The organism is Nisaea sp., from assembly GCF_040217065.1.
Taxonomy (GTDB): Bacteria; Pseudomonadota; Alphaproteobacteria; order Thalassobaculales; family Thalassobaculaceae; genus Nisaea.
In genome coordinates this window covers 631292-688962 of the sequence record NZ_JAVJNX010000005.1, presented here as the reverse complement: position 1 = coordinate 688962, position 57671 = coordinate 631292, and the positions used below count along the sequence as shown (strand labels likewise).

At 61.2% G+C, this 57671-nt stretch carries 51 protein-coding genes (2 of these 51 running past the window's edge); 35 read left to right on the top strand and 16 right to left on the bottom strand.

The window, feature by feature from the left end; all coding sequences use genetic code 11:
- A protein-coding gene (gene paaA, locus RH950_RS07910) for a 1,2-phenylacetyl-CoA epoxidase subunit PaaA (protein WP_350055423.1) crosses the window boundary here: on the bottom strand, positions 1-197 show its 5' portion. It extends 787 nt beyond the left edge of the window; the window shows 197 of its 984 coding nt (coding positions 1-197); its start codon is at positions 195-197; its stop codon lies beyond the left edge, outside the window.
- A gap of 112 nt (positions 198-309) precedes the next feature.
- Here paaA and paaI point away from each other — a divergent pair, with 112 nt between their 5' ends.
- The 7 genes from paaI to RH950_RS07875 all read left to right on the top strand — a co-directional run bounded on the left by paaI (position 310) and on the right by RH950_RS07875 (position 7648).
- Positions 310-780 (top strand): hydroxyphenylacetyl-CoA thioesterase PaaI, encoded by a 471-nt coding sequence (gene paaI, locus RH950_RS07905; protein ID WP_350055421.1) that lies wholly within the window; start codon positions 310-312, stop codon positions 778-780.
- On the top strand, positions 777-1709 hold the full coding sequence (locus RH950_RS07900; protein ID WP_350055419.1) for a PaaX family transcriptional regulator: 933 nt from the start codon (positions 777-779) through the stop codon (positions 1707-1709). Before paaI ends, RH950_RS07900 begins: the two co-directional genes overlap by 4 nt.
- A gap of 153 nt (positions 1710-1862) precedes the next feature.
- Positions 1863-2060: a hypothetical protein gene (locus RH950_RS07895; RefSeq protein ID WP_350055417.1), complete on the top strand. Its 198-nt coding sequence runs from the start codon at positions 1863-1865 to the stop codon at positions 2058-2060.
- Between the two features lie 92 nt (positions 2061-2152).
- Positions 2153-4243 carry a hydantoinase/oxoprolinase family protein gene (locus RH950_RS07890; protein ID WP_350055415.1) on the top strand — a complete coding sequence of 697 codons (2091 nt, stop codon included), beginning with the start codon at positions 2153-2155 and terminating at the stop codon, positions 4241-4243.
- Between the two features lie 13 nt (positions 4244-4256).
- On the top strand, positions 4257-5981 hold the full coding sequence (locus RH950_RS07885; RefSeq protein ID WP_350055413.1) for a hydantoinase B/oxoprolinase family protein: 1725 nt from the start codon (positions 4257-4259) through the stop codon (positions 5979-5981).
- Between the two features lie 33 nt (positions 5982-6014).
- Positions 6015-6800: an ABC transporter ATP-binding protein gene (locus RH950_RS07880; RefSeq protein ID WP_350055411.1), complete on the top strand. Its 786-nt coding sequence runs from the start codon at positions 6015-6017 to the stop codon at positions 6798-6800.
- Positions 6801-6976: 176 nt separating this feature from the next.
- Complete coding sequence (locus RH950_RS07875) at positions 6977-7648, top strand: Crp/Fnr family transcriptional regulator (RefSeq protein WP_350055409.1); 672 nt, start codon at positions 6977-6979, stop codon at positions 7646-7648.
- A 7-nt stretch (positions 7649-7655) separates the two neighbouring features.
- Here RH950_RS07875 and RH950_RS07870 read toward each other — a convergent pair whose 3' ends face one another.
- Positions 7656-9035 carry an MmgE/PrpD family protein gene (locus RH950_RS07870; RefSeq protein ID WP_350055407.1) on the bottom strand — a complete coding sequence of 460 codons (1380 nt, stop codon included), beginning with the start codon at positions 9033-9035 and terminating at the stop codon, positions 7656-7658.
- Positions 9036-9139: 104 nt separating this feature from the next.
- Between RH950_RS07870 and RH950_RS07865 the strand changes: the two genes are divergently transcribed.
- The 12 genes from RH950_RS07865 to RH950_RS07810 all read left to right on the top strand — a co-directional run bounded on the left by RH950_RS07865 (position 9140) and on the right by RH950_RS07810 (position 21945).
- Complete coding sequence (locus RH950_RS07865) at positions 9140-10711, top strand: bifunctional aminoglycoside phosphotransferase/ATP-binding protein (protein ID WP_350055405.1); 1572 nt, start codon at positions 9140-9142, stop codon at positions 10709-10711.
- Positions 10712-10783: 72 nt separating this feature from the next.
- Positions 10784-11383, top strand: coding sequence for a hemerythrin domain-containing protein (locus RH950_RS07860; protein ID WP_350055403.1), 600 nt, complete (start codon positions 10784-10786; stop codon positions 11381-11383).
- Between the two features lie 38 nt (positions 11384-11421).
- Positions 11422-12801, top strand: a complete 1380-nt coding sequence (gene hemN / locus RH950_RS07855) for an oxygen-independent coproporphyrinogen III oxidase (RefSeq protein ID WP_350055401.1) — start codon at positions 11422-11424, stop codon at positions 12799-12801.
- Positions 12802-13268: 467 nt separating this feature from the next.
- On the top strand, positions 13269-14705 hold the full coding sequence (gene ccoN / locus RH950_RS07850) for a cytochrome-c oxidase, cbb3-type subunit I (protein WP_350055559.1): 1437 nt from the start codon (positions 13269-13271) through the stop codon (positions 14703-14705).
- A 3-nt stretch (positions 14706-14708) separates the two neighbouring features.
- Entirely contained in the window at positions 14709-15443 is a 735-nt protein-coding gene (ccoO, locus tag RH950_RS07845) for a cytochrome-c oxidase, cbb3-type subunit II (RefSeq protein ID WP_350055399.1), read from the top strand.
- Positions 15444-15455: 12 nt separating this feature from the next.
- A complete protein-coding gene (locus tag RH950_RS07840) occupies positions 15456-15605 on the top strand; it encodes a cbb3-type cytochrome c oxidase subunit 3 (protein WP_350055397.1) in 150 nt (49 codons plus the stop codon).
- Positions 15606-15607: 2 nt separating this feature from the next.
- Positions 15608-16477 carry a cytochrome-c oxidase, cbb3-type subunit III gene (gene ccoP / locus RH950_RS07835; protein ID WP_350055395.1) on the top strand — a complete coding sequence of 290 codons (870 nt, stop codon included), beginning with the start codon at positions 15608-15610 and terminating at the stop codon, positions 16475-16477.
- A 104-nt stretch (positions 16478-16581) separates the two neighbouring features.
- Complete coding sequence (gene ccoG / locus RH950_RS07830; protein WP_350055393.1) at positions 16582-18072, top strand: cytochrome c oxidase accessory protein CcoG; 1491 nt, start codon at positions 16582-16584, stop codon at positions 18070-18072.
- Positions 18069-18584: a FixH family protein gene (locus RH950_RS07825; RefSeq protein WP_350055391.1), complete on the top strand. Its 516-nt coding sequence runs from the start codon at positions 18069-18071 to the stop codon at positions 18582-18584. Before ccoG ends, RH950_RS07825 begins: the two co-directional genes overlap by 4 nt.
- Positions 18585-18592: 8 nt before the next feature.
- The gene (locus RH950_RS07820) at positions 18593-20896 is read left to right on the top strand and encodes a heavy metal translocating P-type ATPase (protein ID WP_350055389.1); all 2304 of its coding nucleotides are present in this window, start codon (positions 18593-18595) and stop codon (positions 20894-20896) included.
- Positions 20883-21020 (top strand): cbb3-type cytochrome oxidase assembly protein CcoS, encoded by a 138-nt coding sequence (ccoS, locus tag RH950_RS07815; protein WP_193170465.1) that lies wholly within the window; start codon positions 20883-20885, stop codon positions 21018-21020. Before RH950_RS07820 ends, ccoS begins: the two co-directional genes overlap by 14 nt.
- 73 nt (positions 21021-21093) lie before the next feature.
- Positions 21094-21945, top strand: a complete 852-nt coding sequence (locus tag RH950_RS07810; protein WP_350055387.1) for a CE1 family esterase — start codon at positions 21094-21096, stop codon at positions 21943-21945.
- Here RH950_RS07810 and RH950_RS07805 read toward each other — a convergent pair.
- Positions 21942-22721 carry a DUF2189 domain-containing protein gene (locus tag RH950_RS07805; RefSeq protein ID WP_350055385.1) on the bottom strand — a complete coding sequence of 260 codons (780 nt, stop codon included), beginning with the start codon at positions 22719-22721 and terminating at the stop codon, positions 21942-21944. The genes RH950_RS07810 and RH950_RS07805 overlap by 4 nt on opposite strands.
- A gap of 206 nt (positions 22722-22927) precedes the next feature.
- Here RH950_RS07805 and RH950_RS07800 point away from each other — a divergent pair, with 206 nt between their 5' ends.
- The 5 genes from RH950_RS07800 to RH950_RS07780 all read left to right on the top strand — a co-directional run bounded on the left by RH950_RS07800 (position 22928) and on the right by RH950_RS07780 (position 27445).
- Positions 22928-23233 (top strand): hypothetical protein, encoded by a 306-nt coding sequence (locus tag RH950_RS07800; RefSeq protein WP_350055384.1) that lies wholly within the window; start codon positions 22928-22930, stop codon positions 23231-23233.
- A 130-nt stretch (positions 23234-23363) separates the two neighbouring features.
- Positions 23364-24839, top strand: a complete 1476-nt coding sequence (locus tag RH950_RS07795) for an ABC transporter substrate-binding protein (RefSeq protein WP_350055382.1) — start codon at positions 23364-23366, stop codon at positions 24837-24839.
- A gap of 26 nt (positions 24840-24865) precedes the next feature.
- On the top strand, positions 24866-25822 hold the full coding sequence (locus tag RH950_RS07790; protein WP_350055380.1) for an ABC transporter permease: 957 nt from the start codon (positions 24866-24868) through the stop codon (positions 25820-25822).
- Complete coding sequence (locus tag RH950_RS07785; RefSeq protein WP_350055378.1) at positions 25815-26702, top strand: ABC transporter permease; 888 nt, start codon at positions 25815-25817, stop codon at positions 26700-26702. Before RH950_RS07790 ends, RH950_RS07785 begins: the two co-directional genes overlap by 8 nt.
- 125 nt (positions 26703-26827) lie before the next feature.
- Positions 26828-27445, top strand: a complete 618-nt coding sequence (locus RH950_RS07780; protein ID WP_350055376.1) for a class I SAM-dependent methyltransferase — start codon at positions 26828-26830, stop codon at positions 27443-27445.
- A 39-nt stretch (positions 27446-27484) separates the two neighbouring features.
- Here the strand turns inward: RH950_RS07780 and hspQ are convergent, their stop codons facing one another.
- On the bottom strand, positions 27485-27814 hold the full coding sequence (gene hspQ / locus RH950_RS07775) for a heat shock protein HspQ (RefSeq protein WP_350055374.1): 330 nt from the start codon (positions 27812-27814) through the stop codon (positions 27485-27487).
- 215 nt (positions 27815-28029) lie between these two features.
- On the opposite strand from hspQ, the gene RH950_RS07770 reads away from it, so the two are divergent.
- Entirely contained in the window at positions 28030-29322 is a 1293-nt protein-coding gene (locus tag RH950_RS07770; RefSeq protein ID WP_350055372.1) for an MFS transporter, read from the top strand.
- Positions 29323-29342: 20 nt separating this feature from the next.
- Here RH950_RS07770 and RH950_RS07765 read toward each other — a convergent pair whose 3' ends face one another.
- Together RH950_RS07765 and RH950_RS07760 are read right to left on the bottom strand one after the other, a co-directional pair.
- Positions 29343-30908, bottom strand: coding sequence for a sensor histidine kinase (locus RH950_RS07765; RefSeq protein WP_350055370.1), 1566 nt, complete (start codon positions 30906-30908; stop codon positions 29343-29345).
- Between the two features lie 180 nt (positions 30909-31088).
- Positions 31089-31853 (bottom strand): ATP-binding response regulator, encoded by a 765-nt coding sequence (locus RH950_RS07760; RefSeq protein ID WP_350055368.1) that lies wholly within the window; start codon positions 31851-31853, stop codon positions 31089-31091.
- 217 nt (positions 31854-32070) lie between these two features.
- Between RH950_RS07760 and RH950_RS07755 the strand changes: the two genes are divergently transcribed.
- Positions 32071-32451, top strand: a complete 381-nt coding sequence (locus RH950_RS07755; RefSeq protein WP_350055366.1) for a response regulator — start codon at positions 32071-32073, stop codon at positions 32449-32451.
- A gap of 20 nt (positions 32452-32471) precedes the next feature.
- Here RH950_RS07755 and RH950_RS07750 read toward each other — a convergent pair whose 3' ends face one another.
- Positions 32472-32849: an Hpt domain-containing protein gene (locus tag RH950_RS07750; RefSeq protein ID WP_350055364.1), complete on the bottom strand. Its 378-nt coding sequence runs from the start codon at positions 32847-32849 to the stop codon at positions 32472-32474.
- Between the two features lie 255 nt (positions 32850-33104).
- On the opposite strand from RH950_RS07750, the gene RH950_RS07745 reads away from it, so the two are divergent.
- Complete coding sequence (locus tag RH950_RS07745) at positions 33105-35417, top strand: PAS domain S-box protein (protein WP_350055362.1); 2313 nt, start codon at positions 33105-33107, stop codon at positions 35415-35417.
- Positions 35418-35464: 47 nt separating this feature from the next.
- On the opposite strand, the gene spbR is transcribed toward RH950_RS07745, so the two are convergent.
- The gene (spbR, locus tag RH950_RS07740; RefSeq protein ID WP_350055360.1) at positions 35465-36643 is read right to left on the bottom strand and encodes a SpbR family protein; all 1179 of its coding nucleotides are present in this window, start codon (positions 36641-36643) and stop codon (positions 35465-35467) included.
- 194 nt (positions 36644-36837) lie between these two features.
- On the bottom strand, positions 36838-37824 hold the full coding sequence (locus tag RH950_RS07735; RefSeq protein ID WP_350055359.1) for an MBL fold metallo-hydrolase: 987 nt from the start codon (positions 37822-37824) through the stop codon (positions 36838-36840).
- A 227-nt stretch (positions 37825-38051) separates the two neighbouring features.
- Between RH950_RS07735 and pcaD the strand changes: the two genes are divergently transcribed.
- Positions 38052-38846, top strand: coding sequence for a 3-oxoadipate enol-lactonase (pcaD, locus tag RH950_RS07730; RefSeq protein ID WP_350055357.1), 795 nt, complete (start codon positions 38052-38054; stop codon positions 38844-38846).
- Positions 38847-38860: 14 nt separating this feature from the next.
- Here pcaD and RH950_RS07725 read toward each other — a convergent pair whose 3' ends face one another.
- From RH950_RS07725 to RH950_RS07710, 4 genes are all read right to left on the bottom strand, one after another.
- Positions 38861-39877 (bottom strand): FG-GAP repeat domain-containing protein, encoded by a 1017-nt coding sequence (locus tag RH950_RS07725; protein WP_350055355.1) that lies wholly within the window; start codon positions 39875-39877, stop codon positions 38861-38863.
- Positions 39878-40096: 219 nt separating this feature from the next.
- The gene (locus RH950_RS07720) at positions 40097-41614 is read right to left on the bottom strand and encodes a tripartite tricarboxylate transporter permease (RefSeq protein ID WP_350055353.1); all 1518 of its coding nucleotides are present in this window, start codon (positions 41612-41614) and stop codon (positions 40097-40099) included.
- Between the two features lie 25 nt (positions 41615-41639).
- A complete protein-coding gene (locus RH950_RS07715; protein ID WP_350055351.1) occupies positions 41640-42137 on the bottom strand; it encodes a tripartite tricarboxylate transporter TctB family protein in 498 nt (165 codons plus the stop codon).
- A 110-nt stretch (positions 42138-42247) separates the two neighbouring features.
- On the bottom strand, positions 42248-43219 hold the full coding sequence (locus RH950_RS07710; RefSeq protein ID WP_350055349.1) for a Bug family tripartite tricarboxylate transporter substrate binding protein: 972 nt from the start codon (positions 43217-43219) through the stop codon (positions 42248-42250).
- Between the two features lie 609 nt (positions 43220-43828).
- On the opposite strand from RH950_RS07710, the gene RH950_RS07705 reads away from it, so the two are divergent.
- From RH950_RS07705 to ppdK, 4 genes are all read left to right on the top strand, one after another.
- A complete protein-coding gene (locus RH950_RS07705; RefSeq protein ID WP_350055347.1) occupies positions 43829-45526 on the top strand; it encodes an NAD(P)H-dependent oxidoreductase subunit E in 1698 nt (565 codons plus the stop codon).
- Positions 45523-48303 (top strand): formate dehydrogenase subunit alpha, encoded by a 2781-nt coding sequence (fdhF, locus tag RH950_RS07700; RefSeq protein ID WP_350055345.1) that lies wholly within the window; start codon positions 45523-45525, stop codon positions 48301-48303. Before RH950_RS07705 ends, fdhF begins: the two co-directional genes overlap by 4 nt.
- 19 nt (positions 48304-48322) lie before the next feature.
- A complete protein-coding gene (locus RH950_RS07695) occupies positions 48323-49144 on the top strand; it encodes a universal stress protein (protein ID WP_350055343.1) in 822 nt (273 codons plus the stop codon).
- A 199-nt stretch (positions 49145-49343) separates the two neighbouring features.
- Positions 49344-52031 carry a pyruvate, phosphate dikinase gene (ppdK, locus tag RH950_RS07690; protein WP_350055341.1) on the top strand — a complete coding sequence of 896 codons (2688 nt, stop codon included), beginning with the start codon at positions 49344-49346 and terminating at the stop codon, positions 52029-52031.
- Positions 52032-52097: 66 nt separating this feature from the next.
- Here the strand turns inward: ppdK and RH950_RS07685 are convergent, their stop codons facing one another.
- Positions 52098-52607, bottom strand: coding sequence for a hypothetical protein (locus RH950_RS07685; protein ID WP_350055339.1), 510 nt, complete (start codon positions 52605-52607; stop codon positions 52098-52100).
- A gap of 248 nt (positions 52608-52855) precedes the next feature.
- On the opposite strand from RH950_RS07685, the gene RH950_RS07680 reads away from it, so the two are divergent.
- Positions 52856-54460, top strand: a complete 1605-nt coding sequence (locus RH950_RS07680) for a gamma-glutamyltransferase family protein (RefSeq protein ID WP_350055337.1) — start codon at positions 52856-52858, stop codon at positions 54458-54460.
- A 143-nt stretch (positions 54461-54603) separates the two neighbouring features.
- Here the strand turns inward: RH950_RS07680 and RH950_RS07675 are convergent, their stop codons facing one another.
- Together RH950_RS07675 and RH950_RS07670 are read right to left on the bottom strand one after the other, a co-directional pair.
- Positions 54604-55053, bottom strand: a complete 450-nt coding sequence (locus RH950_RS07675; protein WP_350055335.1) for a GNAT family N-acetyltransferase — start codon at positions 55051-55053, stop codon at positions 54604-54606.
- A gap of 22 nt (positions 55054-55075) precedes the next feature.
- Complete coding sequence (locus RH950_RS07670; RefSeq protein WP_350055333.1) at positions 55076-56161, bottom strand: divergent polysaccharide deacetylase family protein; 1086 nt, start codon at positions 56159-56161, stop codon at positions 55076-55078.
- A 129-nt stretch (positions 56162-56290) separates the two neighbouring features.
- Between RH950_RS07670 and RH950_RS07665 the strand changes: the two genes are divergently transcribed.
- Both RH950_RS07665 and trpD read left to right on the top strand, forming a co-directional pair.
- Positions 56291-56923, top strand: coding sequence for an anthranilate synthase component II (locus tag RH950_RS07665; protein ID WP_350055331.1), 633 nt, complete (start codon positions 56291-56293; stop codon positions 56921-56923).
- Positions 56920-57671: the 5' portion of an anthranilate phosphoribosyltransferase gene (gene trpD, locus RH950_RS07660; RefSeq protein ID WP_350055329.1), read on the top strand. The gene runs 298 nt beyond the window's last position; 752 of the gene's 1050 nt are visible here — the first part of the coding sequence; the start codon lies at positions 56920-56922; its stop codon lies off the right edge, out of view. Before RH950_RS07665 ends, trpD begins: the two co-directional genes overlap by 4 nt.

Sequence of the window (57671 nt, the reverse complement as noted above, 5' to 3'; positions counted from 1 at the left end):
GTCACCCAGCAGCCTTCCGGCAGCATGCCAACGATTTCCGAATGGGCATGTTGGGATATCTGGCGAACCAGATTTTTCCGGTAGGCCTCCGGCATCCAGTCCCGCGGCTCGATCTTGATTTCCTGATCGACCCGCGCCTGAAACCGTGCAGCCTCTTCCAATTCGGAGGATTGACCCGGACTTTGGCTTTCCACCATTGCGTTTCCTCGCTTAACTCGGTCATTGCCGAATAGCGCTAATAATGTGATACATAATTTTTCATCAGTCCAGAGAAAACTGTATCATAAAAGCCATCAGGAACAGGACAGCATGAACGACAGTCAGAGCAGCAAGGACGTACAGGAAACCGCGTCAGATACAGCCCGGCGCGTTGCCGAGTGGATGTATGAGAACGACGCGGCGACACAGGCCTTCGGCATGCGGGTCGAGCATGTGGCGCCCGGATACGCACGCCTTCGCATGACGGTGCGGCCTGACATGCTGAATGGTCACGGTACCTGCCACGGCGGCATGATCTTCACCCTTGCCGACAGCGCATTCGCTTTCGCCTGCAATTCCGGCAACGCCCTGACGGTGGCCCAGAGCTGCGACATCGACTTCGTCAATCCCGCGCGCGAAGGCGACGATCTGATCGCCACCTGCGAGGAACGGTATCACCGCGGCCGCTCAGGCATCTACGATACCGTCGTGAAAACAGCGGACGACACCCCCGTCGCCTTCTTCAGGGGCAAATCCCGGACAATCGGCGGCCCGCTTGTCGAAGATGCGCCCCGACAATGACCTTGGCCGCTGATCCGGACACACTTGCGGCACTTGCCCGGGAAACGATCTCGACGCTGAAACCCCGGGCAAAATCCCTGATCGTGACCGTCTTCGGGGACGCCATCCTGCCGCATGGCGGCACCGCCTGGCTCAGCGACCTGATCAGACTGATGGAAGCCTTCGGTGTTGGCGAGCGGGTGGTCCGGACCGCCGTCTTCAGACTGACCCAGGACGGTATCCTGACGGCACGGCAGATCGGCCGCCGCAGCATCTATTCCCTGACAGACAGCGGCAGGCAGGATTTCGATGCGGCACAGCGGCGGATCTATGCACCGGTCCGCACCCGACGGGCGACAGATGCACCCTGGCAGATCGCGCTGCTGACGAGTGCTGTCGACAGTTCGGAACGGGATGCTCTCAGAAAGGCTCTGGGCTGGGCCGGATACGGCGCGCTCGGCCCGCAGGTCCTGCTCGGTATCGGCGGCGATCTCGACCGGGCGAAACAGGAGCTCATACATCTTGGCCTTGACGACCGGGTCGCCCTGTTCGAAGCCGTCCCTGGCTCCACCTTGGCGCCCCTGCACGCACTGAGCAGGGAGACCTGGGACCTGGAGGCGACTGACATGGCCTACAGGGCCTTCATTGACGGATTTGCTCCGGTTCTGCATGCGCTCGAAAAACCGCGCGGGCAATTGACACCGGAGACGGCATTCGTCCTGCGGATTCTGATGGTTCATGTCTACCGGCGGGCTCTGCTCCGGGATCCCGGCCTTCCCGCCGACATCATGCCGGAAACCTGGAGCGGGCACCGGGCAACGGAGCTTTCTGCACAGATTTACGATATGCTCAGACAGCCGGCACAAGCGCATCTGGGGACTGTCGTCAGCGGGGTGGACGGCTCCCTGCCTCCGCCGTCGGAGGCCTATTTCTCACGCTTCAGGGAATGATTGCCCGACTCCGGCGCGGGCCACCGATCGAAAAGCCGAAGCGGACGCTCGCCATGCGCGCACCGGGATGATTAAATGACGCCGGTGTCAAAAAGTGGACGCGGAACCGGCCCATATTTGACAGTTCATCACGCTGGCTTTGGGATCGAGGTCATGATCGAGATCTACATAGAATGTTGGGCCAGTCCGGACGGTATTCGGTATCCGTGGTCCGTCTGGCAGGATGGCCGGCAGGTCGAATCCTCGCACATGTCCGCCCTCTACGAGGACCAGGACAAGGCAGAAGCCGAGGCACGGCGATACTGCGCCGAGGTGCTGAAGGCGGAACCGACCAATGTTGTCAGGTTGTGACGATTGTCATTCATTGACGGCCGCCAGACATATGTCTTTACTAAGGTTAGATCCTTTCCGACCTTCCTCTTTTACAAACCGATTGTATTGCAATGCCTGAGACCTCTGTGCAAGGCCGCCTCGCGGTCGATGTCGGCGGCACCTTTACGGATGTCGCACTCGAATTCGGCCCCAAGCGCTTCACGGCGAAGGTGCTGACAACCCCGTCGATGCCCGAACGGGGTGTGATGAATGCAATCGAAAAAGCACTTGAAGTGGCCGACGCCTCGCCGGCGGATATCGGACTGCTGATCCATGGCACCACCCTGGCCACGAATGCCCTGATCGAACGCAAGGGCGCTAGGACGGCTCTTGTCACGACAGAGGGTCTGCGGGACTCCGTGGAAATGGCCTTCGAAAACAGGTTCGAGCAATATGACATCAACATCGACCGGCCCGACCCGCTGGTGCCGCGCAATCTGCGCTGGTCTGTCCGCGAGCGCCTGAACTTCAAAGGCGAGGTGCTGATTCCGCTGGACGAGACGAGTGTTCAGGCACTGGTCCCGTTGATCGACAGCCATGAGATCGGCTCTATCGCCATCGGGCTCATCCATTCTTATGCCAACGGCGCGCACGAAGAGCGTGTCGGCGAGATCCTGAGCAAGGCGCGTCCGGACCTCAGCATCACGCTCTCCAGCGAGGTCTGCCCGGAGATCCGCGAGTACGAGAGACAATCGACAGCGTCTGCGAATGCCTATGTCCGGCCGATCATGTCCCGCTATCTCGGCGTGCTGCGCGAAGACCTGAAGAAGCGCGGCTTTACCTGCCCGGTTCTGCTGATGACCTCCGGCGGGGGTCTGACCACGCTGGATACGGCCATGCGGTTCCCGATCCGGCTGGTCGAATCCGGGCCGGCCGGCGGCGCCATTCTGGCCAGCGAGATTGCCCGCGAATGCGGTCTTGCCAGCGTCGTCTCCTACGACATGGGCGGTACCACCGCCAAGATCTGTCTGCTGGACGACTTCATGCCGCAAACCACGCGCACCTTCGAGGTCGCCCGTGTCTATCGCAACATGAAGGGCAGCGGCTGGCCGGTGCGCATTCCCGCCATCGAGATGGTCGAGATCGGTGCCGGTGGCGGCTCCATCGCCGCAATCGACAAGCTCGGCCGGATTGCCGTTGGCCCGCACAGTGCCGGCGCCGATCCGGGACCGGCCTGCTACGATCAGGGCGGCACCAAACCGACCGTGACCGATGCGGATGTGGTACTCGGCAAGATCGATCCGGCGAGTTTCGCCGGCGGCTCCGTCGCCCTGAGCCCGGAAAAGGCCAAGGCCGCCCTGAAGGCCGAAATCGGCACCAAGATGGACCTGTCCGAAGCGCTTTCCGCCTTCGGTGTCTGCGAGATCGTCGACGAGAACATGGCGAATGCGGCCCGCGTCCATGCCATCGAATGGGGCAAGGACATCGCGGCCCGGGCCATGATCGCTTTCGGCGGCGCCGCCCCTCTGCACGCTGCCAGGCTGGCCGAAAAACTCGACATTCCGACAGTCGTGGTTCCAACCGGCGCCGGTGTCGGCTCGGCAATCGGCTTCCTGCGCGCGCCGATCTCCTACGAAGTCGTCCGCTCCAGATACGTCAAGCTCTCGGACTTCGATGCGGGGGAAATCAATACCCTGCTCTCCGGAATGGCGGACGAGGCCCGCGTCATCGTTTCAAGCGGCGCTGGCGGTGCCGCGCTTGAGGAAACCCGGACTGCTTTCATGCGCTATGTCGGACAGGGTCATGAAATCGCCGTTCCACTGCCGGAGGGCGAGCTGACGGCAGAGCATGCAAAGACGATCCGGGAGGCGTTCGAGAGCGAATACAAGCGGCTCTATGGCCGGATCATTCCGGGACCGGAGCCGGAGATCCTGAGCTGGACCCTGACCATGACGGCGCCGCGGCCGCAGGTCCCGGCCGAACTGACAGCCCCCACGGGCGGCACGGCGGAAGCAACCGGCAGCCGCGATCTGTTCGATCCGGCAAGCGGCACCTATGTCGAAGCCAAGATCTACTGGCGTGACGACCTGCCGGTCGGCGCGTCCATCCAGGGCCCTGCCGTCATCTCGGAATCCCAGACCACGACCATCGTGACATCCGCTTTCGACGCGACCGTCAACGAACTCGGGTATCTCATCCTGACCCGCAAGCAAGCGGCCTGAGGGAGCACAGACAATGAGCCAGAAATCAGCCCTCGACCAGATCCGCATGCAGATCCAGTGGAACCGGCTGCTCTCCGTCGTGGAAGAGCAGGCCCAGACCCTGATCCGGACAGCCTTCAGCACCTCCGCCCGCGAGGCCGGCGACATTTCCGCCGGAGTCTATGACTGCAAGGGCCGCATGCTGGCGCAGGCGGTCACCGGCACCCCCGGTCACGTCAATGCCATGGCCGCCTCGGTCGGGTTTTTCATGGAGAAATTCCCGCTTTCGAACATGAAACCGGGCGATGTCTTCGTCACCAACGACCCGTGGCGCGGCACCGGCCACCTGAACGATTTCACCGTGGTCACCCCGACCTTCATCGGCGACCGGATCGTCGCCCTGTTCGCCTGCACAACCCATGTGGTCGATGTCGGCGGCAAGGGGTTCGGGCCCGATGGCCGGCAGATCTACGAGGAAGGCATCCACATCCCGATTATGCGGCTGGCCGAAGGGGGCGAGTTCGTCGAGCCGGTTCTGGAAATCATCCGGACCAATGTGCGCAATCCGGTCGAGGTCGAGGGCGACCTCTATTCACTTGCGGCCTGCAACGATGTCGGTGGCCGGCGCCTGATCGACATGATGCGGGAATTCGGGCTGGAGAGCCTCGATACGCTGGCCGATTACGTGATTGAGAGCGCCCGCGCCGGAATGGCGGCGGAAATCCGTGAGCTGCCAAACGGCACCTACCATAATTCCATGCGGATCGACGGCTATGAGTGCCCGATCGATCTGGTGGCCGCCCTGACCATCCGGGACGAGGAGATCGAGGTCGATTTCACCGGCACCTCCGACATATCGAGCTTCGGCATCAACGTGCCTCTGACCTATACCCAGGCCTATGCCAGCTTCGGTATCCGCTGCGTCGTCGGCGGGGCCGTGCCGAACAATGCGGGCTCCCTCGCCCCGGTCATCATCACCGCGCCCGAAGGCAGCATCCTGAATGCCCCGCATCCCTGCGCCGTGACAGCCCGCCACGTCATCGGCCAGATGTTGCCGGATGTCGTGCTCGGCTGCCTCAACCAGGTGATTCCGGACCGGGTCCCGGCAGAAGGCACCTCCAGCCTCTGGAACCCGGTCTTGCTGGGCGGACATGGTCTGACGGATTCGGACTATGGCGACGCAACACCGTTCGCCATCAACACCTTCCATGCCGGCGGCACGGGCGCCCGCCCGGACAAGGATGGCCTCAACGCAACGGCCTTCCCGTCCGGTGTGCGCAACACCCCGATCGAGGTGAACGAGACCATTGCTCCCCTGATCATCTGGCGTAAGGAATATCGGCCCGACAGCGGCGGCGCCGGGAAACATCGCGGCGGCGTCGGCCAGGTGATGGAGATATCCCACTCCCAGCACGCTCCCTTCGCCATCAACTGCATGTTCGACCGGGTAACCTACCCGCCGCGCGGCCGCAACGGCGGCGGTGACGGCACCGCCGGTATCATCGAACGGGCGAAGGACGGCAGCCGGTTGAACGCGAAAGGCCGGCAGAGCGTCGATGGAGACGACAAGCTGATCATTTCCATGCCGGGGGGCGGCGGTCTCGGAAACCCGCACGAGCGCGATCCGTCCGAGGTTGCGCGCGACGTGCTGCTCGGCTTTGTTTCTCTCAAGGCGGCCGAGACTGTATATGGTGTCGCTATCGATGGATCAGGCATGGTGGACGAGGCCCGCACCCGGGACCTTCGTGCCGCCGGCTGAAGGCAGAGCCGACACCGGCTGGGGAAAATCATCATGGCATCTGACGCCGCCCGGACGATCGTTATCGATAAGCTTGCCAAGGGCTTTGACGATAATCAGGTGCTGCAGTCTGTTTCCCTGAGCATTCCCCAGGGCGAGTCGACGGTCCTGATCGGACCGTCGGCAAGCGGCAAGTCCGTCCTGCTGAAATGCCTCGTCGGCCTGATGCAGATCGATGGCGGCAGCATGCGCTATGGCGATCTGGAGCTCAGCGGGCTGAGTACCGCAGAGTGGAGCGCGTTCCAGGGCCGGATCGGTATGCTGTTTCAGCAGAACGCGCTCTTCGACAGCCTGAAGATCTGGGAAAATGTCGCCTTCCGGCTCACCCACCATGAGGGTGTTCCGCGGCGCGAAGCACGCGACCGTGCTGTCAGCCGGATGGCATCCGTCGGGCTCGGCGAAGAGATGGCGGACCTTTATCCGGTAGAACTTTCCGGCGGCATGCAGAAGCGGGTTGGCGTGGCGCGCGCCATGATCGGCAATCCAGAACTGCTGATCCTCGACGATCCCACGGCCGGCCTGGACCCGATACTGACCAATACAATCCTGTCTCTGATCGACCGGGAAACCTCCGGCAAGGGCACGACGGTGCTTGTCGTCACCGGCGACATGAAGGCGGCCCGCAGCCGTTTCGACAATGTCGCCATGCTGTTCGACGGCGAAATCAAATGGTCCGGCAAGCGCGACGACGTGCCCGATGCCGGCGACCCCTTCCTTGAGCAGATGATCAACGGCCGGGCACAGGGTCCGATCAAGATGCGGCTTGCCGCCCGCGGCTGAGGTTCTTCATTTCATACTATTGATCTGAATCAATGCAATCCGGTGGTCCGAAGCCCATCGTCATACTGATTTCATGCCACCGGCTTATGAAACAGGAGGGTGAACCGGCGATGGATTCGGCTGTTTCTGCACAGATGAATCAGACCCCCGCCAGTCCCTGCAGCGGGTGTGAGGAGTTGACCTGCCCGATCCGTCAGGCACTCGGCAATGCCGGACTCACGGCCTGTCCCGGGGCGGTATCGCGCATTTCCGCCAGGGCGGGAGAGAAGCTCGACGCCACCGGTTTTGCCCCGGACACCGTGTTTCGGGTCGTCAACGGCATGCTGATGCAGGAGCATGTCTCCGATGACGGCCGCCGACATGTCGCCGCCTTCAAGACCAGCGGCGATCTCTCCTGGCCACTTCCGTCCCGCGAAGCGGGCGAATTTCGCGAATTCTACGAGGCCGTCAATCCGACTGAATTATGCATCATATCCATCGACCCGATTTCCCGATGTGCACCGGGCGCGGACACCTTGCTGAAAACCCTCTACACGGCCGCCAGGATCGAAGTCAGCCGGGCGCAGGAACAGATGTTTCTGCTCGCCCGTTCTTCCGCCACCGAGCGCCTCGCCGGCTTCCTTTTGGATCTCGCAAAGCGGACAGGCCATGGCACGAAGCGCGGGTTTGAACTGAAACTGAGCATGCGGCGAGAGCGCATCGCGGATCACCTGGGCATGCAGCCGGAAACGATCAGCCGGATCATGACCCAATTCAAGAAATCCGGCATTATCCGGCTGCCGCGCCCGTCTCTCGTCATCATCCCCGATCTCAAGGCGCTCTCGAATATAGCCTTCGGAGCGCCTTGAGCGCAGGTCAGGAAGTCTGCGTCAGCTCCGAGAGAATGCGCGCGTCTGCAGTCTCGGCAAGATCCAGGACCTGACCCGCAAGTTCCGCCGTCCGGCTTTCGCCGAGAACCGGCACGCTCAACGCCGTGAACTTGGCCAGCAGGCGCCGCCGCTGCTCCGGCTGATCCGAGGCGGGAACACCGACATTCTGTGTCTCTTCCACCGACGAGCCATTCTTCAGGTCGAGCCGGACGCGGCCATGGGTCCAGACGTCGCTCTCGATGCCGACAACCATGGAACGCTTGCCGAATGCCCGCAGCGCCTCATCCTGGGCGATTGCATCCGTATAGGCACCAAGATCGGCCGTTTCCAAACCGCTCAACGCCATGCCGACAGTGTGCTTCAGACTGAACTTTATCTGCAGGCCTGTATCCGGCCTGTCGATATTGCACACGCTCAAGGCGCCCTTGTTCACCTCAATGGTTGCGCGCTCCACCGCATCGGGATCGATATTGTGCAGCGCCCGCAACCGGCGGGCGGCCTCGATCGGCGAGTGAGTGAGATAACAGGCCGCGTGATACTTGAAGAGATTTCCCTCCACGGCGAAAGCGCGATTGCCGCCACTGGTCATCTCGACCGGGGAGAATCCGTCGGACTGGGTATCGGCGAGCCCCTGCACGCACTCGATGGCGTCGGTCCGCGAGGTCATGCCCTTTTTCGCCAGCCGGGCCGCCAGCAGCCCGTTCGCCGCCGCCTTGCCGACCTGGAAAGGCTTGGACATGGTGCCGAACATCGACTTGAGACCCGCGGCCTGGGCAATGGCGAGGCCGAGCGCATGGGCGGTCTGCTCTGCATTGAGACCGAGCAAGCGGGCCGACGCCGCTGCAGCGCCGACGGTGCCCACCGTCGCGGTCATGTGCCAGCCCCGGTCATAATGACTGGCGCCAACCATCTCCGCAGTGAGCACTTCCGCCTCATAGCCGACGACAAAGGCATCCAGAAAGGCACGTCCGGATACCGGCTGCGTGTCGGCAATGGCCAACAATGCCGGCACCAGCGGCACGGTAGGGTGCCCCATCATCCGGGAATTCACATCGTCATAATCCAGCGCATGGGACGCGGCACCATTCACCAGCGCGGCATTGAGCGCGCTCAGTCCGGCCGCGCGGCCGACCAGGCGGGCCAGTCCCGGGCCTTCTTCGCCCATGGTTTCGGCGAGAATGTGGCTCAGCGGCTCGCGGCTTCCGGCAATAGTCACCCCGAACCAGTCAAGCACGGCATCCGTCGCCCAGGTGAGCGGTGCGGCGCCGATCTCCTCGGACCTGACGGAAGACACCCAGTCGGCCAGCGCGCGTGTCGCTGCTGCCGGTCCGGCCTGGTGCATGCTGTCGATTTCGGCTCTGGCCAAAATTTCCTCCTTCTCTCGTCCGGTCCGATTGAGTCATGTCATGGTGACGCGCACTGCGCTGCACCAATGATCGCCGATAAGGCGGAATATGGGGCCGGATCGTCATGAGCTATCGAACCATGGAAGAAACCGAGGATCAAAGTGCGGCTTTGGAATTTCTGGCCCGCGCGGAGAACTATGATCCGCCGCCGCCGGAGGCTCCGACTCACATCGCCACCCACGGCTCGCATGTCTTTCTGGCCGGAGACCGGGCCTACAAGATCAAGCGCGCCGTCAGCTTCCCCTACATGGATTACGGCACGCTGGAACGCCGGAAGGCCTTCACCCGGGCAGAGCTCGACCTGAACCGGCGCACCGCGCCGGAGCTGTATCTTGGAATTCTCCGCCTGACCCGCGGGCCCGATGGAAAAATCGACTTTAATGGCGCCGGGGAAGCCATTGAATACGTTCTGGAAATGCGACGGTTCGACCAGGATGATCTGTTGGACAGAATGGCCGAAAGAGGAGCGCTGACCCCGGCGCTGATCGAACGAACAGCAGACCGGATCCGGTCGTTTCACAACGCCGCAGACTCCCTGAATGCCGGGGATGCGCCAGGCGCCGGCGCCGCCGGACTGCGCTGGGTGATCGAGGAGAATTTCGCAGAGTTCGCTGCCCAGCCCCGACATTTTGATCCGGACGAAGCGGCTCTCTATGCGGCCCGCGTCCGCACGGTACTGGAACAAACCGCGCCGTTGCTCGATGCGCGGGTCACGGATGGACAGGCGAAACACTGTCACGGGGACCTGCATCTCCGGAACATCTGTGTCATCGATGGCGAGCCGACCCTGTTCGACGGTATTGAATTCAACCCGCGCTTTGCCTGCATAGACACGCTCTATGACCTGGCTTACTTCCTCAGCGATCTTGAAATCCGGGGCCGGTCGGATCTGGCCAACCTTGCCTTCACCCGATACTTCCTTGACGGCGGATATGACGGCTTGCCCTGTCTGCCCCTGTTCCTGTCCACCCGTTCCGCCGTGCGGGCAAAAATCATGGTGAGCGGTGCAGAAGCACAGGATGTTTTGCCCACCAGGCAAGATATGCTGGACCAGTCGCGCCGGTCCTTTCAGGCGGCAAGACAGCAGATTGAACCGGCGGAGCCCGTCATGGTCGGCATCGGCGGCTTTTCCGGCTCCGGGAAATCCACATTGGCGCGGAACCTCGCGCCGCTCCTGTCCCCGGTCCCGGGTGCCATCCATCTGCGCAGCGACGTCATCCGGAAGCGACTGCACGGCTGCCCGCCATCACAGCCCCTGCCGGCCGCAGCCTACCGGCAGGACGTCAGCGCTCGGGTTTACCGCATCATGCTGGAGCGGGCCGGCGACGCCTTGCGAGCCGGCTATTCGGTGATCTTGGATGCGGTGAATGACCGCTCGGAAGACCGGCAGGCAATGATGGCCGTGGCCAAGGCCTGTTCCGTGCCGTTCAAGGGTTTCTGGCTCGACGTGTCGGAAGAGGTGATGGCCCGGAGAATCGCCGGGCGAACGGGCGACGCATCGGATGCCACCGAGGCGGTGATGCGGAATCAGTCCAAGCGGGGGCACGGCGCGCTCGGAGACTGGAAAAAGATCGATGCGGGCGGACCGGCTGAGGCGGCACTCGAAGCCGCAAAATCGCATCTTGGTCTCCCTTGACATAGGTCAACGCTGAGCCGGTTCGCTTTTCATAGGCTCGTGCTCAGAAGAGATGTGATCAAGGGTAGCCCGATGTCCAAGATACTGGAAATTCTACAAAAAGATCACCAGCATCATGACGTCTTGCTGACGATTCTCGAGAATCAGGTGAAAGACGCACACTTGACCGGCGAAACTGACTATGAGGCCGTGTCGGCAATTGTGGACTATTTCCTCACTTATCCGGCCGAATTCCACCATGCCCGCGAGGACAAGATCTACGAAAAGATCGTCAATCGTGATCCCCTCTCTGCGGAAGAAATCGGCCGCATCGAAGAAGAGCATGACGCCTGCGAGGCCTACATCAAGGCCTTTGCTGCCGCGCTGTCGAATATTCTCGGTGTCGGCATCATCACCCGAAACCAGTTCGCCAACGCAGCCCTCGAATTCATCGAATCCCAGCGCCGGCATATCCGCATGGAGGAAAGCATCTTCTTTCCAACCGCATTGCGGGTCTTGACCGCCGAAGACTGGGATGCCCTCGACGCGGAGCTTTCCGACACATCCGATCCGATTTTCGGCAGTCATCAGGAAGGTCGGTTCGCGGCCCTGCGGCAGGAAATCATTGACTGGCAGAACTCTCAAGGGCCCGCCAATGACCACTTTCCCGGCGATCACAAGCTGCGCCTCTAACGCTCCGGCCCGATCAGACCAACCAGGTGATTGAAGCAATGAACATGATGCACCCGGCGGCAGAGGCCGAGGACGTGCTCCTGCAGAAATACGGAAGCCGCAATGTCCCGCGCTATACGAGTTATCCGACCGCTCCGCATTTCCATGAAGACATAGATTCGGCGACCTACCGGCACTGGCTCAAAGCGCTGAGCCCGGACGAATCCCTGTCGCTCTATCTGCACATTCCGTTCTGCAAAAAGCTCTGCTGGTATTGCGGCTGCGCCATGCAGGTCGCCCGGAAATACGGGCCCGTATCGGAATATGTGCGCCTGCTGAAACGCGAGATCGAGGCGGTTTCGGATCAGTTGTCACAGCCTGGCACGGTTCGCCACCTGCATTGGGGCGGCGGCTCGCCGGACCGGCTGAATGCTGAGGATTTCGGCAAACTGATGGCCGTCTTGCGCCATTGTTTCCCGTTCGCCCGGGACGCGGAAATCGCCATAGAACTCGATCCGCGCAGCCTCGACGATAGTCTTGTCGAAGCCTATATGCTCGCCGGCATCAACCGGGCCAGCCTCGGTTTGCAGGATTTCACCCCTGCCGTGCAGACAGCCATTCATCGCGAGCAGCCGTTTGAGCTGGTGGCGGATCGCGTCGGCGCACTGCGTGCTGCGGGTATCGATGCGCTGAATTTCGATCTGATGTACGGGTTGCCGCATCAAGGTGTTGCCGATGCAGTCCGCAGCGTGGAAATGGCTCTGAGCCTGGCGCCCAGCCGTGTCGCCGTCTTTGGGTACGCGCATGTTCCATGGATGCGCAAGCACCAGAACCTGATACCGGCTGAAGCGCTCCCCGGGACCGAAATCCGCCGGGATCAGGCAGCGGCGATGGCCGAAACACTCCTTTCGGCCGGCTACCGGGAGATTGGCCTCGACCATTATGCGCGTCCCGGCGACAGCATGGCTCTGGCGGCCGAGGCCGGCGCCCTGAAACGCAATTTCCAGGGTTACACCACTGACGGTGCCTCTACGCTGCTTGGATTCGGCGCGTCGTCCATCGGCGCATTGCCCAATGGCTATATCCAGAACATCGCCGACACGCGGCTTTATGAGAAAAGCATCCGGGAGACCGGGCTCGCCGTTGCCCGCGGTGTCGCGACCAGTGCCGATGACCGGCTGCGCCGGCAAATCATCGAAGGCCTGATGTGCGGCGGCGTGGTTGACATCGCCTCGCTTTGTGCCGACGCCGGCATTGATGCCGGCACGTTGCTCGGCGATCCGGCCCGCCTCACCGAGATGCAAACGGATGGGCTCATAAGCTGGGATGGACACACGATCGAGATAACCGCAACTGGCCGGCCCTATGCGCGTGTCGTGGCCGCATGTTTCGATGCCTATCTGCAGACAGGGAAGGCCCGGCATTCAGGAGCAGTCTGATCGCCAAGAGTGCTGTCCCGACCGGAATGCGGCCGTTTGCCGCTGCGCCCTCCGACCGCATGGCCGGGTCGCGGCCAAATGTTAGATTCTCAGCCCCGGAACGGAAACCGCGCCGAAATTTGATTTGGATCAATGTACGGGCGGACGAAGGCCACTAGCGTGCCATTCGTGGTCATTCCCTGTACGGGGATGGTCAATCCAGTGTGTTCAGTATCGCGAGGGAAGTCATGAACAGCACACTAACCGAAAACCGCGGCAGCGGCGGCGCATGGATCATGGGTGTGTCTTTCGCGCTCGGCTCCATTGTCAGCCTGCTTTGGATGGCCAAGGCGGACAGCCCTGAATTGGCTTTCCATGCCTTCCTGTTCTTCGCCTTCTTCACACTGGGCTGTTTCGTACTGGTGAAGCGGCACTACGATCTGGCCGAACAGCCTGAAATTCCCGTCGCCGGTGACGATGTCGGCTACATGGACGGCGTCATCCGTGCCGGTGCCATCGCCTCCACCCTCTGGGGTGTGGTCGGCTTCATTGTCGGCCTGGTGATCGCCCTGCAGTTGGCATTCCCGGTGCTGAATTTCGACCTGCCCTGGACGAGCTTCGGACGCCTGCGTCCGCTGCATACCTCTGCCGTGATCTTTGCCTTCGGCGGCAACGTGCTGATCATGACGTCCTTCCACGTCGTGCAGCGCACCTGCAAGGCGCGCCTTGCCGGGGGGCTTGCGCCCTGGTTCGTGTTCTGGGGCTATCAGCTCTTCATCCTGCTGGCCGCGACCGGCTATGTCCTGGGCATCACCCAGAGCAAGGAATACGCAGAGCCGGAATGGTACGTGGATCTCTGGCTGACCATCGTCTGGGTCGCCTATCTGCTGGTCTTCCTCGGCACACTCTGGAAGCGCCGCGAGCCGCATATCTATGTCGCGAACTGGTTCTACCTCGCCTTCATCATCACCATCGCGATGCTGCACATCGTGAACAACCTCTCCCTGCCGGTTTCCCTTGCCGGCGCGAAGAGCTACTCGGCTTTCTCCGGGGTTCAGGATGCGCTGACCCAGTGGTGGTATGGCCATAACGCTGTCGGCTTCTTCCTGACCGCCGGCTTCCTCGCCATCATGTATTATTACATTCCGAAGCGGGCGGAGCGTCCGGTCTATTCCTACCGGCTCTCCATCATCCACTTCTGGGCGCTGATCTTCCTCTATATCTGGGCCGGCCCGCATCACCTGCACTACACGGCTCTGCCGGATTGGGCGCAGACCCTCGGCATGACCTTCTCGATCATGCTCTGGATGCCGTCCTGGGGTGGCATGATCAATGGCCTGATGACGCTTTCGGGCGCCTGGGACAAGCTGCGCACCGACCCGGTCCTGCGCATGCTGGTCACCTCCGTCGCCTTCTACGGCATGAGCACCTTCGAAGGCCCGGTCATGTCCATCAAGGCGGTGAACGGTCTCAGCCACTACACCGACTGGACCATCGGCCATGTGCATTCCGGTGCTCTCGGCTGGGTGGCGCTTGTCAGCTTCGGCGCGCTCTATTGCGTGGTTCCGATCATGTGGAACCGGGAGCGGCTCTATTCGCTGCGCCTCGTCGGCTGGCACTTCTGGATCTCGACCATCGGCATCGTGCTCTACATCACCTCGATGTGGGTGTCCGGTATCCTTCAGGGCCTGATGTGGCGGGCGTATGACAGCCTCGGTTTCCTCGAATATTCCTTCGTCGAGACCGTTGAAGCCATGCACCCATTCTATGTGATCCGGGCTCTTGGCGGCGCTGTGTTCGTCGCGGGTTCCCTGGTCATGGCCTACAATCTTTACCGCACCATGCGGGGCGATCTTCGCGATGAAGCCCCGTTCGTGGGAGCGCCCGTGCGCGCACCCCAGGCTGCGGTCGCGGCGGGAGAATGATCAATGTCGCTTCTCAATAAACACGCGATCTTCGAGAAGAACTCGATCCTGCTTTGTGTCGGGGTTCTGATCACCGTCGCCATCGGCGGGCTGGTGGAAATCTCTCCGCTTTTCTATCTGGAGAGCACCATCGAGAAGGTGAAGGGCATGCGGCCCTACACCCCTCTCGAGCTGGCAGGGCGGAACATCTATATCCGTGAGGGCTGCTATAATTGCCACAGCCAGATGATCCGGCCTTTCCGGGACGAGGCCGAGCGCTACGGCCATTACAGCCTCGCCGCCGAAAGCATGTACGACCACCCGTTCCAGTGGGGCTCCAAGCGGACCGGACCGGATCTCGCCCGGGTCGGAGGACGCTACTCGGACGACTGGCACGTTGCGCACATGAACAACCCGCGCTCCGTGGTGCCTGAATCCATCATGCCAGGCTATCCGTTCCTCGCCGAATATCCGCTCAAGATCGAGGATCTCGCCGGCCACCTCTCCGCCAATCTTGGCGTTGGTGTTCCCTATACCGACGAGATGATCGAGAAGGCCGTGGAGGACGCCCGGACACAGGTGAACCCTGATGCGGACGATGTCGATGCCTTCATGGCGCGGTATCCGAAGGCCCAGGTCCGGGATTTCGACGGCAATCCGGAAAAACTGTCCGAACTGGATGCTCTGATCGCCTATCTCCAGATGCTCGGCACCCTGGTCGATTTTGATCTCTACGCCAAAGACCCGGCGCTCAGGTAGGAGGAGGACCCCATGACCTATCAGACTGTTTCCGCCTTCGCACAATCCTGGGGCCTGGTGTTCCTGGTCGTGATGTTCAGCGCTGCCGTCGTCTACGCGCTATGGCCCGGCAACAAGAGCAAGTTCGATAAAGCCGCGCATGTGCCGCTTGAGGAGGATTGATCGTGGCTCACAATGTTGAGAAAGACGATGTGACCGGCGTCGAGACAACCGGTCACGAGTGGGACGGGATCAAGGAACTCAACAACCCGCTCCCGCGCTGGTGGCTCTGGACCTTCTATGCCAGCATCATCTGGGCGATCGGCTACTGGGTGGTCTATCCGGCATGGCCTCTGATCAGCAGCCATACCGAAGGTGTAATCGGCTACTCTTCCCGCCAGGACGTGATGGATAGTATTGCCGAAGCCAAGGCGGCCCAGGCACAGTATCTCGACCGGATTGAGGTCGCGTCCCTGGACGAAATCCGCGAGGACAGCGAGTTGCTGAATTTCTCCCTCGCAGGCGGCAAGTCGGCCTTCGCGGTGAACTGCTCCCAGTGCCACGGCCAGGGCGCGCAGGGTTTCACGGGTTACCCCAACCTGAACGATGACGCCTGGATCTGGGGCGGCACGGCGGAAGAGATTTCGGCAACGATCCATTACGGCATCCGGTCGGATCATGAAGATACCCGCTACAGCGAGATGCCGGCCTTCGGCAGGGACGAGTTGCTTGAGCGGCAGCAGATCAATCAGGTCGTCGAATATGTCCTGAAGATCTCCGGTCAGGAGCATGACGCGGCCGCGGCGGCTGACGGTCAGACCGTCTATGCTGAGCAATGCGCCGCCTGTCACGGCGACCAGGGTCAGGGCCTGCGCGACTTCGGCGCTCCCCGGCTGTCGGACGCGATCTGGCTCTATGGCGGCGACCGGCAATCCCTGCGCGAGACGGTCAACAATGCCCGCTTCGGCGTGATGCCAGCCTGGACCGACCGCCTCGACGAGGCGACCATCAAGCAGCTCGCCATCTATGTCCATTCGCTCGGCGGCGGCGAATAAACACCTTCTGTCTCCCGCCGGTTCGCCGGCGGGAGAGCATTTCGTGCGTGATCCGGGTCCGGCCGTTTTGGCCCCGTCACTCAACCGACAAGCAGGTCACCCAAATGGACCAGGCCAGCCAGGTAATCAGCCAAGCCACAGCGCCATCGGCAAATGTCGAGACGGTCGATGTCGATGCGGTCAACAAGAAGGAGGAACGCTCCCTCTACAAGGCGCGGGTCAAGATCTACCCGAAGCGCGCAACCGGTGTGTTTCGAAAGCTCAAATGGCTGGTCATGGCGGCGACGCTGGCCGTCTATTACCTCGCCCCCTGGATCCGCTGGGATCGCGGCCCGAATGCGCCGGACCAGGCCATCCTGATCGACTTTCCGGCCCGGCGTTTCTACTTCTTCTTCATCGAGATCTGGCCGGAAGAAGTCTATTACCTGACCGGGCTGCTGATCATCGCGGCCCTTGCCCTCTTCCTCGTCACCAGTCTCGCCGGTCGGGTCTGGTGCGGCTATACCTGTCCGCAGACTGTCTGGACCGATCTCTTCATCTGGGTCGAGCGACTGGTCGAAGGCGACCGCAGCGCGCGCATCCGGCTCGACAAGGCGCCGCTATCCGCCAACAAGGTCGCGCGCAAAACCGTAAAACACACATTGTGGATCCTGATCGGCATGGCAACCGGCGGTGCCTGGATCTTCTATTTCGCCGACGCGCCGACGCTGCTGGTCGATCTCTTCACCCTGCAGGCGCCCATCGTCGCCTACAGCACCGTCGCTGTCCTTGCCGGCTGCACATATATCTTCGGCGGTCTGATGCGCGAGCAGGTCTGCACCTTCATGTGCCCATGGCCACGTATTCAGGGTGCGCTGGTCGACGAGGATTCGCTGATAGTCTCCTACAAGGACGATCGCGGCGAGCCGCGGGCACCGTTCCGCAAGGACATCGACTGGGATACCCGGGGCGACTGCATCGACTGCAACCAGTGTGTCGCGGTCTGCCCGATGGGCATCGACATTCGCGACGGCCAGCAGCTCGAAAGCATTCACTGCGCTCTATGCATCGATGCCTGCAATGACGTCATGAACCGGATCAACCGTCCGCTGAACCTGATTTCCTACGACACCTACGTCAATCACGAGCGGCGCGCCGCAGGCGAGCCGGAGCAGAAGCCGCGTATCTTCCGCGCCCGGACGGTGATCTACGCAGCCCTGATCGCAATCGTCGGGTTCATCATGCTTGGCACGCTGATCACCCGATCGACGCTCGACATCAATATCCTGCATGACCGGAACCCGCTGTTCGTGAAACTGTCCGATGGCGGTATTCGCAACGGCTACACGATCAAGATCCTGAACAAGCAACACGAAGTGCGGCATTTCAAGATTGCTGTTGATGGACTGGATAATGCGTTGATCAGCGTTGTCGGACAGGAAGGCACCAGCGGCCTTGAGGTTCCGGCAGACCGGCTGGCCCAGTTCCGGGTCTTCGTTGCCGTGCCGGAGGCCCATGCACCGGACGGCCGGGAAGATTTCAACTTCGTCGTCACCGATCTCGCCGACGGCAACCAGGCTGTCAATGACACGGTCTTCAGAGGACCCGAACAATGAGCGATACCCATATGAGCACGCCCATGAAGATCAAAGGCAAACATGTCCTGCTGATGCTGCTCGGCTTCTTCGGCATCGTCATCGCGGTGAACGTCACCTTCGTCATTGTCGCCCTCGATTCATGGACCGGGCTGACCAGTCACAGATCCTATCAGGAAGGCCTGACCTACAATGCGGCAATCCGGGATGCGGAGGCGCAACGCGCACGCGGCTGGCAGGTGGAGGTCGCCTTTGAGCGGGACCAGACGCCCCCCGGTATCATCAGCATGTCCGTGTCGGCCCGTCTTGCGGACCGCGCGGGCAAGGCACTGGTGCCCAGCAGTATCACGCTCGCCTTCCGCCACCCGATCAATGAGAGTTATGACCAGCTCGTCACGCTCTCCGAGATGGCCGACGGACTCTATGTCGGACAGGCCACCCTTCCCGTCGTGGGCAACTGGGATACACGCCTGACGGCACACATGGCTAACGGAACACCGTTCCGCCAGGACGGAACGCTCTGGATCGAATAGGCACGCACATGAACGTCACCTCCGACAGCCCGACCGGCACGCAAAACATCCAGGCAGCCCCTCTTGCGAGCTGCTGCGAGATTGCGGCCGCTATGGATCTGGCGGACGAGGTGATCCGGCCGGCGGATGTCGCCTCCTACGTCGTTGCCGGCAAGGACGGTATCTCCGACCTGCATCTGATCGTGCGCAACATGCATTGTCCGTCCTGCGTCCGGCAGATCGAGGGCGGCCTTAACGGGAACCCCGGTGTCCTGACGGCCCGGCTCAACGCCACGACACACCGCCTGCATCTGCGCTGGAACACGGCGCAGACCGATGCCGCATCCCTTGTCGGCGTGCTGGCTGATCTCGGTTATGAAGTCAGCCCCTATGATCCGGTGAAACTCGCCGCCTCCGCCAACACGGACGACAAGGACCTCTTGAAGGCCATGGCGGTCTCCGGATTCGCCGCCGCCAATGTGATGCTGATTTCCGTCGCTGTCTGGGCCGGTCTGGCGCAGGACATGGGCGAAGCGACGCGGGCGCTGATGCACTGGCTGTCCGCCCTGATCGCCCTGCCCGCCGTCGCCTATGCCGGGCGCCCGTTCTTCCGCTCGGCCCTGTCCGCCGTCTCGCACGGCCGCACCAATATGGACGTGCCGATCTCCCTCGCCGTGCTGCTGGCCTGCGGCATGAGCCTGTTCGAGACCACGCGCGGCGGCGACCATGTCTATTTCGACGCTTCCGTCAGCCTGCTTTTCTTCCTGCTGATCGGCCGTTTTCTTGATCGCTCGCTGCGGCGCAAGGTCGAGTCTGCCGCGCAGAACCTGCTGTCCCTCAGAGCCGTCTCCGCAACCGTGATCGGCCCCGACGGCAGCTATGTCTCGACGCCGATAGACAGCATCCGACCCGGCATGAGCGTCGCCGTCGCCGCCGGTGAACGTCTGCCCGTCGACGGCGTGCTGGCCAGCGGCCAGACCGAGATCGACACATCCATGGTGACGGGCGAAAGCCTGCCTCGGCCGACGCGGATAGGCGACAAGGTCTTTGCCGGAACGGTCAATGTCGGCGCTCCCGTCACCGTCACCGTGACGGCCACCGACGAAGGCACGCTGTTGTCGGAGATCGTCAGCCTGATGGAAGCGGCCGAACAGGGCCGGGCGAAATATGTGCGTCTGGCCGACCGGATGGCCCGCTGGTATGCCCCGGCCGTGCATGCTGTCGCATTGGCAACCTTCCTCGGCTGGTTCCTGATCGCCGGGGCGAGCTGGCAGGGCGCGCTGATGATCGCAATCACGGTTCTGATCGTCACCTGCCCCTGCGCCCTCGGCCTCGCCGTCCCGGCGGTCCAGGCCGGCGCCGTCGGACGCCTGCTGAAGGCCGGCATCCTGGCGAAGTCCGGGGACGGCCTCGAACGCCTCGCCTCCGTCGATACCGTGGTCTTCGACAAAACCGGCACCCTCACCCTCGGTCAGCCCGAACTTGTTGACCAGCACGACATCGCCCTCGCGGACCTGAAGCGCGCCGCCTCCCTGGCTGCAGCCAGCCGCCACCCGCTCTCCCTCGCCCTGCGCAGGGTGGCGGGTCCGGTTGCCGCGCTCCAGTCAGTCGAGGAAATCCCCGGGCAGGGTCTCAAGGCCACGGACGGCCAGAGTGAAATCCGCCTCGGGCGACGGGAATTCGCCGGTGTTTCAGCCAATGAAGGCCTGGCCCATGACGGCCCGGAGCTTTGGCTTTCCGAAAACGACCGCCACATCCAGTTCCGGTTCAACGACACCATCCGCCCCGATGCGGCAACCGTCGTGTCTGCCCTGCAGCAGGACGGCTATGCCGTGGAGCTTCTGTCCGGCGACCGGGAGGATGCGGTGGCCCGGATTGCCAAGGAGCTCGGGATTACGGCCTGGCGGCACGGCTGCACACCGCAGGACAAGATCGCCCGGCTGGACACTCTCGCGGCCCGGGGACATCGGGTCTGCATGGTCGGCGACGGGCTGAACGATGCGCCGGCGCTGGCCGCCGCCTTCGCCTCTATCTCCCCTGGCACGGCCGCCGACGCAAGCCAGACGGCGGCGGATTTCATCTTTCAGGGCCAGCATCTGGCACCGGTTCTGGAAAGCCTGAAAACCGCCCGGGTCTCCAGGTCACTGGTGTTCCAGAATTTCACCCTCGCCCTCGCCTACAACTTGATAGCGGTTCCCGTCGCGGCCTCCGGTCTGGCCACACCGCTGGTTGCCGCCATCGCCATGTCCTCCTCCTCGCTGGTGGTGACGCTGAACGCCCTGCGCATTAAACTCGGCCATATCCTGCCGGAGTTCCACAATGACCGCACTTAGCTTCCTCATTCCCGCCGCCCTGTTTCTCGGCCTTATCGGCCTGATCGCCTTTCTCTGGGCGCTCAAGAACGGACAGTTCGAGGATCTGGACGGTGCCGCGCATCGCATGCTGGACGACGACTGACATCGTGTCACGACACCGTTATTGACGCCGAGCGTGGATTACATTCGCGGATGAATGCGCCACTGTCACTTTCATGCAGCGGTCACACATCATCCTCGCGGCGATTGTCGCTCTCGTCCTGACAAGCAGCCTGATCACGGAGTCCCGAAGCGCCGAACCCGGCTGCGGGCCGGATATCGCCTGCACGCTTTCAGGTGGCAGCTACCATGCCCGGCCACCGACAGGCTGGGATCGTGTCAGCCCGCTTCCGGTGCTTTTTTATTACCATGGATACCGCCAGACGGGCCGGGTCGTCATGGGAATGACGGCACTGGCAAAAGCGGCAGATGACGCCGGCGCGCTTGTCGTGGCCCCGAACGGAATTGACGGCAGCTGGTCGGTGCGCGGCGCCCCGTCGAACAAACGGGATGATATCGCCTTCGCAGCCGATCTGATCGAGGACGTCGCCCGTCGCTGGCCGATTGACCGCAACCTGCTCTGGGTTTCGGGCTTCTCTCTCGGCGCCTCCATGGCGTGGGATATCGCCTGCCTGTCCGGTGATCCCTATGCCGGTTTCTTCCCCGTTTCCGGAGCGTTCTGGCGCCCGCATCCGGTGAGCTGTCCGGCGGGTCCGGTGACGATGATCCATGTGCATGGGCGCGGCGACAAGATCATGCCGCTGGAGGGCCGAACCATACGCGAGCAATGGCGTCAGGGAGACGTGTTGCAAAGCTTCGAGATCCTGCGCAGGCATAATCGCTGCGAGGCGACGGAAATCGAGCGTACCGGGCCGAAGGGGCTGCTTTGTCGTGAATGGGACCATTGCGCCGCAGGATCACGCCTCGCGCTCTGCCTCTATGATGGCGGGCACGCCGCCCCGAAAGGCTGGTATCCGCGCGCGTTCGACTGGCTCAACGGTGCGGTCAAGGCAAAGTCAGCCGGTTAATCCGGCCTGATTCCATCGAAAGCACGCCTGTAGGCATGCCAGGTCGCATGGCCTATCAGCGGGAAGGTAATCGCAAGGCCAACGAAACAGGTCACGATGCCGACCGCCGTCAGCATGACGATGAGCCAGGCCCAGACCAGCATCGGCCAGAGGTTCTGCCGGACCATTTTCACGCTTTCCAGCACGGCCGTCACTGCATCCACGTCCCGGACCATCAGGATCGGCAAGGAGAAAGCGGTCAGCGCGAATACCGCCGCCGCCAGCACGCCGCCGAATGCCGTTCCGACGACAAGCAGACCAAGCCCATCCAATGTGAAGAACAGAATGCTGATGGACTCTTCCAGCCCCGGAAACGGCTGGGTGCCGAAAAACAGCGCATACAGCAATGTGGCAATGCGGATCCAGATCAGGTGTGCCGCCATCAGAATTACCCCGAGCGAGGCAAGCTGCGTCGGATTGCGCACCGGCACGAACAGAGCCGTCCTGAGCGAAACGGGCTCGCCCGCCTGACGGCGCCGGCTGGTCTCGTAGAGCCCGACAGCCAGCATCGGCCCCATCAGCATGAACCCGGCCGAGAGCGGCAGCAGAAGATGCGGGATTTCGAAATAGAACAGGGCCCCGGCAAGGCCGAGACTGACGACGGAGAATCCGATTCCGTAGGTCAGGCTGATTGCCGGACCGGCCAGAATGTCGCGCCAGCCGGCAGCCAGCCATTCCCACGGCTCGTCGGGTTCCATCCGGCCGCCATGCGCCTGAATGGTATCCATCGACACCATCATATTCCTCCGGTCCTTCTTGCCCGCTCTCATTGCATGCCCGGGGAGACCGGGCCGTCGTCGCGGCAGTACACTCAGCTTCAGTGTCACTCTCAACAATATCCGGAAACAAGGCAAAAACATTGATTTGGATCAATGTTTCCCCGTCACCAACCGCGCAAATACATGCCCATCCGCGATTTTCAGGCAACGGACTGGGGAAGGTCATGCGCAAGCCGATTACAGACGGCGCCGAAGTTTCCATCGAGTTTCCAGACAAGGCCTATCTCGGCTATTTCCATCGCGACAGCACATTCGAGGTTGACCGCGACCGCGATGCCATCGCCGTGAAACTCGTGCATCCGGGGGACGACAAGCGTGTCGCGGCCTTCCATCTGCACGATTACCTGCTGGCAGACGTTCTGTCGGCAACCGCCGACTGCCTCGAGAATGCCGAGATCGCGGCGCCGCAGCGCGCAGCACTCACCGCGGCTGCGACCAAGCTTTCGGCTGTCTTGCGCAACACAAGCTAGCTTCAGGAACACGGTCCAGAGGTCCGGCGTTTCAACTCCTCCTATTGCAGGGCACAAGGGGTCGTGTAACGCTTGCCTCCTTTTCGGGCGCTGCCCTCTTGTGCAGCCGCTTTGGGCAGGGAGACAGAGAATGAAAACCAAGCTGTTTGCAGCAGCCTTTCTGGCGGCCGGTCTCGGCATGTCCGGACAAGCCGCCGCCAAGGATGGTCTGACACTCGGTATCGGGCTTGAGCCACCGCACCTCGATCCGACGGCAGGTGCCGCCGCCGCCATTGACGAGGTGGTCTATCAGAACGTGTTCGAGGGGCTGACCCGGATCGGACCTGACGGTTCCGTGCTTCCCGGGCTGGCGGCGGAATGGGATGTCTCCGACGACGGACTGACCTACAGCTTCAAACTGCGCGATGGTGTGACATTCCACGATGGCACGGCGTTCGATTCAGCTGACGTGCTGTTCTCGATCAACCGCGCCATGGCGGAAGACAGTACCAACGCCCAGAAGGGCCTGTTCGAGCCAATCGCAACGGTCGCGGCACCCGACGCCGCCACCGTCACCATCGCGCTGAAACGCCCGACGGGACATTTTCTGTTCAATCTGGGCTGGGGCGACGTCGTTATGGTCGCGCCGGAGAGCGCGGACACGAACAAGACCGCGCCGGTCGGCACCGGACCCTTCACTTTCGATCGCTGGAGCAAGGGCTCCGAGATCCGCCTCAAGCGGAACGATGCCTATTGGGGCGATGCCGCGAAGCTGGCAAAGGTCAGCTTCAAGATCATGCCGGATGCCGCCTCTTCCGCCGCCGCACTGATGTCCGGCGATATCGACGTTTTCCCGAATTTCGGTGCGCCGGAGCTGCTGGAGCAGTTCCGCGCCGATCCGCGCTTCGAGGTCGTCGTCGGCACCACGGAGGGGGAGACCATCCTCTCCATGAACCACGCGAACAAGGCATTGAGCGACATCCGGGTGCGCCGGGCCATCGCCCATGCCGTCGACCGGCAGGCAATCATCGACGGCGCCATGTTCGGCTCGGGCACGACCATCGGCAGCCATTTCGCCCCGCACCATCCGGCCTATGTGGACCTGACCGGCATGTATCCGCACGATGTGGCGAAGGCGAAGGCGCTGCTGGCGGAAGCCGGCTATGCGTCCGGCCTGAAACTGCGCCTGACCCTGCCGCCGCCAAGCTATGCAAGGCGGGGCGGTGAGGTGATCGCGGCGCAGCTTGCCACAGTCGGCATCGAGACCGAGATCATCCCGGTCGAATGGGCCCAGTGGCTGAAGCAGGTGTTCAAGACCACGGATTACGATCTCACCATCGTGTCCCACACCGAGCCGTTCGATATCGGCATCTACGCGCGCGACAGCTACTACTTCAATTACAAGAGCGAACGCTTCAACAAGGTCTATGCCGAGTTGACCGAAGCTGTCGATCCGGCCAAACGGAAAGCGTTGATTGGTCAAGCCCAAACGGTTCTGGCGGAAGACAGCGTCAACGGCTTCCTGTTCGAGCTGGCCCAGAATGGTGTCTGGAAGAAAGGGATCAAGGGGCTGTGGGCGAACCGCCCGATCCAGGCAAACGACGTGACCGGCGCCTACTGGGAATAAGCCCGCCCCGAACGGGACCTCGTTCCATGCTCGATTTTGTCATACGCCGCCTGACCGTGCTGGCGGCGACCCTTCTGGTCGCCGCCCTCATCATCTTTCTGGTGATGGAAGTGCTTCCGGGAGACCCGGCGGAAGTCATGCTCGGGTTGAATGCCCAACCGGACACACTCGCCGCCCTGCGCGCACAGATGGGCCTGGACCGGCCCGCACCGGAACGGTTCGCTGTCTGGGTCCTGGCCTTCCTTTCCGGCGATCTCGGCATCAGCTACACCTATGACGTCCCGGTTGCCGAACTGATCGGCGAGCGGATGGGCGTGACCCTGCCGCTGGCCCTGATGGCGATCCTGCTGTCCACGCTGATCGCCTTGCCGAGCGGGGTTTTGTCGGCCACGTTCCGCGGACGTCCGGCCGACACCGTGATCATGGGCATCGCCCAGCTTGGCGTCGCCGTGCCGAATTTCTGGTTCGCCATCCTGCTGATCCTGCTCTTCGCCGTCTCGCTCGGCTGGACCAGCGCCGGCGGCTTTCCCGGATATGAGGACGGCATCCTGCCCGCACTCGGCGCCCTTCTCCTGCCGGCCATCGCTCTCGCCCTGCCGCAGGCCGCGATCCTCGCCCGTGTCACCCGCTCGGCAGTCATAGACGTGCTCGGTGAGGACTACATCCGCACGGCACGGGCCAAGGGACTGTCCGGCGGGGTCGTGCTCTGGCGCCATGCCGTGCGCAACGCGCTCGCCGCGCCGCTGACCATCATGGGCCTGCAGTTCAGCTTCCTGCTCGCGGGCACGGTGATCATCGAGAACGTGTTCTATCTGCCGGGCCTGGGGCGGCTGATCTTCCAGGCCATCGCCCAGCGCGACCTGATCGTGGTCAAGGACATCGTGGTGCTGCTGGTCGGCTTGGTCATAACCGTGAACTTCATCGTAGACATGCTCTACGCCTGGGCCGACCCGCGCCTGAGACAGGGTGACAACAATGTCTGACATCCGGTCCATCGCCGCCGTCCGGCCGCGCCCCGGTTTCAGCCACCGGGCAACGCACCATCCGGGATTCGTGATCGGCGGCATCATCACGCTTGTCGTCCTGCTGACTGCCGCCCTTGCCCTTGTCTGGACGCCCTATCCGGTCACCAGCCTGAACATTGCCGAGAAACTCCGGCCCTTCTCTGCCGAGCATCTCCTTGGCACGGACCATTTCGGCCGCGACATTCTCTCCATGCTGATGGTCGGGGCCGGGAATTCCGTGCTGGTCGGTCTCGTCGCCGTCGGCCTCGGCGTCGGCCTCGGCAGCCCCCTCGGCCTCTACTGCGCCATGCGCCCGGGCCTGATCAGCGAGGCCGTGATGCGTGCGAGTGATCTCGCCTTTGCCTTCCCCGCCCTGCTCACGGCCGTCATGATCACCGCGATCTACGGACCGGGGACAATCAATTCCATCATCGCCATCGGCATTTTCAACATTCCGGTGTTCGCCCGCCTGACACGCGGGGTCTCCCTGTCGGTCTGGAAGATGGAATATGTCACCGCCGCCCGCGCCATCGGCGTGCCGTCACTTCAGATCGCCCGGCGTCACATGCTGCCGAACATCGCCAGCCCGCTGATTGTGCAGGCGACGATCCAGTTTGCCCTCGCCATCCTCGCCGAGGCGGGTCTGAGCTATCTTGGTCTCGGCACCCAGCCGCCGCAGCCAAGCTGGGGGAAAATGCTGCACGAGGCGCAGACCATGCTCTATTTCGCGCCGATGCTGGCGATTCTCCCCGGAGCCTGCATTGCGGTGACTGTACTGGGCCTGAATCTGCTTGGCGACGGCCTCCGTGACCTGCTCGACCCGAAGCTTCGGCATGCGGCAAAACCGCGAAACACCTAGGGTGTCAGGAGTGAACAGGAGCTTGCCGGAACGGGCCCGGATTTTTATGCTTTTGGTACAAGATGGTTGCGCTTATCTATGAAGTCTCAAGGTCGATATCCAGACCTTAATTCAAGGAGTGCTCAATGGGCCTTCGAACGGCCAGAGAGGAAATCTTCTTCCTCTCACGATGGCTTCGTTCCCCACTCAAAACCGGGTCGGTGCGACCGAGCGGACGGGACCTGACGAGACTGATCGCCGGCGCTGTCATAGATCTCGAGGCGGAAGAATGGGTGGTCGAGCTTGGTGGCGGCACGGGCGCTGTAACCCGCGCCTTGATCGAGAACGGTGTCGCTCCGGACCGCATGGTCGTTCTGGAACGGGATCGGGCTCTTTCCGACTGGTTGCGGCGCGCATTCCCAGAAGTAACGATTGTTACAGGAGACGCGGAACACCTGCGCCGTCATCTGGCTGCACATAATGCGGGCCCGGTACGCCGGATCGTATCCAGCCTTCCCCTGCTCTCCCTGCCCCGCACTCAGCGCAATGCCATTCTCACAGAGGTTTTTTCAGCTCTCGGACAAGACGGAACCCTGATTCAATACAGCTATGGGCCGACCTGCCCGGTCTCACGGGCACTGCGCAGCGGGCTCGGTATCAATGCACGCGCTGTCGGCACGGCATGGCGCAATCTTCCGCCGGCACGAGTCTGGGAATTTGAAAAAAAGCGGAATGCCGGCTCCGGAGCGCGATACGCGGCCTAGGACCGCCCGTCACACGCCGCCCCGGGACGCACCGAGGCGTCAGGCTTCGTGATGCCGGACAATGTAGCGGCCGTCGTCAAACCCCGTGAACTGCTCCGAAATGGACGGATGGTTCACCGGACCATTGTCGCTGTCGTCGACAAGGTTCTGCTCCGACACATAAGCCACATAGTAGGTTTCCGGGTTCTCCGCGAACAGGTGATAGAACGGCTGCTCGCGGCGCGGGCGCCGGTCTTCCGGAATCGCCAGATACCAGTCTTCCGTATTGGCAAATTCGGGGTCGACATCAAAAACGACGCCCCGGAAATCGAACATCCTGTGCCGAACAACCGCGCCGATTCCGAATTTGGCTTCGACAATTTTGACCACGGTTTACCCACTTCATTGTTTTTGTTCGTCTCTGACGGAACTTGTCCGGAATGTCGGTCAACGTCAACTGTTGCCATATAGCAATTGAGCCAGCTGCAGAGACGCGTATTTCCAATATGCGATCAATATCCGGCTTGTTCCAACGCGCCTTTGCATACAATCTTGTGGCAATCGAACGGTTCAGTTCGAAAATAAAAAGTATCTAGGAGGCAGAAATGTCAGTCGCGACGCTCCGCGATCACTTGTTCGGCTACCTGAACGACCGGTTCTTCTATGGCTGGGTCATTCTCTCCGTCGCCGGGCTCGGACTTTTTGCCAGCGGTCCCGGTCAATCACACACATTCAGCGTGTTCGTCGATCCGATCAGTCACGATCTCGGCATATCAGCGACCGAAATTGCCTCGGCCTACGGGACGGCCACCTTGCTGGCCGCGTTCTGTCTGCCTTTCACCGGCCGCCTTGTTGACCGCTTCGGGTCCCGCAAGATGGCAAGCGTGATCGTCATACTGCTTGGCTTCGCCTGCCTGTTCTTCGGAGCCGCCGCCAATATGCTCTGGCTTGGGCTCGGATTTGCCCTGCTGCGTTTTTTTGGCCAAGGCTCGCTAATGCTGAGCTGCGCCAACATGACCTCGCAATGGTTCAGCAAGAAACGCGGCACGGCCATGGGCCTCATGGCGCTTGGCTTTGCCGCCTCGATGGCGATCCATCCCCCGCTCGGACAGTATCTCATCGACACGCTCGGCTGGCGCCAGGCATGGGTCGTACTCGGCATCATGACCTGGGTCCTGATGCTCCCCATCATATGGCTCCTGGTGCACGACAAGCCCGAGGAAAAAGGCCTCTATCCGGACGGTATCGTGCCTGAAAAGAAGGCTGAAGACGCACCGCCTACCGTGGAGACGGTGCCCGGCCTGTCCCTCAGCGAAGCGCTCAGAACGCCAACCTTTCATCTGCTCTGGGTCAGCATGGTATCGATCGCCATGCTGGTCACCAGTCTGCACTTCTATCAGGTTAAGATCTTCGCGGCACAGGGACTGGACAAACAGGTCGCCGCATGGGTGTTCCCGATCTCTGCCTGCACCATGGTGATCATGATGCCTCTGGTCGGCCGGACACTTGACAGGATCAAGTCCCGCTATGCGTTCTCGCTCGCCCTGCTAATCCAGGCCGCGGCTCTGCTCATGGTAACCCAGGTCAGCACAATCCCGACCGCCATCGCCTATGCGGCCCTGTTCGGGTTGTTGAATGCCTGCAGCATGACCCTGTTCGGCTATGTCTGGCCGCGGTTCTTCGGCCGGGCGCATCTCGGCAGCATTCAGGGTGTCGGGCAGATGATCGGTGTTGTCGGTGCCTCCATCGGCCCGCTGCCGATCGGCTACGCATTCGATAATTTCGGATCCCCCACCCTGATGATCCAGGGTCTTGCACTCTACCCGGCGGCATGCGCCGTGCTCGCGCTGTTCATCCGCACACCCGCGGGTGTTCCGGTAGAACCGCATCTGGAATAGGAAAGAGCGAACGGGCCGGGTCAGGCGAGCGGCTGGATCCGGCTCGCCGGCAAGGTGACAGTGACTGTCGTGCCGACGCCGAGCTCACTGCTGATCTTGAGGTCGCCGCCATGGGACTGGGCAATCGCCTGGGTCAGGTAGAGACCGAGCCCGGCGCCCTCGATCGAACGGCTATATGTCTCATCCGTCGCCTGCTCGAACGGATTGAGCACACGGCCGAGATCGCTCTCGCGAATGCCCCTGCCATTGTCCTTCACCTCAAGCTCGGCACCGGTTTCCGGATCGATGGTGAGCCGGAGTGTAATCGTGCCTTCCGTGTCCGTAAACTTCACGGCATTGGTGAGCAGATTCATCAGGATCTGACGAATTTGCCGTTCGTCGCCTGTAAACCCGACCGGCCTGTCGGGCAGTTCGGCGGTAAAGTTCTGTGCTTTTTCAGCAAGTTTCGGCCGGATCATGCCGATCGTGGCAGAGACTGACCGGCCAAGATCAAACAGGTCTTCCTTCAGGCCCATCTCTCCCAGTTCGATCCGGGACACATCGAGAATGTCGTTGATGAGTTCGAGCAGATGCGCGCCGGCTGAGTGGATGTGCTGGACGAACTCGGTGTATCGTTCACTGCCGATCGGTCCAAACATCTCCTTCTGCAGGAGGTCGGAAAACCCGATGATGCTGTTCAGGGGAGTCCGCAACTCGTGGCTCATATTGGCGAGAAACTGTGTCTTTGCCAGGCTGGCCAGATCGGCGCGATGGAGAGCCTCTTCGAGCTGGCGGGTTTTTTCCGCGACCTTTGTCTGCAGATCAAGCGCCTGGCGTCGCCGTACGGAAATGTCCCGGAACCAAATAATCCGGGCGGCGCAGCCCTCGAATTCCAGAGGTCTGCCGGTAAGCAAGATCCAATGCTTCTGCTCATCAATTGCGATACATTGAACTTCATGCTCCGTCATCCTGGAGCTGAATTCCGGATCCGCCAGGAACGCCTCAAGGATATCAGTGTCCAAGCCAACAGGCTTTGGCCCAATCTCGGCCAGCCTCTTGATGAACTCCTCACCCAGCCACGTCACAAGAGCCGAATTCGCCAACAGATGACCATTGTCTTCACAACTGAGAACCAATGCACCGATGGGGCATTCCTCGATGGTCTTGCGTAGAACCACCGCCGACTCAGTCGCCTGTGGGTTCACCCATTCCGACACGTCTGCGAGAACGGTTATCAAACCACCCTGCCTGAGCGGACGTGTTTCGACACGAACGGTTCGACCAGAGCGAAGCACAGCCTGCTGGTTTTCATGCGTCATCGCCGCGGGGTCCGAACCGGACACCTGTGCAGCGCTAAAACCGTTCAGATAGCGAACGTCCCAGTAAGAAGACTGCAGAGAGTGAATGTCATCGACATCCATTCCCAGAGACAAGGCATTATCCGGAAGTTCGAGCAGTGCAAAGAGTGCCTGATTATAGGCATCCAAACGGCCTTCGGAATTCCAGACGACAATGCCGTCCCTTGAAACATCCGGCACCACGTCGAAGGTGCCGTCTATGACATCTTCGACGGAACCCGGCAGGCTACTTATCCAAGTCTGCGTCATTGCCACTCATTGTCGAAGTTGCGCGAGTTCCGGCGCCAATCGCGAATACATGCGACATCATTAAATCAAACAGAGTCTATTTTCCAGTAAACATAATTTTTATATTAGTTTAATTTTATTAATATTTTAATATAAATTTTCATCCTTCAATATGGCGTCGACATATCTCGACCTAGACTTTTAGAGCAAACCCAGTTTCACCAGGGCTTCCGCCAAATCGTCCCCGAACTCTTTCCCTTTACGGATCACGGGAACTGATTCCGGCAGCGCGCGCAGCAGTTGATTGTCTTTGGTAAAGGCCGTCAGCAATGCGCAAGGAATGGATTGCGTCACCTTCATCGCTTTCAGGGCAAGAATGAGATCCACCCCGTCCATGCCGGGCATATTGGCCGAAACGAAAACACAGTCCGGCCGGGTCTGGTATACGTAACCGATGCCCTGGATCGAGGATTGAACGTTTGTCACGCGGTAGCCGCAGGCTTCCAGCTCTTTCGTGACAAGCCTTGCCTGTGCTCCGGGCTCCATGATCAACCCGACTTCAACCTCGGTAATCGTAACATCCGAAACGCTGAAGCGGGAACGCATTGGAAGAGACCGGACAACCGTATCGATCGGGCCGTCTCGGGAAATCCGCCCGTCGATCACGTCACCGATACGGTCTATGAAGATTTGGACATCGGCAATACCGAGCGGCACACCATTATCCGAAGCAGATATATAGTCTTCGAAGCGATGCGCAAGGATCGTCAGGTTTGTGAAACCAAAGGTCCCGCCGGATCCTTTCAGGGAATGGACAGTCCGGGTCAGATCGACCAGTTCGGAGGCGTCGAACGCCCCTCTCTGCGCCGCTGCATCAAGCATTTTGTCAAGCTGCGCGATGCTGTCATTGGCATGGTCGAGAAATTCCTGGTGCAGCCGCGCCAAGTGCTTTTCAAAGTTTTCCATTGGCTTTTGGACCTTCCCTCTACTGACAAAGCACCCCGCAACGGAGCGACCATTCCCCTATTGCATGTTTTAGTGGTCGTTGACGAGACGCGGTTACATTAGAATTAAGTCGAATTTATCCCATAATTGGACTACCGGTGCTTATCAGATCCGACCATTCAGCCCGGCCGCCTGTTCCCCTCGCCCTTCAGAGTCTGGGTTTTGGAAAGAAACACCTATGTTGAAAATACTCCATGTGGACGATGAAGCAGACATCCGGTCGATCACAAAGCTGGCTCTCGAATCCATCGGAAGGTTCGATGTCCTTTCCTGCGCCTCGGGCGAGGAGGCTCTGGCATCCGTCACCGTCCAGGCACCGGATCTTATCGTCATGGATGTCATGATGCCCGGCATGGACGGACCAACGACCTATCGCGCTTTTCAGAAGGATCCCGCGGCTGCGAGGATCCCGGTCATTTTCATGACTGCGAAAACCCAGAGCGACGAAGTCGGCATGCTCATGGAGCTCGGAGCGATAGGCGTTATTGCAAAGCCGTTCGACCCCGTCCAGCTCAGCACGGAAGTACAGCGTATCTGGGACTCCAGGACATCCCGGTGACAGGTTGGGTGCTGCCATTATCAGAACGGGATGACGCCGATCTCGGGATCAACGAACATGCGGTCGCTATCTGCCAGCAGACAATCGACTGCCTCTTCGAATTCCTTTCGTTGTGCGCTGTCTAGCGCCCCCGCTTTCGCATCGATTATCTCGCTGCAAAAAGTCTCAAGTACGTTTGCTGATTTGGAGACATCCGCGTACCCGTATGTGCCCGAAGCTCCCGCAATCGTGTGCGCTTCGCGCTTTACCACATGCAATGCCTCAACAAATTTGTCGGCTTCGATTCCTGAGTTGATCATCAAGAAATTCCCCTTGATGTCTTCAATACGTCGGCGCGTGATTTCAATGAATTCCTCACGCAGAGACAAGAACGCCTGCCGGAGAGTGCTATCCGTCATGTCCCGAGAGCCACTTTTTCCATTGTTATTCTCCCGCCAAGCTTTGTGCCCTTGACCAGCCTATTGTGACAGCCGTTTAAAACACGTTAAGCCTGCAGATAATGTCGGACGGGTATCCTACTGCCTTCCCGAGGTAGGCAATAAAAACGAAGTGTTAACTCTCTGATGGCACAGTCACCTGCTGGAAAACAGCGTCCGTCATCCGGTGTAGAATAAGGCGATAGACCGGGAAACCGGCGACGAGGGAATCTGATCGTGATCTCTCCCGCCCGTGCAGGCGTTGGTGGGGATATGATGCCAAAATCAGAAGTCATACGCGACAAACAGAGCGCCGGCGCCACAGCCAAGCTGGAAATGTTCCAGAAACTCTCGCAAGCGCTCTATTGGGAATGGAATCCCGCCTTAAAGTGCTTCTGTTTTGACGATGCTGCCGTACCGTCAATTTGGAAACCTGTTCTGCTCCCCGACGGCGAGATTGATGTCTCCCTGGTTGTGCCCGACGACCGGTCGCTGGTCCGCCAGAAATTCAATGCCATCTTCAGCAATGATGTTCCGGCACCGTTTACATTCGACGCCCAGGCAAGCAAACGCGCGCCGAAAATCAGCTACATGCTGCGCGCCGAGGTGGGGTCAGGCGCTGCCCCGACGGCCATATCCGGGGTCATCAAGGACGTTTCCGCCACCACGCTCCTTGCCGAGCGGGCGCAATCGGCAGAAGAAAAGCTGCTTGATGCCATCGAGGCCTTGAGAGACGGGTTTGTCATCTACGACACCGACGATCGTCTTGTCGTATGCAATCAGAGATATCGCGACCTGTACCCAAGATCAGCTCATGCGATGAAACCCGGCGCGACCTTCACTGAAATTCTCAGCGCTGGATTGGCCGCAGGAGAATATACGGACGCAGTCGGACGTGAAGAAGACTGGCTCCGGGAACGGCTGGCGCAGCATCAAGAGTCAGACCTGGAACTCGAGCAGAAACTTGCTGACGGGCGCTGGCTCAGGATTGCCGAACGCACGACCGTCGAGGGAATGCGGATCGGTTTGCGGATCGACATCACACGACTCAAAACGGATGAGGCCGAGCTCAAAGCTGCACTCGCACAGCTCAAGGAAAGCGAACTCCGGGCGCGCCGCCTTTCGGTGGTCGCCGGCCGGACCAAATCCATGGTGGCGATCCTGAACACCCGCGGCGAGGTGGAATGGGTCAATCCGGCTTTCACGAATATTACCGGCTACAGGATTGAAGACATTGTCGGGAAGGATCCCCGGCCGATCTTGCAGGGTGCGAATACCGACAAGGCGGTGATCGAGGCCGTAGACAGAGACATTGAGCGTGGCAAGCCGGTAAGCGGCACGATGCTGCACTATAAAAAGAACGGAGAGCCTATCTGGGTTGAGTTCGAGCGTCAGGCCATCCAGGATGACAGCGGCGACGTCATTCAGCACATGATTGTCTCTCATGATGTGACAGAGCGTGTCGTTGCCGCCGATGTGCTGGCCGAGCGTGCCGAGTCGATCCGTGCCATCCTCGACACTGTCGTGGACGCCATCATCACCATCGACAGCCGCGGCACCATCCTGACCTTCAATCCCGCGGCCGAACGCATGTTCGGCACTCGGCGCGAGAAGATTCTCGGACAGAATGTCAGCGCCCTCATGACAGGACAGCACCGCACTGATCATTCCCGCTATATCGCCAGCTATCTGACTGGCCATACAAAAAATGTGATCGGAAAAAACAGGGAGTTCACGGCAAGAAAGGCGGATGGCACAATTTTCCCGATAGAACTCGCCGTCGGCGAAATGTTCGTTGGTGAGAGTTTGCGGTTTGTCGGCATCATTCGCGACATAACGGAACGCAAGCAGCTTGAGCGTATCAAGCGTGAGTTCATTTCCACCGTCAGCCACGAACTGAAAACGCCCCTGACCTCGATCACAGGCGCTCTCGGCTTGGCGCGCAGTGGCGTCGTCGGCTCACTCACTGAGCAGATGCAGCAGATCATCGATATCGCCTATCGCAACAGTGAGCGTCTCGGCGTGCTGGTAACCGATATTCTGGACATCGAAAAAATCGATGCCGGGCAAATGTCCTACGATATGGAGACATGCGACATTGGCCGACTGGTTGCCGAATGTGTGGCAAGCATGCAGCCCTTCGCCAGTGAGTATGGAGTCCGCTTTGAGGTCACAAGCGCGGCTGAAGAGCCGACTTTCACCGGTGACCCAAGCAGAATAACTCAGGTTATTTCAAACTTGCTGTCAAACGCCGTGAAGTTTTCAAGGTCCGGGCAGCGTGTGGAGGTCGGCTCCCGGAGCACCGACGACGCCCTGATGTTTTCCGTGAAAGACTACGGTGAAGGCATCCCGGAAGAGCTTCAGGGGCGAATCTTCACCCGCTTCTTCCGGGTTGATAGTGCTGACGACCGTCACAGCAGCGGCACCGGGCTCGGTCTCAGCATCTGCAGGCCTATCGCCGAAGCCCATGGCGGCACGCTCACGGTCGAAAGCCGCCCTGGAGAGGGATCGACTTTCACCTTCCGCATTCCACGCAGCCCGCATACTTGAACGGATGGTCCCGGGATCCTCGCCGCTACTGTTGGCCAGGGTTCCTATCAGTGCAATTGTTCGCGCACTTGAGCCGTGCTTGAGGTCAGGGCTGTCAGCCGCTTCATCAGATACTCGACATCTTCTTCGGTCAGACCGAAATCATCCGTCTCGAACGCGGTGAGGAGTCGCTCCAGAACCTTCAGGCTGAACCGTTCCCTGTCGCCCTCAAGACCGTCATAATCGGTATCACGCATGACATCGATCGCCTTGCGCAGCACCGGAAGAGAGCGTTTCGGCAACCCGGAGCGCTGAATCAGCGCCTGCAGTCCGAGTTTGCCCTCATCGTCGAACAGCTTCTGCGCGTTGATCAGCGGCACTGACGCCAGTGCGGCCAACGCGGCCTGAGCGAAATCCAGGTCGCCGAGGCAGGCGGCCCTGACGACGATCGATTCCGTCAGGCGGCCATTGCGATGCAGCTCCGCGACGAGATCTTCGACCTTTTGCGCACCGGCGCCATTCGAGACAAGGCTCAGGGTCGCGTTCTCACGCGCTTCAAGCAGCAGGTCGGTCGCCATGTTGGCCGGCAGGTCATGGTGTTTGACGAGATGTTCGCGCAGACGGTCCGATACGATCGACACCAAACGCTCGGAGATACCAATCGGCAGGGAACTTCGATGAACAAGTCCATCCTTGATGTTCTCGTCATCCCCGAACCGCTCGATTGCCTTGTTGAACCCGGATTCGGAAATCGCCGCGCCTTCGTTCCGCACCAGCGTTTCCACGACCGTCTGATTGCCCTTGTCGATCAGGGTTTCAGCAACCGCTTCCGGTACAGTTTCGCGCCGGGCGATGGCCGACTGTTTCATCTCGTCCGCCGCCGACGCGATCTCGACGAGATCTTCCTCGCGCAGCACATCGGAAAACTCGAGAACCGGCATCGCCACCGATTCCACGTCTTTTGCGAGGAGCAGCGCTACATCGTGCGGCAGGTCTTTCGCCGATTTGGCTTCCCGGGCCAAGGCTTCACGCACGCGGCGTTCGGCATCGCGCGCCATCACCCGGAGGATTTCCTGGGCAAGAGGCAATTCTGTCGCGGAAAAACTTGATGCGGAAAGCTGGCCAGCGACTTTTGCGACTGTCGCGGCGCGATTATCGACGGAAGGGTCTTTCAGGAGAGATTGAACGTCTGCCGCCGACAACGCCCCGCCTGCTCCGCCATTGCCACTGTCACCAGAGCTTACCATGCGCTTTCTCACCTTCCGCTAAATCTCAAGCGAACGAGTGTCCCGCAACAAGGGTTAAGGTTCTCTTATCAACCCTAAACCCTGCGCGGCACTGATTCAGACTGTAACAGAATTCAGCATCGTTCGCGCAAGTTATGAAGCAGCGCGGTCAGAGGATCGCGCTGCTTCCATACAGAGTACTGGTGGCTCAATGCCTACAGATTGAGCTGATAGCTTGCCGGCACCCACCGGTAGGCAGCGCCATGCGTTTCGACAAACCCGACCGCAGGGAACGGCATGTGATATCCGGTGGCCGCAATCCGGTCTGCTGCGACCATGTCCAGCAGGCGCTTCCGGGTGGCCGCAGCCCCCTCCTTGTCCATATCGAATCGCACATGCCAGTCCGGCCGTTGTAGGGATGCCACGTAATGGTTTGTGGTATCGGCCCATGCCAGCAAGCGCCTGCCCTCGCTTTCAAGATGGTAGGCCATGTGTCCGGGCGTATGCCCTGCCGCACCGACGGCCTGAATGCCGGTGACCACATCCTCGCCCGGCTTCAGAAATGTCATCTTTTCCGCAAACGGAACGACGTTGCTCTGGACCAGCTTGCCCACCCTTGCCAGCTTTCCCTCCGCCATTTCAGGCGGCGCCCAGAAGTCATACTCGGCCGCACCGGTCACGTAGCGTGCATTGGGGAACAATGCGCCACCGCCCTCCATGAGGCCGCCGATATGATCGGGATGGAAGTGTGTCAACACGACGATATCGATCTGTTCCGCGGTAAACCCGGCCCTTCCGAGAGCCTCCGCCAGATGTCCGGCGTTCGGCCGGCGCCCGTTTCCGTTCCCGGAGTCGAACATGATCACTTCATTGCCGGTATTCACGATGACCGGCGTGAAGGAAATCTCCATGCGGTTTCCCGGCAGGTGATTTTCCTCGGCCAGCCGGACGACGTCCGCCTGGTCCTGGTTTTCGCCAAAGATCGGATGCGGACCATCGAGCTGGACAGCCCCGTCCCAGATGGTGGTTACCTCAAACTTGCCGAGCTTGAAGCGATAGTGAGACGGATGTGACGGCCCTTGCATCGGGGCCGCAGCCTGAACAATAGAGGATGCGCTCCCCAGAATAGCCGGTGCAGCCAAAGTTCCTGCGGCGGCAAACATCGCCTGCCGCCGGGTCAGCGCCTTGAATGTGTTCGTCATATGTGGTCCTCCCGCGACCGATTGAAGTCGATGTCTTGGAGATAGGGCCGCTGGCGGTGCTGAAAAGATGAGATCCGTCAAAAAACATGTCCGCTCAGAACGCTGCGGACGACATGTCCGCCGCAGCACGTTCTGCGACTGATTGCGAAGGCGTTAAATGAGGTAGAGTTTCCGCAGGTTAGAGTTACACATCCCGAGCAGAAAAGAGCATGGGGGGAGAAATCGGCGTGGCATTCTTCAAAGCTGCATCACGGACAATTCACTATTCCGACCGGACGATGGGGAGCGGCCCCACGCTGGTTCTGGCGAATTCTCTGGGCACTGACTTCCGGATCTGGGACACGCTGCTGCCGAAACTGGAGGGGATCGGGCGCATTGTCAGATATGACAAGCGCGGTCACGGCCTGACGGATGTTACCGAGCCTCCCTACTCCATTCAGGACCTGAGCACTGACCTCGAGCTCCTTGTCGACCATGCCGGACTGGACCATTTCCTGCTCGGCGGTGTTTCCATCGGAGGCATGATCGCTCAGGATTATGCTGCCCGTCACCCGGATCAGGTCGATGCCCTCGTCTGCATGGACACCGCGCCGAAAATCGGTGAATCCAGCCTCTGGCAGGATCGTATCGACGCGATCTCCGCTAACGGTCTCGACAGTATCGCGGACGGTGTGATGGAGCGCTGGTTCTCTGCGTCTTTCCGCAAGAACAATCCGGCTGCCACAGCCGGCTGGCGCAATCTGCTCGCGCGCACCACCCAGGCCGGCTATCTCGGCTGCTGCGCAGCGATCCGGGATGCGGACCTCACCGCGGCGACCCTCGCCTTGACGGTGCCGACGCTTGTGCTCTGCGGTGCCGAAGACGGCGCGACGCCGCCGGCGCTGGTCAAGAGCATGGCCGACGCCATGCAGAACGCGTCCTATGTCGACATTCCCAACGCGGGTCACATTCCGAGCCTCGAGCAACCGCAAGCGGTGGCCGACGCCATGAACCGCTTCTTTCGGGAACAGGGCCTGACCTGATCCGCGGAAGGTTTCTACGGGGTCCAGCGTATCTCGAACAGAGTGCCGTCCCCGTCCAGGTAGACGGCGCTGTGCGGACTGGTAGAGACGATCCCGGAGCGGGGCGCAGACGGAATGGACACGGCGGCAAGCCTTTTCAGGCCGTCTGCCGTCAAGGCAACCGCGGCAATGGCATCATATCCCCGGACCGGCAGGATCAGGTCAGGGTTTCCATCGCCATCCACATCGGCAACCTCCGACATGTCCTGAACCGTCGAGCCGCCATGGTGGTTGGCATAGCCGCCCATGCGCGCCTGCTCCCGCAGACGGCCCCCGCGCCATTCCAGAAAGACCAGCTCGCCCCGGATATGCGGCCGGTCGACGTAGGCGATCTCGGTAAAGCCGTCGCCATCGAAATCGTCGATCCCGGCGATGTTCAGCCAGCGGTACGGCGCTCCGATCCTTGCCGAATTGGCTAGCCGTATCAGCGAGGGGTTGCCGTCACTGTCCCGGCCCAGGCCGAACACCGCAATCCCGGCGCCATCGGTCGCCGATGCCGTGATGGTTACAACTTCCGGCCGGCCGGGCTGTTCCCGATCGAGATCCACAATCCTCGGTTCCAGATCCTCGAATACTTCGTCCGCTGGCACCGTATACCGCGCGGGTTTCCCGCCCTCCTCCTGCACCACCAGTGTCAGGGCTTCCACCGGATCCCCGAGAGCCCCATGGCCATAGTCCTCCGTCTCGTCAGTGTACCAGGCCATCACCCGGCCAGAGAAGCCAGAGGCAATCCGGCCGTCCTTCACAATCGGAAACGGCAGAAGGTCCGGCGGCGGGTACCGCTGGTCCAGTGTCGTCTCGACAACCTGCCCGTCCCCCTGAACTTCATACGCCGCATTGCTACCGTCCACTGCCAGAACGCGGCCGGCGGACCGCACAAGCACGCCGCCGGGAACTGACAGGCCCAGATTGCGGACAGACAGCTCCGCTGCAGATGACGGCATGGCCGCCAACGCCGCGATGACCGTCAACAGAGCTTTCGTAAGCCGCATGCGCTCACCCTAACCGAGGTCCCGATCTCAATGATGAACAAGGTAGCTAAAATATGGGACCGGGAGAGACAAAATCCCTCCCCACGATGAAACGGCCTCGTTCACTGACACGCGGGTGAGCGCGGGCCGGCGCCCCGTGTGACGGAGTCTGCGAACCAAAAAGGGCGGCCTCGACGGCCGCCCTTCTCTGATTTTGTCGGTGGGCGAAATCTACCGGGGTTACACCCCGGCGTTTTTCGCCTGCTTGCGTTTTTTCCGGAAAACCTGCACCAGCGGCAACAGCAGCAGAACAATTGCGATCATTGTGATCGGTCCGGCAATCGGCCTGGTGAAGAATACGGTGGCATCGCCGCCCGAGATGATCAGGCTCTGCCGCAGGGCCGGTTCGGCAATCGGGCCAAGCACGATGGCAAGGACCGCCGGTGCCAGCGGATAGTCCAGCTTGCGGAGCGCATAGGCTCCGAAACCGAAGAGCACCATGAGCCAGACATCGTGCATGTCCTCTGTCGGCGCGTAGCCACCAACCAGGCAAAGCACGAAAATGATCGGCGCCAGCACGGTGAACGGCATCTTCAGCACATAGAGGAAGACCGGGATGAAGAGGATGTTGATGATCACCGCGAAGAAATTCGCGGCATAGAGACTTGCAGTCAGGCCCCAGACGAAATCCGACTGCTCGATGAACATCATCGGTCCCGGTACAAGTCCCCAGATCACCATCCCGCCGAGCAGGATCGCGGTGGTTGGAGAGCCCGGAATTCCAAGCGTCAGCATGGGCAGCATGGCGCCTGTCGACGCGGCATTGTTCGCTGCCTCCGGCGCAATCACGCCGCCAACATCCCCTTTGCCGTAATTCTCCGGATTCTTCGAGGTCATCTTCGAGATGCCGTAGGCCATCAGCGCGCCGGGCGTCGCGCCCGCCGCCGGCAGAATGCCGACAAAGAAACCGAGCAGTGAGCCGATCCAAGCCGGCTTCCACTCCGTCACGACATCTTTCATGTGAGAAATCGTTCGGGAAGCGGAAATCTCCACCTTAGACATCATCGGGTTGCCCCGCGTGGAATCGATGGTCCAGAGCATCTCGCCAATACCGTAGACGCCAATCGCCAGCACCAGGAAATTGATGCCGTGCAGGAAGCCGATAATGTCGAAGAAAACCAGACGCGGCGTGCCGCTGATGATGTCCATGCCGACGGCACTGAACACCAGGCCGATACAGATGGAAAAAACGGTCTTGGCGATATCATCACCACCTAGGCCGACAAAGGTCGCGAAAGCCAGCAGCATGAGCGCGAAGATTTCCTGATCCCCGAAATCAAGCGCCACACTGGCCAGCGCCGGCGCAAAACCGGTGAACAGAATGATCGAGATGGTGCCACCGAAGAAGGACGCCATCGCTGCCGCGATCAGGGCCTTGTCGGCAAGTCCTTTCAGGGCAAGCGGACGCCCGTCGAAGGTTGTCGCGACCGCTGTCGATGCCCCCGGTATCCCGAGCATGATCGAGCTGATCGCGCCGCCATACATCGCGCCGTAATAGATCGCGGCGAGAAAGATGATGGCCGATGTCGGCGGCACAAGAAAGGTAAGCGGCAAAAGGATCGCCACGCCATTGACCGATCCAAGGCCCGGCATCGCGCCGATAAACAATCCGACCGTCACACCGACAACGACCAGACCGAGATTGAGTGGCTCGAACGCAATCAGAAAGCCGCCCAGAAGATGCTGAATGATGTCCATAATCTAATTTCCCCTGGCCGGTCGTCTAAAGAAAGATGTCGTAAAGCGGGTAAAACAGCGGCTCCAGGTATCCCTTGGGCAGCACGATTCGCATGGCGACGTCGAAGAAAAAGAAGATCACGACCGGCGCCGTCCCCGAGATCACCAGCGTCGGAACCCAGCCGTGTCGCCCAAGGACTCTGAGATAGAACAGCATGAATACGGGCACGGCTCCGTAGACGCCGATGACATGGACCATTGCCACCAGAGCAACCACGCTGCCGCCAACCAGCAACAACATCCGGATCGCGTGAGCATCCATGAACTGGTCCTGGGACCGGGACTGCGGCGTCGCCCTGCGAACCCAGTTCACGATTGTCCAGATGTTACAGATCAACATGATGGCGGCCAGCCAGAACGGCCATGCCCCGCCTCCGGGACCTTCGTGCTTTACCCAGCCGATATTCAGCTCGGTACTCTTCCACATCAGGTAGATGGAAAATGCTGCCAGCAAGACAGCCGTGACCAATTCCGCGCGACGCATGTCCGGCGACCTTCCTCATTCGATCATGAATAGAATAAAGAGATGGGATGCCTGATCCCTGAAATCACAGCCCCGACGCGCTCAGGCCCCGGGGCTGCTCAGATTGGTGATCAGGAGGCGCCTGCCTTGGCCAGCATCTTGCGATGCGTCTCGTTGTTGACCTTCCAGTATGCCTGGAGCTCGGCTCCGGACAGGAAATCGCCGTACAGGCTCTTGCTCGTGCGGTAATCCTGCCATTCCTTGCTGTCGAAGACCTTCTTGAACAACGAGGTGTAATAGGCCTGGGCGTCCGTCGACATGCCCGGTGCGCCAACGACACTCCGCTGCATGTAATAGGCGAAGTCCTGACCCTTTTCCTTCATGGTCGGTGCGTCCGGGAACTTGTCCAGGCGCCCATTGGTGAAGGCCACCAGCGGAATAGCCGCACCGGCGTTATAGAAGCCTTCGATTTCCGACGGATTGTTCACGGAGGAATTGATGTGCTTGCCGGCAACCTGCTTGGCCACCGTGCCGCCACCCTTGTAGGGAACGTACTTCATCTTCAGGCCGAAATTGGAGTTCAGGAAATCCGTGATCAGCTGGTCTTCCTGCAACTTGCCGGTACCGCCCATGACCCACTGATCACCGACGCTCTTCACATGGTCGACCCACTGTTCAAAGCTGGTCAGGCCTGCATCCTTATGGACCCAGAGCAGGAAGGTATCTTCCGCCATCCGCGCAACCGGCGCGAATTTCAGGGAGTCGACCCCGAGCCCGGGCTGGCGCATGGGCGTCGTGTAGAAGCTGTTCAGGGTCACCATGATGGTGTGGTCCTGATCCTTCGCATTCTGGACATGCACGAGGGCTTCAGCACCCGACCCGCCAGGTTTGTTGATCGGGATCAACGGCTTGGAAGCCATCTTGTGTTTTTCAACAATGGTCTGCATCAGGCGGGCCATCTTGTCCGCGCCACCGCCTTTACCAGCCATAATAATGAAGTCGATCGGCTTCACCGGCTCAAACGCCTGCGCAGGTGCAGGAACGGCAAGTCCGAGACCGGCAACAATAGCCAAGCCCATAAGACTGCGTCTTGAGATTTTCATAGAACTCCTCCCTATGTTGTTCGTCGGGCAACTTATTGTTTTGTTTTTGCCCGTCGCCATATCGTAGTCCCGCTTTTCGGTGAGGACCAACAACTTTTCATGGCATGAAAATGGTATACCAAGGCAAAGTATCTTGTATACCAGTTTCTCCTGAACAGTATGTTCACTGGGCGCGCCATGCGGGAATGCGCAAACAGAACAGCGCAGATTTGTTGAGGCTTTTCTATAATATGACACTATTCTGGCACTCGACAGCCTCCTGACACCCCACTATGGTATACAAGATGCCACCATTTATCGACTTGCTGACGCGACCAAAAAAGAACGCACACTGAAGTAGGGTTTATTCGATTTATTGGCGACTTCCGGCTCGATCTCCGGGGCGTGGGAATGATAATCCCGGGCCATGGCAGGCCAAGCCGGGCCTGACGTGCAAAAGCACGCAACGACGTAAAGGCGACGCTCAGAAGCGAATTGATGGCGCGCTTGGACGAAGCAAGAGAACAACCGACCGATAGCGTTCCATGGGACGCTATCGGAAGTCGATCAGGATCCGGTGACAAGGATCCCGGGATATGCTGAGGAAGCAACAAGAAGGCCGCAAAGACCATGAATCAGATAAAAGTCGGGAAAAAAATCCATCCCGGTTCGGGCCGGAGAAAGGCCCCTGCGCTGCCGAAAGGGCGATTCCTTGATGGTGACGACAGCGACCGTGTCCGCGCGATCCTCGGCGACCTACCGCGACGCCGGGACCTGCTGATCGAGCATCTGCATCTGATCCAGGACAGCGAGGGGTGCCTGCCTGCCGGCCTGCTGCACGCGCTGGCTGCCGAAATGCGCATCCCGATGTCCGAGATCTATGAAGTCGCGTCGTTCTATGCGCATTTCGACATTATCCGCGACGGTGAGGAACGCCCTGCACCGGTGACCATCCGGGTCTGCGAGTCTCTCAGCTGTGCCCTTTCCGGCGCGGAACGCCTGATCTCGGAACTTGAGGCCAACGCTGGCGCCGACATTCGTGTGTTGCGCGCGCCCTGCATGGGTCGTTGCGATCTGGCACCCGCAGCCGAAGCCGGCCACCGACATGTGGATCACTGCACGCCGGAAAAAGTGCTCGAAGTCGCCAGGAGCGGCCATCTGCACGCGCATATTCCGGACTACAAGGCTTTCGACGCCTATCGCAAGGACGGCGGCTATGCCGCGCTTAAGGCTTGCACCTCAGGCTCCCGGAGCGTCGAGGACGTGATCGAAACCCTCTCCGAAGGCGGCCTGCGCGGCCTCGGCGGCGCCGGCTTCCCGACCGGGCGGAAATGGAGCTTCGTGCGCGCCGAACAGGGTCCGCGCCTGATGGCTGTCAACGGTGATGAAGGCGAGCCCGGCACGTTCAAGGACCGACTGTTCCTGGAGAGCAATCCGCATCAGTTCCTGGAAGGCATGCTGATCGCCGCCTGGGCGGTCGAAGCCGAGACGGTCTATATTTATCTGCGGGACGAATATCCGGCAGCCCGGGCCATCCTGCTGAAGGAAATCGCCGCCATCGAAGCGGCAGGCCTGACGAAACATACCAGGATCGATCTGCGGCGCGGCGCCGGCGCCTACATCTGCGGCGAAGAATCGGCCATGATCGAGTCCATCGAGGGCAAGCGCGGCCTGCCGCGCCACAGGCCGCCCTATGTCTCGGTCAACGGCATCTTCGGCCGCCCCACACTGGTGAACAATATCGAGACGCTGTACTGGGTCCCCGAGATCCTGAAGAACGGTGCCGCGTGGTTCGCCGACCAGGGCAAGAATGACTGCAAGGGCCTGCGCAGCTATTCCGTTTCCGGCCGGGTAAAGAATCCGGGCGTGAAACTGGTTCCGGCCGGCACTACCGCGCGCGAGCTCATCGAGGTGCATTCCGGCGGCATGGCCGATGGACACAGCTTCAAGGGCTACCTGCCCGGCGGACCGTCCGGCGGTATCCTGCCGGCCGAGATGGCGGACATCCCGCTCGATTTCGGCCAGCTGGAGAAGCACGGCTCCTTCGTCGGCTCCCATGCGGTTGTCATCCTGTCCGACAAGGACGACATGAAGGACGTGGCCCTGAACCTCCTCAAATTCTTCGAGGACGAGAGCTGCGGCCAGTGCACGCCCTGCCGCAACGGCACCGAGAAGGCCGTCAAGCTGATGCAGCAGCCAAGCTGGGACACAGACCTGCTTGAAGAACTCAGTGCGGTCATGGCGGACGCCTCCATCTGCGGACTCGGCCAGGCGGCGCCCAACCCGATAAGATCAGTAATGAAATATTTCCCGGGAGACCTGAAATGAGCGATCGCATCTCTTTCGAGTTGAACGGCGAAACCGTCGAAGCCCAGGCAAGCGAGACCATCTGGCAGGTGGCGGACCGCCTCGGCACCGAAATCCCGCATCTCTGCTGGCAGCCAGAAAAGGACTACAGGGCCGACGGCAACTGCCGGGTCTGCATGGTCGAGGTCGAGGGCGAACGTACCCTTACCGCTTCCTGTGTGCGCACCCCGACGCCGGGCATGAAAGTGCAGACGGCGAGCGAACGCGCTAAGAAATCCCGCGATATGGTGTTCGAGCTGCTGATTGCCGATCAGCCGGAACGCAAGACCAGCCACGATCCGGACTCAAAGTTCTGGAACTGGGTCGACCAGATGGAAATCGGGGATGCCAGCCGCTTCCCCGGCGCCGACCGGCCGAAGGCCGATCTCACGCATTCGGCCATCTCGGTCAATCTGGATGCCTGCATCAATTGCAATCTCTGCGTCCGGGCCTGCCGCGAAGTGCAGGTCAACGACGTGATCGGCATGGCCTATCGCGGGCATGGTTCGAAGGTCGTGTTTGATTTCGACGCCGGCATGGGCGAGTCCACCTGCGTTGCCTGCGGCGAATGCGTCCAGGCCTGCCCGACCGGGGCGCTGATGGAAGCCAACCTGCTCGACAAGGCCGGCACGCGGACAGAATACGCGGACAGGGTCGTCGACACGCTCTGCCCCTATTGCGGCGTCGGCTGCCAGACCCGGGTGCATGTGAAGGACGACAAGATCCTGCATATCGACGGACGGGACGGTCCGGCAAACAACAACCGGCTCTGCGTCAAGGGCCGCTTTGGTTTTGATTACATCCACCACCCGGACCGGCTGACCGTGCCCCTGATCCGCCGCGACGACGCGCCGAAAGCCGGCGACATGCAGATCGACCGGGGCGAGGTCTCTAAGTATTTCCGCGAGGCGACCTGGGAAGAAGCCCTGGAGCGGGCGGCATCGGGCCTGAAAAAGGTAATCGATCGCGACGGCGGCGACGCGCTGGCCGGTTTCGGCTCGGCGAAATGCTCGAACGAGGAAGCCTATATCTTCCAGAAACTGATCCGGCAGGGTTTCGGCACCAACAATGTCGATCACTGCACCCGGCTCTGCCACGCTTCGTCGGTGGCCGCCCTGATGGAAGGGCTGAATTCCGGTGCCGTGACGGCTCCCTTCACCGCGGCCGAGGACAGTGACTGCATCATCGTCATCGGTGCCCGGCCGGCGGAGAACCATCCGGTTGCCGCGACGTTCCTGAAGGCCGCAGCCAAGAAGGGCGCGGAGCTGATCGTCATGGATCCGCGCGGCCAGAATAACGGTCTCGCCCTCCATGCAACCAAGGTCCTGCAGTTCAAGCCCGGCTCCGACGTGGCCCTGCTGAACGGCATGCTGCACACCATCGTCGAGGAAAATCTCTACGACGTTCAGTATGTCGCCGCGAATACAGAGGGTTTCGAGGCATTGAAATCCAGCATCAAGGATTTCGCGCCGGAAAAGATGGAGGAGATCTGCGGCATTCCCGCCGAGACCATCCGTTCCGTGGCCCGGCTCTACGCCACATCCACGGCATCGCTGATCTTCTGGGGCATGGGTGTCTCCCAGCATATCCACGGCACGGACAATGCCCGCTGCCTGATCGCGCTGGCGCTAACCACCGGACAGATCGGCCGGCCCGGCAGCGGCCTGCATCCGCTGCGCGGCCAGAACAATGTGCAGGGCGCCTCCGATGCCGGCATGATCCCGATGGTCTTCCCGGACTACAAGTCCGTCGAGGATCCCGGCATCCGCTCGGCCTATGAGGAGTTCTGGAAAACGGACCTGCCGCCGGTCAAGGGCCTGACCGTGGTCGAGATCATCGACGCCATCCTGCGCGACGAGATCAAGTCCATGTATATCCTCGGCGAAAACCCGGCCATGTCCGATCCGGACCAGAATCACGCGAGGGCGGCGCTCGCCCATCTCGAACATCTGGTGGTACAGGACATCTTCCTGACCGAGACCGCCTGGCATGCCGACGTGGTGCTGCCCGCCTCCGCCCATGCGGAAAAATGGGGCACCTTCACCAATACCAACCGCCAGGTGCAGATTGCCCGTCCCGTTGTGCCGGCCCCGGGTCAGGCCCGGCAGGACTGGGAGCTGGTCCAGGAGCTGGCGCAGAGGATCGGGCTGGACTGGAATTACAGCCACCCGTCAGACATCTTCGCCGAAATGACCGAGATCATGCCGTCCCTGAAGAACATCACCTGGGAACGGCTGGAGCGGGAAGAGGCAGTCACCTATCCCTGCGACGCGCCGGACAAACCGGGCAATGACATCATCTTCGGCGACCGGTTCCCCACAGCATCCGGCCGCGCGAAGATCGTTCCGGCCCAGGTCACGGCACCGGCCGAGCTGCCGGATGCGGATTATCCGATGATCCTTACCACCGGCCGGCTGCTTGAGCATTGGCACACCGGCAGCATGACCCGGCGTTCCGCAACCCTGGACGCTCTGGAGCCTGAAGCCATTGCCGGCCTGAACCGCTGGGACATGAAGCGAATGGACGTGCTGGCCGGCGACTATGTCCGGGTCACCACCCGGCGCGGCACGGTCACGCTGAAGGCGCGCCAGGAAGTGGACGTGCCGGAGGGCATGATCTTCATCCCGTTCTGTTTCGCAGAGGCGGCCGCAAACCTGCTGACCAATCCGCAGCTCGACCCGATGGGCAAGATTCCAGAGTTCAAATTCTGCGCGGCCAAGATCGAAGCCGTGCGGGAGAATGTGGAAGCCGCCGAATAGGCGGCTATGGGAGGAATGAATGGCAATCAAGGATCTGGCCGTCGCCTATAACGGCACGGCCAACAGTCACGCCGCGCTGCGTCTGGCAGTGCGTATGGCCAAGAAATATGCTGCGGCCGTCACAGGGCTGCATGTGAATCCGCCCATCCACCTCGATAACCAGACCCGCCAGTGGATACCGGACAGCATCCTGGAAACCCTGCAAAAGGCGGAACGGGACAATGTCTCCGGCATCAAGGAGCAGTTCCGCCAGGAACTGGCAGCCCTTGGGCATACCGGCAACGGGGACTGGTTCGCGGAACAGGGTGAGCCGAACCGGGTCCTGGCGAAAGCCTCTCGATATTTCGATATCCTGCTCGTCGGCCAATTCAACGCATCAGGCGGCGTGACGGCTCAGATCCGGCCGGAGGATATCGTGCTGCTCTCTGGAAAGCCTGTCATTGTGGTGCCGCAGCAATATCAGGACCGCCCCTTCAACGAATTTGCCGTTGTAGCCTGGGATGGCAGCCGGCCTGCCGCCCGCGCCCTGACCGACGCCATGCAGATCCTGGAGACCAAGAGCCGGATCGACATTGTTACCGTGGTCCCGAAGGATACGCCGCCCGATTGCGGCCACGACATCCTCCGCCATCTCCGCCGGCACGGAATCGATGCCCGCCAGGTCGTGCTTCCGGACAATGGCGGGATCGCCAAGACCATCCTCGGACACTGCACCAGCACAAACCCCGACATCCTGGTCATGGGAGCCTATAGCCGGACCCGTATTCGCGAGGACATTTTCGGTGGAACGACACGGGATGTGCTGGAGAATCTTACGGTTCCCGTCCTGATGGCACACTGATTCCAAAAATCCTTGTCATGAAAGAGTCAAATTCCGCCCGGAACTGCGACTCTTTCCTTCCAACAATGCCATTCTTTGAGTAAACACCATCCGACCCCGTTGCCCTCTTCGCAGGTGCAACAATCAAACGATGCCGATCGCCCCGGGGCGCGCCTGTCCCGGACGCCAGGCACCGGAACCATGACTCGGAGAGCGGATCTTGGCCAAGTGGGTGTACAATTTCGGAGCAGGCAAGGCCGACGGTTCGGCCAAGTTGCGGGAGCTGCTGGGCGGCAAGGGTGCAAATCTGGCGGAGATGGCCAGCCTTGGCCTTCCGGTACCGCCGGGCTTCACGATCTCGACCGAGGTCTGCACGCATTATTACGCCAATGGACGCAACTATCCGGGCGACCTGGCAGAGCAGGTTGAAGCCGGTCTGAAAGCCGTTGAGGACAGCCTCGGCCGCGGCTTCGGCTCGACCGAGAAGCCGCTTCTGGTTTCCGTACGCTCCGGCGCCCGCGCCTCCATGCCCGGCATGATGGACACGGTGCTCAATCTCGGCTTGAACGACGAGACCGTCGCCGCCCTCGCCCGCGAGACCAGTGACGAGCGTTTCGCCTATGACAGCTTCCGTCGCTTCATCCAGATGTACAGTGACGTCGTGCTTGAGGTGGAACATTACAATTTCGAGGAAATCCTCGAGGAATACAAAGAGCTGAAGGATTTCAGTCTCGACACCGAGATGATGGCGGACGACTGGAAGAACATCGTCTCCGAATACAAGGCCCGGGTGAAAGAGGTTCTCGGCAAGGAATTCCCCGAGGATCCGAAGGAACAGCTCTGGGGCGCCATCAGTGCCGTGTTCGGTTCCTGGATGAACCAGCGCGCGAACACCTATCGCCGCCTGCATGACATCCCGGAAGCCTGGGGCACTGCCGTAACCGTGCAAAGCATGGTGTTCGGCAATATGGGTGACGACTGCTCGACCGGCGTCTGCTTCTCCCGTAATCCCTCGACCGGCGACAACCGCTTCTACGGCGAGTTCCTGGTCAATGCCCAGGGTGAGGACGTAGTGGCCGGCATCCGCACGCCGCAGCCGCTGACCATCGCCGAGCGCGAGGAAGGCGGCGGCGACCTTGCCTCCATGGAAGAGGTCCAGCCGGAGGTCTACAGGGAGCTGGTGGCGATCCGCGACAAGCTGGAAGCGCATTACCGCGACATGCAGGACATGGAATTCACGGTTCAGCAGAACCGGCTCTGGATCCTGCAGACACGGAACGGCAAGCGGACTTCCGCAGCCGCACTGAAGATCGCCTGCGATCTCGTGCGCGAGGGTGTGATCGACAAGCGCGAAGCCGTGAAGCGGATCGACCCGGCCCAGCTCGACCAGATGCTGCACCCGACCCTCGATCCCGATGCCACGCGCGATGTCGTCGGCCGCGGTCTGCCCGCCTCTCCCGGCGCCGCCAGCGGCCAGATCGTGTTCACCGCCGAGGAGGCGGAGGAATGGGTCAAGGCCGGCAAGAAGGTTGTCCTGGTTCGCAACGAGACCAGCCCCGAGGATATCGGCGGCATGCATGTGGCCGAGGGCATCCTGACGACCCGCGGCGGCATGACCTCCCACGCGGCCGTCGTCGCACGCGGCATGGGCACGCCCTGCGTTTCCGGCGCGGGCGAGATCAAGGTCGATGGCAAGAACAAGGTGATGCTGGCCGGTGGCCGCGAGTTTGCCGAAGGCGATGTCATCACCCTGGACGGCACCACCGGCGAGGTGATGAAGGGTGAAGTCGCCACCATCAAGCCCGAGCTGACTGGCGATTTCGGCGAGCTGATGGGCTGGGTGGACGAGTTCCGGACCCTCGGCGTGCGGGCCAATGCGGAAACCCCGCTGGATGCCCAGACCGCCATCGATTTCGGTGCCGAAGGCATCGGCCTGTCGCGGACCGAGCACATGTTCTTCGATCCGGAGCGGATCGTGCACATGCGCGAAATGATCCTGGCCCGCGATCCGGACGCCCGCCGCGCCGCCATTGCCAAGCTTCTGCCGTACCAGCGCGAGGACTTCACCGCCCTGTTCCGCATCATGAACGGGCTGCCGGCGACCATTCGTCTGCTGGATCCGCCGCTGAACGAATTCCTGCCGCACACGGACGAGGAAATGCAGGCCGTGGCCGATGCCGCCGGCGTTTCGCTGCGCGCGCTGCAAATCCGAAAGGCGGAACTGGACGAAGCCAATCCGATGCTGGGTCATCGCGGCTGCCGCCTCGCCGTCACCTATCCGGAGCTTTGCGAAATGCAGGCCCGGGCCATCTTCGAAGCCGTAGTTGCTGTGAAGAAGGAAGGCATCACGGCCATTCCGGAAGTGATGATCCCGCTGATCGGCACAAAGGCTGAAATGGACGATCAGGCAGAGATCGTCCGGCGGATCGCAGACGCGGTGAAGAAAGAGTCCGGCGAGGAGTTCGATTACATGGTCGGCACCATGATCGAGTTGCCGCGCGCCTGTCTGGTGGCCGACGAGATTGCCGAGACGGCCGAATTCTTCAGCTTCGGCACCAACGACCTGACGCAGACCACCTTTGGCTTCTCGCGTGACGATGCCGGCAGCTTCATCGACGAATATCTGCGGCGCGGCCTGTTGCCGGCAGATCCGTTCATCACCATCGACCGGGATGGCGTCGGCGCATTGGTGCGCATGGGCGTCGAAAAGGGCCTGAAGACCCGCCCGGACCTGAAGATGGGGATCTGCGGCGAACATGGCGGCGACCCGCAATCGGTCCGCTTCTGCCACGAGGTCGGCCTGACCTACGTGTCCTGCTCGCCCTACCGGGTGCCGATCGCCCGCCTCGCGGCGGCCCAGGCAGCCATTGACGAGGCCGATGCGGCGGGAGCCCGCGACGCAGCCTGAGGGCGAGATACCTGAATGGAAAACGCCGCCTCGAAGGCGGCGTTTTTATTTCGGAAAAGACCGAACTTACTCGAACTGCTTAATTTTATCGCGGCATTCCTCGTCAGCAACATCGGTGTCGGCGATACTGACGATGAAATTGTCATTGAACGCATTCGGATCATTCATCGACGCCGTATGCAGCTGTCCGCTGAAATCCTGCGCCGGGTTTACCGCCGTGGTCGTCAGGCTGACATGCCCCGCCGGAAGGCCCCCGACCCCGGCATCATAAGTTGCCGTATAGGTATTCGGAAGCCGTTCGACAGGAGACTGGTCGCCGACATTGGGAATTGCGTTCTCGGTATCCAATCGTAACGCACATTCGGTGGCGGGATTGACGATCAACAGATTTGCAAGAACCTTGTTGAAAGACAATCCGCCACCGGCAAAATTGAACCTCTGCGGCCGCAGATCCAGTACTGCACCGGCATTCGCCGTCAGCAAACCCCGGTAGAATTCTTCCGCTGCCGCTGTCCCCGTCCCGGCGGAAACGACTAGCGCCGCAACGGCGGCAATAATTCCGCTTTTCAAGCTCATAACTCTGATCTCCCTTGCTTCTGAAAGCGGCCACGTCACCTCGCGGCCGCCTCAAGAGGGAGACGCGTCAGATTGTTGCTGTGTGAAGATCCGCGGCGTCCTGAGGCGGCCGCACACCCGGTCTCAGGGACATGTTTTGGATTGATCATCCCTGTCGTCACCGGCATCCTCACTCCAGTCGTGTTCTGCGGCTCACGCTGGATGCGGGTGTCCTGCTCGCCTCGCTTCAATTCAATGGGGGAATTTCGATGGGTGTCGCCGTCTATTCACACGGCCGTCCGACAGTGCGTGCGGTTGGCGGAATGGTCTCTTCCGCCCACCCGCTGGCCTCGGCGGCAGGTGCCAGGATGCTGGAGGCTGGCGGCAATGCATTCGATGCCATCGTCGCCACCGCCGCAGTTCTCAACGTCGCCGAGCCGTTCATGTCCGGCCTTGCCGGGCTCGGGTGTGCAACAATCTTCACGGCCAAGGAACGGAAAGTCCGCGTTCTCGATTTCCACCCGCCGGTTCCGTCTGCATTCGATGCCGGCAAACTGAACAGTCTCGCCATCCGAGACGGGGCGAATGCCAGCGGAACGCCGGGCAACCTGGCCGGCTGGTGCACGCTTGCCTCCGAACTCGGCACACTTCCCTTGAGCACCCTCCTGGCGCCAGCAATAAAGCATGCGCGACAGGGTGTTCCTGTCTCACCATTCTTTGTCGAGATGGTACGGGTCAGCCGTCCGAGAGCAATGCAGCCGGAATGGCTCTCCACCTATATCGACCCGACCGGCGACGCCACCCTCAACGCCGTCCTGAAGCAGCCGGATCTGGCGGGTACCCTGGAAGCCATCGCGGCCGAGGGGCCTTCCTATCTCTATGACGGCCCGCTCGGGCGAAAGATGATCGCCCATCTTCGTTCGCTCGGCGGCTGCATGTCTGAGGGTGACCTCGCCGCCGTCGCGCCCGTCTGGGAGGAGCCGGTGGTCACGAATTATCGCGGACTCGACGTTCACGTGCCGCCGCCGCCTGCCGAATCCTTTCAGTTCCTGCTGACACTGAAACTGCTCGACGGCCTCGATATCGGCGCCATGGAGCATCTTTCGGCGGGTCATCTGGATATGATTTTCCGGGCCGTCCGCCTGGCGGCGGAAACCCGCATCCGCAACAACAAATGCACTCCGGAACGGGTGGCAGAGCTGCTCAGCGAACGCTACGCCGCCCCCCTGCGTGACCGCCTCCTCGATCCGGCACCGATCATCGGCCGCACGGAGCAGTTCGGCGACGGCCCTCTGCCCGGGGGCGCGGAACTGCGCGAGCACACGACATCCTTTTCCGCTATCGACCGCGATGGCAACGCGGTGTGCCTGACCCAAAGCCTCGGATCCATGTTCGGCTCCGGTGTCGTCATTCCGGGAACGGGCGTGACAATGAACAACTTCATGAACTGGGGCGACCTTCACCCGGACTCTCCGAACCATCTCGTCGGCGGGCAGCGTTTCGGGATGTGTCTCGCCCCCTCCATCTCGCTGAAGGACGGCCAGGCCGTGCTGGCGCTCGGCACCCCCGGAAGCTACGGCATCCTGCAAACCCAGGCGCAGGCCATGGTCCATCACCTCGATTTCGGTCTCGACCTCCAGGCCGCCATCGACGCCCCCCGCGCCCGCCTCTGGGACGGCGCCAAGGTCAATCTCGAAGCACGCGTGGAGGATTCGGTGATCGAGGAACTGAAACGGCGCGGCCATGAGATTGAGGTCACAAAGCCCTTCTCCATGGAGTGCGGCGGCATGCATGCGATCCGCCGCGATCCGAAAAGCGGCGCCCTTTCGGGTGCTGCGGATTCGCGCCGTGACGGAGCGGCCATCGCAATCTGAAACGTCTCTCGAAGAGACCGCCCGGCTTCGGCCGGGCGGGACCTGGCCGGGAAGCCTGCCATAGCAACTCAACCAGCTCGTTCGCCCGTTGCCAGTGATCAGGCGTCAACGGTTTTCCCGGGACACCCCCAAATACCGCGCATTCAGGCCGCCTTCAGCATCTCGTAATGCGGAATGCCGTCCTCGTCATAAGGGCCGCGGACAATCTCATATCCGACGCTCAGATAAAAATCCTTCAGATGGGCCTGCGCGTTGAGCCGGAACGGGACATCCCCGTACAGCGCCCGGGCACGGGCATGCCCTTCCTGCATCAGCTTGCGGGCCAGTCCCATGCCCCGGGCCTGCGGCGTCACCAGTACCCGGCCGAGCGCCGGCTCGTCGTAATAGTCGCCGGGGCCGAGAATGCGCAGATAGGCGAGAAAGTTCCCGTCCTCCGCCCGCCCGATGAGATGACGGGCGAGATGGTCCTTGCCGTCGATGTCCGGGTAGAAGCATTTCTGCTCAAGGACGAAAATATCCTGGCGATGGCGCAGAATGTCATAGAGATCGACACATGTGAGGCTTTCAAAACCCTCGAATGTCCATTCAAGCATGATCGCTCCCTTTCCAGGATGGTTACGAACGTCCAGCCTGCTGCCATAGCGCCGGATAGCGCCTGCGGACAAGAGCCGAAACCGGAACGATTGCGAAACCACGCGCGATTGCATCCGGAATCCAGTCCCGCAGCACCGAAATCGTCGCATCGTGCGGATGACCGATGGCAATGGCGGCACCGGTTCGCAGCGCAATCTTTTCCAGTTGCTCCAGACGGAATCGCACTTCTTCCGGCGTGTCCTCATTGTCCAGGAAGACATCCCGCGTCAGCACCGGCACCCCGGCAGCGCGCGCCGTGTTGGTCCCGGCACTGTCCGGGGCCGTCACCGAATCGAGAAAGAACAGGCCCCGGCTGCCAAGGGCGGTCATGACGGTCTGCATCCCCGCGCGATCAATGGTAAAGCGGCTGCCCATGTGATTGTTGATGCCGACATATCCCTCGAACCTGGAAAGCCCCCATTCGAGCTTTTCAGCAAGCTGCGCGGGCGTGTCGCGCACCCTGAGGACATTCGGGCCAGGGTCTGCATCGGCGCTCTTCGGCTGCATCGGGACATGAACCATCAACTCGTGGCCTCGCGCCCGTGCCGCTGCGGTTTGCCTGGCAAGATCCTCGGCATAGGTCAGGAAAGACAGGGTCATCGGTCCCGGCAGGGCAATCACGGCATCGGAGCGCCGCCGATCGATTCCGACATCGTCGATCACCAGTGCAATCATCGGTTTGCCGGCTTCCGCCTTGACCGTCACCGCGTTCCGGATCCAGGCCGGTATGCCGGATCGGCCGGGTTCCGGGTCCGGCGGAACCACCGTCAGCGCCACTTTCGGCAGCGCGTCCGCTACAGGTTCCGCAACCTCGGCAACAAGTCGATCCAAAGCCGCCTGGTCCAGCGGCTTCGGTCCCGCCCGTTCCGGCGCGACCAGCGCTGCCTCCGGGTTTATCCGGGCTGTCTCACGTACGGCAATCTCGCTCGGCGCGCCGATAGACGGCTGCGCGCCGAACTGCATCCCGGCCCAGAGCCCGGCTGCAAAGACCGCCAGCACGAACGCACCGCCACCGGCAGCAAGAACGAGCGTGCCAAACCTGCTATTACCAGTGCGTTTCCGCGCCATGAACGGGTCCAAAAGGGTTTGCCAAGCCACGCGTGCCGGGGCAGTCTCTATCGACGCGCGCGGGGGCCTGCTATAAACACTAGAAGAGCCTTCGATCTTACATCAACACAATTCGATAAAAGTCTGAAAATGTTCATACTTATCGACAATTACGACAGCTTCACCTACAATCTCTGGCACTTTCTGGGATCGCTCGGGGTCGATGTCGCCGTCCACCGGAACGACCAGATCACCGTCGATGAAGTGCTGGCGCTGAAGCCAAGTGGCATCGTGCTCTCGCCGGGTCCGCGTGATCCCAACCAGGCAGGCATCTGCCTTGAGCTGATCGAGCGCGCCGCGGGCACCATCCCGATCTTCGGGGTTTGCCTTGGGCACCAGTCCATCGGTCAGGCTTTCGGCGGCAAGATTACCCGAGGTCCGGTGCCGATGCACGGCAAGATCAGCAAGGTCAGCCATCCCGGCAAAGGTGTCTTCGAGGGGCTGCCAAGCCCGTTCGAGGCAACCCGCTATCATTCGCTGGTGGTTGACCGCGCCTCCCTGCCGAACTGTTTCGAGATCACGGCGGAGACCGATGACGGCATGATCATGGGCATCCAGCACCATGAGCTGCCGCTGCATGGCGTCCAGTTCCATCCGGAAAGCATTGCCTCCCAGTACGGCCACAAGCTCTTGCAGAACTTCATCCGGCTCGCCGGTGTCGATGCGGAGCCTTTGCGGCCGCTGGACGAACTCGAGACAGAATTGCGGAAAACCGGAACATGACCGGCGACATCCAGGACATGAAGTCGCTCATCGGGCATGTGGCGACAGGCGCAGCGCTGTCTGAAGAACAGGCACAGACGGCCTTTGACATCATCATGTCCGGCAATGCGACGCCGGCACAGATGGGTGGCTTCCTGATGGCCCTTCGGGTGCGCGGCGAAACAGTCGAGGAAATCACCGGCGCCGCCCGGGCGATGCGGGCAAAGGCGCTTCGCATCTCAGCCCCGGCCAATGCCATGGACACGGTCGGCACCGGCGGTGACGGCGCCAAGACCTACAATATTTCCTCCGCCAGTGCCTTTGTCCTCGCCGGAACCGGCCAGCCCGTCGCCAAGCACGGCAACCGCGCCCTGTCCTCCCGCACCGGTGCGGCCGATGTGCTGACCGCGCTCGGCATCAACAACGAGTGCGACATGAGCCTGGTGCAGAAGGCCATCGACGTGGCCGGTATCTGCTTCCTGATGGCGCCACGACACCATTCGTCGATGCGCCATGTCGGCGGCACCCGTGTCGAGCTCGGCACCCGCACCATCTTCAATCTGCTCGGCCCGCTCTCCAATCCGGCTTTCGTGAAGCGCCAGCTGGTCGGTGTCTTTGCCAGCGAATGGGTGGAACCGGTGGCCCAGGTGCTCGGCAAGCTCGGCTCCGAAAGGGCCTGGGTCGTGCACGGCTCCGACGGCCTGGATGAAATCACCACGACCGGCCCGACCTATGTCTCCGCGCTGGAGGACGGCAAGGTCCGGTCCTT

What these genes read in the sequence shown, in the direction of transcription:
- paaI (WP_350055421.1), top strand. Translation starts at nt 310, where the DNA reads ATGAACGACAGTCAGAGCAGCAAGGACGTACAGGAAACCGCGTCAGAT.
- RH950_RS07900 (WP_350055419.1), top strand. Translation starts at nt 777, where the DNA reads ATGACCTTGGCCGCTGATCCGGACACACTTGCGGCACTTGCCCGGGAA.
- RH950_RS07895 (WP_350055417.1), top strand. Translation starts at nt 1,863, where the DNA reads ATGATCGAGATCTACATAGAATGTTGGGCCAGTCCGGACGGTATTCGG.
- RH950_RS07890 (WP_350055415.1), top strand. Translation starts at nt 2,153, where the DNA reads ATGCCTGAGACCTCTGTGCAAGGCCGCCTCGCGGTCGATGTCGGCGGC.
- RH950_RS07885 (WP_350055413.1), top strand. Translation starts at nt 4,257, where the DNA reads ATGAGCCAGAAATCAGCCCTCGACCAGATCCGCATGCAGATCCAGTGG.
- RH950_RS07880 (WP_350055411.1), top strand. Translation starts at nt 6,015, where the DNA reads ATGGCATCTGACGCCGCCCGGACGATCGTTATCGATAAGCTTGCCAAG.
- RH950_RS07865 (WP_350055405.1), top strand. Translation starts at nt 9,140, where the DNA reads ATGAGCTATCGAACCATGGAAGAAACCGAGGATCAAAGTGCGGCTTTG.
- RH950_RS07860 (WP_350055403.1), top strand. Translation starts at nt 10,784, where the DNA reads ATGTCCAAGATACTGGAAATTCTACAAAAAGATCACCAGCATCATGAC.
- hemN (WP_350055401.1), top strand. Translation starts at nt 11,422, where the DNA reads ATGAACATGATGCACCCGGCGGCAGAGGCCGAGGACGTGCTCCTGCAG.
- ccoN (WP_350055559.1), top strand. Translation starts at nt 13,269, where the DNA reads ATGGACGGCGTCATCCGTGCCGGTGCCATCGCCTCCACCCTCTGGGGT.
- ccoO (WP_350055399.1), top strand. Translation starts at nt 14,709, where the DNA reads ATGTCGCTTCTCAATAAACACGCGATCTTCGAGAAGAACTCGATCCTG.
- RH950_RS07840 (WP_350055397.1), top strand. Translation starts at nt 15,456, where the DNA reads ATGACCTATCAGACTGTTTCCGCCTTCGCACAATCCTGGGGCCTGGTG.
- ccoG (WP_350055393.1), top strand. Translation starts at nt 16,582, where the DNA reads ATGGACCAGGCCAGCCAGGTAATCAGCCAAGCCACAGCGCCATCGGCA.
- RH950_RS07825 (WP_350055391.1), top strand. Translation starts at nt 18,069, where the DNA reads ATGAGCGATACCCATATGAGCACGCCCATGAAGATCAAAGGCAAACAT.
- RH950_RS07820 (WP_350055389.1), top strand. Translation starts at nt 18,593, where the DNA reads ATGAACGTCACCTCCGACAGCCCGACCGGCACGCAAAACATCCAGGCA.
- ccoS (WP_193170465.1), top strand. Translation starts at nt 20,883, where the DNA reads ATGACCGCACTTAGCTTCCTCATTCCCGCCGCCCTGTTTCTCGGCCTT.
- RH950_RS07810 (WP_350055387.1), top strand. Translation starts at nt 21,094, where the DNA reads ATGCAGCGGTCACACATCATCCTCGCGGCGATTGTCGCTCTCGTCCTG.
- RH950_RS07805 (WP_350055385.1), bottom strand. Translation starts at nt 22,721, where the DNA reads ATGGTGTCGATGGATACCATTCAGGCGCATGGCGGCCGGATGGAACCC.
- RH950_RS07800 (WP_350055384.1), top strand. Translation starts at nt 22,928, where the DNA reads ATGCGCAAGCCGATTACAGACGGCGCCGAAGTTTCCATCGAGTTTCCA.
- RH950_RS07795 (WP_350055382.1), top strand. Translation starts at nt 23,364, where the DNA reads ATGAAAACCAAGCTGTTTGCAGCAGCCTTTCTGGCGGCCGGTCTCGGC.
- RH950_RS07790 (WP_350055380.1), top strand. Translation starts at nt 24,866, where the DNA reads ATGCTCGATTTTGTCATACGCCGCCTGACCGTGCTGGCGGCGACCCTT.
- RH950_RS07785 (WP_350055378.1), top strand. Translation starts at nt 25,815, where the DNA reads ATGTCTGACATCCGGTCCATCGCCGCCGTCCGGCCGCGCCCCGGTTTC.
- RH950_RS07780 (WP_350055376.1), top strand. Translation starts at nt 26,828, where the DNA reads ATGGGCCTTCGAACGGCCAGAGAGGAAATCTTCTTCCTCTCACGATGG.
- RH950_RS07770 (WP_350055372.1), top strand. Translation starts at nt 28,030, where the DNA reads ATGTCAGTCGCGACGCTCCGCGATCACTTGTTCGGCTACCTGAACGAC.
- RH950_RS07765 (WP_350055370.1), bottom strand. Translation starts at nt 30,908, where the DNA reads ATGACGCAGACTTGGATAAGTAGCCTGCCGGGTTCCGTCGAAGATGTC.
- RH950_RS07760 (WP_350055368.1), bottom strand. Translation starts at nt 31,853, where the DNA reads ATGGAAAACTTTGAAAAGCACTTGGCGCGGCTGCACCAGGAATTTCTC.
- RH950_RS07755 (WP_350055366.1), top strand. Translation starts at nt 32,071, where the DNA reads ATGTTGAAAATACTCCATGTGGACGATGAAGCAGACATCCGGTCGATC.
- RH950_RS07750 (WP_350055364.1), bottom strand. Translation starts at nt 32,849, where the DNA reads ATGACGGATAGCACTCTCCGGCAGGCGTTCTTGTCTCTGCGTGAGGAA.
- spbR (WP_350055360.1), bottom strand. Translation starts at nt 36,643, where the DNA reads ATGGTAAGCTCTGGTGACAGTGGCAATGGCGGAGCAGGCGGGGCGTTG.
- RH950_RS07735 (WP_350055359.1), bottom strand. Translation starts at nt 37,824, where the DNA reads ATGACGAACACATTCAAGGCGCTGACCCGGCGGCAGGCGATGTTTGCC.
- RH950_RS07725 (WP_350055355.1), bottom strand. Translation starts at nt 39,877, where the DNA reads ATGCGGCTTACGAAAGCTCTGTTGACGGTCATCGCGGCGTTGGCGGCC.
- RH950_RS07720 (WP_350055353.1), bottom strand. Translation starts at nt 41,614, where the DNA reads ATGGACATCATTCAGCATCTTCTGGGCGGCTTTCTGATTGCGTTCGAG.
- RH950_RS07715 (WP_350055351.1), bottom strand. Translation starts at nt 42,137, where the DNA reads ATGCGTCGCGCGGAATTGGTCACGGCTGTCTTGCTGGCAGCATTTTCC.
- RH950_RS07710 (WP_350055349.1), bottom strand. Translation starts at nt 43,219, where the DNA reads ATGAAAATCTCAAGACGCAGTCTTATGGGCTTGGCTATTGTTGCCGGT.
- RH950_RS07705 (WP_350055347.1), top strand. Translation starts at nt 43,829, where the DNA reads ATGAATCAGATAAAAGTCGGGAAAAAAATCCATCCCGGTTCGGGCCGG.
- fdhF (WP_350055345.1), top strand. Translation starts at nt 45,523, where the DNA reads ATGAGCGATCGCATCTCTTTCGAGTTGAACGGCGAAACCGTCGAAGCC.
- RH950_RS07695 (WP_350055343.1), top strand. Translation starts at nt 48,323, where the DNA reads ATGGCAATCAAGGATCTGGCCGTCGCCTATAACGGCACGGCCAACAGT.
- RH950_RS07685 (WP_350055339.1), bottom strand. Translation starts at nt 52,607, where the DNA reads ATGAGCTTGAAAAGCGGAATTATTGCCGCCGTTGCGGCGCTAGTCGTT.
- RH950_RS07680 (WP_350055337.1), top strand. Translation starts at nt 52,856, where the DNA reads ATGGGTGTCGCCGTCTATTCACACGGCCGTCCGACAGTGCGTGCGGTT.
- RH950_RS07675 (WP_350055335.1), bottom strand. Translation starts at nt 55,053, where the DNA reads ATGCTTGAATGGACATTCGAGGGTTTTGAAAGCCTCACATGTGTCGAT.
- RH950_RS07670 (WP_350055333.1), bottom strand. Translation starts at nt 56,161, where the DNA reads ATGGCGCGGAAACGCACTGGTAATAGCAGGTTTGGCACGCTCGTTCTT.
- RH950_RS07665 (WP_350055331.1), top strand. Translation starts at nt 56,291, where the DNA reads ATGTTCATACTTATCGACAATTACGACAGCTTCACCTACAATCTCTGG.